The sequence below is a fragment of the Lactobacillus pasteurii DSM 23907 = CRBIP 24.76 genome (assembly GCF_000297025.1).
In the GTDB taxonomy this organism is placed as follows: Bacteria; Bacillota; Bacilli; order Lactobacillales; family Lactobacillaceae; genus Lactobacillus; species Lactobacillus pasteurii.
On the sequence record NZ_CAKD01000017.1, the window covers coordinates 1 to 48,522 of the forward strand.

General features: G+C 38.4%; 52 protein-coding genes. 44 read left to right on the plus strand and 8 right to left on the minus strand.

The features are described 5' to 3' along the window. Positions 1 to 186: 186 nt before the first annotated feature. Complete coding sequence (locus BN53_RS03720) at positions 187 to 1,344, minus strand: RNA-guided endonuclease InsQ/TnpB family protein (protein ID WP_009558961.1); 1,158 nt, start codon at positions 1,342 to 1,344, stop codon at positions 187 to 189. Between the two features lie 499 nt (positions 1,345 to 1,843). On the opposite strand from BN53_RS03720, the gene pdhA reads away from it, so the two are divergent. The 12 genes from pdhA (at position 1,844) to BN53_RS03780 (ending at position 13,819) form a co-directional block, all read left to right on the plus strand. Next, complete coding sequence (pdhA, locus tag BN53_RS03725) at positions 1,844 to 2,941, plus strand: pyruvate dehydrogenase (acetyl-transferring) E1 component subunit alpha (protein ID WP_009559584.1); 1,098 nt, start codon at positions 1,844 to 1,846, stop codon at positions 2,939 to 2,941. Position 2,942: 1 nt separating this feature from the next. Beyond that, positions 2,943 to 3,920: an alpha-ketoacid dehydrogenase subunit beta gene (locus tag BN53_RS03730; protein ID WP_009559585.1), complete on the plus strand. Its 978-nt coding sequence runs from the start codon at positions 2,943 to 2,945 to the stop codon at positions 3,918 to 3,920. Positions 3,921 to 3,929: 9 nt separating this feature from the next. Beyond that, entirely contained in the window at positions 3,930 to 5,237 is a 1,308-nt protein-coding gene (locus tag BN53_RS03735) for a dihydrolipoamide acetyltransferase family protein (protein WP_009559586.1), read from the plus strand. Positions 5,238 to 5,240: 3 nt separating this feature from the next. Next, positions 5,241 to 6,653: a dihydrolipoyl dehydrogenase gene (gene lpdA, locus BN53_RS03740; RefSeq protein WP_009559587.1), complete on the plus strand. Its 1,413-nt coding sequence runs from the start codon at positions 5,241 to 5,243 to the stop codon at positions 6,651 to 6,653. 13 nt (positions 6,654 to 6,666) lie between these two features. After that, positions 6,667 to 7,716 (plus strand): PTS sugar transporter subunit IIC, encoded by a 1,050-nt coding sequence (locus BN53_RS03745; protein ID WP_009559588.1) that lies wholly within the window; start codon positions 6,667 to 6,669, stop codon positions 7,714 to 7,716. A 59-nt stretch (positions 7,717 to 7,775) separates the two neighbouring features. Further along, on the plus strand, positions 7,776 to 8,684 hold the full coding sequence (locus BN53_RS03750) for a phosphate acyltransferase (RefSeq protein WP_009559589.1): 909 nt from the start codon (positions 7,776 to 7,778) through the stop codon (positions 8,682 to 8,684). 8 nt (positions 8,685 to 8,692) lie between these two features. Beyond that, the gene (buk, locus tag BN53_RS03755; RefSeq protein WP_009559590.1) at positions 8,693 to 9,754 is read left to right on the plus strand and encodes a butyrate kinase; all 1,062 of its coding nucleotides are present in this window, start codon (positions 8,693 to 8,695) and stop codon (positions 9,752 to 9,754) included. 30 nt (positions 9,755 to 9,784) lie between these two features. Then, positions 9,785 to 10,825 carry a serine hydrolase domain-containing protein gene (locus BN53_RS03760; RefSeq protein WP_009559591.1) on the plus strand — a complete coding sequence of 347 codons (1,041 nt, stop codon included), beginning with the start codon at positions 9,785 to 9,787 and terminating at the stop codon, positions 10,823 to 10,825. Then, on the plus strand, positions 10,822 to 11,121 hold the full coding sequence (locus BN53_RS03765; protein WP_009559592.1) for a hypothetical protein: 300 nt from the start codon (positions 10,822 to 10,824) through the stop codon (positions 11,119 to 11,121). The genes BN53_RS03760 and BN53_RS03765 overlap by 4 nt, the downstream gene beginning before the upstream one ends. A gap of 99 nt (positions 11,122 to 11,220) precedes the next feature. After that, a complete protein-coding gene (locus tag BN53_RS03770) occupies positions 11,221 to 12,213 on the plus strand; it encodes a D-2-hydroxyacid dehydrogenase (protein ID WP_009559593.1) in 993 nt (330 codons plus the stop codon). Between the two features lie 31 nt (positions 12,214 to 12,244). After that, a complete protein-coding gene (locus tag BN53_RS03775) occupies positions 12,245 to 13,231 on the plus strand; it encodes a lipoate--protein ligase (RefSeq protein ID WP_009559594.1) in 987 nt (328 codons plus the stop codon). 345 nt (positions 13,232 to 13,576) lie between these two features. Then, positions 13,577 to 13,819, plus strand: coding sequence for a helix-turn-helix domain-containing protein (locus tag BN53_RS03780; protein ID WP_009559595.1), 243 nt, complete (start codon positions 13,577 to 13,579; stop codon positions 13,817 to 13,819). A gap of 54 nt (positions 13,820 to 13,873) precedes the next feature. On the opposite strand, the gene BN53_RS03785 is transcribed toward BN53_RS03780, so the two are convergent. After that, a complete protein-coding gene (locus BN53_RS03785) occupies positions 13,874 to 14,644 on the minus strand; it encodes a formate/nitrite transporter family protein (RefSeq protein WP_009559596.1) in 771 nt (256 codons plus the stop codon). Positions 14,645 to 14,908: 264 nt separating this feature from the next. Between BN53_RS03785 and BN53_RS03790 the strand changes: the two genes are divergently transcribed. Further along, the gene (locus BN53_RS03790) at positions 14,909 to 15,256 is read left to right on the plus strand and encodes a hypothetical protein (RefSeq protein ID WP_009559597.1); all 348 of its coding nucleotides are present in this window, start codon (positions 14,909 to 14,911) and stop codon (positions 15,254 to 15,256) included. A gap of 34 nt (positions 15,257 to 15,290) precedes the next feature. Here the strand turns inward: BN53_RS03790 and BN53_RS03795 are convergent, their stop codons facing one another. After that, the gene (locus BN53_RS03795; protein WP_009559598.1) at positions 15,291 to 15,815 is read right to left on the minus strand and encodes a C39 family peptidase; all 525 of its coding nucleotides are present in this window, start codon (positions 15,813 to 15,815) and stop codon (positions 15,291 to 15,293) included. A 241-nt stretch (positions 15,816 to 16,056) separates the two neighbouring features. On the opposite strand from BN53_RS03795, the gene BN53_RS03800 reads away from it, so the two are divergent. Continuing rightward, entirely contained in the window at positions 16,057 to 16,257 is a 201-nt protein-coding gene (locus BN53_RS03800; RefSeq protein WP_009559599.1) for a hypothetical protein, read from the plus strand. A gap of 137 nt (positions 16,258 to 16,394) precedes the next feature. Further along, complete coding sequence (locus BN53_RS03805; RefSeq protein ID WP_009559600.1) at positions 16,395 to 16,625, plus strand: hypothetical protein; 231 nt, start codon at positions 16,395 to 16,397, stop codon at positions 16,623 to 16,625. Here BN53_RS03805 and pyrE read toward each other — a convergent pair whose 3' ends face one another. Beyond that, complete coding sequence (gene pyrE / locus BN53_RS03810; RefSeq protein ID WP_009559601.1) at positions 16,626 to 17,252, minus strand: orotate phosphoribosyltransferase; 627 nt, start codon at positions 17,250 to 17,252, stop codon at positions 16,626 to 16,628. Further along, positions 17,252 to 17,959: an orotidine-5'-phosphate decarboxylase gene (gene pyrF / locus BN53_RS03815; RefSeq protein WP_009559602.1), complete on the minus strand. Its 708-nt coding sequence runs from the start codon at positions 17,957 to 17,959 to the stop codon at positions 17,252 to 17,254. Before pyrF ends, pyrE begins: the two co-directional genes overlap by 1 nt. 237 nt (positions 17,960 to 18,196) lie before the next feature. On the opposite strand from pyrF, the gene BN53_RS03820 reads away from it, so the two are divergent. The 13 genes from BN53_RS03820 (at position 18,197) to BN53_RS03880 (ending at position 34,059) form a co-directional block, all read left to right on the plus strand. Beyond that, on the plus strand, positions 18,197 to 19,114 hold the full coding sequence (locus BN53_RS03820; RefSeq protein WP_009559603.1) for a dihydroorotate dehydrogenase: 918 nt from the start codon (positions 18,197 to 18,199) through the stop codon (positions 19,112 to 19,114). A 271-nt stretch (positions 19,115 to 19,385) separates the two neighbouring features. After that, positions 19,386 to 19,922 carry a bifunctional pyr operon transcriptional regulator/uracil phosphoribosyltransferase PyrR gene (gene pyrR / locus BN53_RS03825; RefSeq protein ID WP_009559604.1) on the plus strand — a complete coding sequence of 179 codons (537 nt, stop codon included), beginning with the start codon at positions 19,386 to 19,388 and terminating at the stop codon, positions 19,920 to 19,922. A gap of 115 nt (positions 19,923 to 20,037) precedes the next feature. Then, the gene (locus tag BN53_RS03830; RefSeq protein WP_009559605.1) at positions 20,038 to 20,994 is read left to right on the plus strand and encodes an aspartate carbamoyltransferase catalytic subunit; all 957 of its coding nucleotides are present in this window, start codon (positions 20,038 to 20,040) and stop codon (positions 20,992 to 20,994) included. Further along, positions 20,994 to 22,265, plus strand: a complete 1,272-nt coding sequence (locus BN53_RS03835) for a dihydroorotase (RefSeq protein ID WP_009559606.1) — start codon at positions 20,994 to 20,996, stop codon at positions 22,263 to 22,265. Before BN53_RS03830 ends, BN53_RS03835 begins: the two co-directional genes overlap by 1 nt. 1 nt (position 22,266) lies before the next feature. Then, complete coding sequence (gene carA, locus BN53_RS03840; RefSeq protein ID WP_009559607.1) at positions 22,267 to 23,349, plus strand: glutamine-hydrolyzing carbamoyl-phosphate synthase small subunit; 1,083 nt, start codon at positions 22,267 to 22,269, stop codon at positions 23,347 to 23,349. Then, entirely contained in the window at positions 23,342 to 26,524 is a 3,183-nt protein-coding gene (gene carB / locus BN53_RS03845) for a carbamoyl-phosphate synthase large subunit (RefSeq protein ID WP_040537305.1), read from the plus strand. The genes carA and carB overlap by 8 nt, the downstream gene beginning before the upstream one ends. A gap of 141 nt (positions 26,525 to 26,665) precedes the next feature. Beyond that, a complete protein-coding gene (locus BN53_RS03850) occupies positions 26,666 to 27,538 on the plus strand; it encodes a zinc ribbon domain-containing protein (protein ID WP_009559609.1) in 873 nt (290 codons plus the stop codon). A 9-nt stretch (positions 27,539 to 27,547) separates the two neighbouring features. Further along, positions 27,548 to 28,891 carry a TcaA 3rd/4th domain-containing protein gene (locus tag BN53_RS03855; RefSeq protein ID WP_009559610.1) on the plus strand — a complete coding sequence of 448 codons (1,344 nt, stop codon included), beginning with the start codon at positions 27,548 to 27,550 and terminating at the stop codon, positions 28,889 to 28,891. Positions 28,892 to 29,067: 176 nt separating this feature from the next. Continuing rightward, the gene (locus tag BN53_RS03860) at positions 29,068 to 29,673 is read left to right on the plus strand and encodes a WxL domain-containing protein (protein ID WP_009559611.1); all 606 of its coding nucleotides are present in this window, start codon (positions 29,068 to 29,070) and stop codon (positions 29,671 to 29,673) included. Positions 29,674 to 29,720: 47 nt separating this feature from the next. Continuing rightward, positions 29,721 to 30,707: a WxLIP family cell surface protein gene (locus BN53_RS03865; protein WP_162129754.1), complete on the plus strand. Its 987-nt coding sequence runs from the start codon at positions 29,721 to 29,723 to the stop codon at positions 30,705 to 30,707. Between the two features lie 26 nt (positions 30,708 to 30,733). Then, on the plus strand, positions 30,734 to 32,614 hold the full coding sequence (locus BN53_RS03870; RefSeq protein WP_009559613.1) for a RodZ family helix-turn-helix domain-containing protein: 1,881 nt from the start codon (positions 30,734 to 30,736) through the stop codon (positions 32,612 to 32,614). Between the two features lie 135 nt (positions 32,615 to 32,749). Next, complete coding sequence (locus BN53_RS03875) at positions 32,750 to 33,115, plus strand: DUF2255 family protein (RefSeq protein WP_009559614.1); 366 nt, start codon at positions 32,750 to 32,752, stop codon at positions 33,113 to 33,115. A 23-nt stretch (positions 33,116 to 33,138) separates the two neighbouring features. After that, on the plus strand, positions 33,139 to 34,059 hold the full coding sequence (locus BN53_RS03880) for an aldo/keto reductase (RefSeq protein WP_009559615.1): 921 nt from the start codon (positions 33,139 to 33,141) through the stop codon (positions 34,057 to 34,059). Positions 34,060 to 34,548: 489 nt separating this feature from the next. Here the strand turns inward: BN53_RS03880 and xerS are convergent, their stop codons facing one another. Then, positions 34,549 to 35,643, minus strand: a complete 1,095-nt coding sequence (xerS, locus tag BN53_RS03885) for a tyrosine recombinase XerS (RefSeq protein ID WP_009559616.1) — start codon at positions 35,641 to 35,643, stop codon at positions 34,549 to 34,551. Between the two features lie 494 nt (positions 35,644 to 36,137). Next, the gene (locus BN53_RS03890; RefSeq protein WP_009559617.1) at positions 36,138 to 36,956 is read right to left on the minus strand and encodes a Cof-type HAD-IIB family hydrolase; all 819 of its coding nucleotides are present in this window, start codon (positions 36,954 to 36,956) and stop codon (positions 36,138 to 36,140) included. 187 nt (positions 36,957 to 37,143) lie between these two features. On the opposite strand from BN53_RS03890, the gene BN53_RS03895 reads away from it, so the two are divergent. From BN53_RS03895 to BN53_RS03960, 15 genes are all read left to right on the plus strand, one after another. Continuing rightward, positions 37,144 to 37,671 carry a hypothetical protein gene (locus BN53_RS03895; RefSeq protein WP_009559618.1) on the plus strand — a complete coding sequence of 176 codons (528 nt, stop codon included), beginning with the start codon at positions 37,144 to 37,146 and terminating at the stop codon, positions 37,669 to 37,671. Positions 37,672 to 37,892: 221 nt separating this feature from the next. After that, positions 37,893 to 38,615, plus strand: a complete 723-nt coding sequence (locus tag BN53_RS10030) for a minor capsid protein (protein ID WP_081495928.1) — start codon at positions 37,893 to 37,895, stop codon at positions 38,613 to 38,615. Positions 38,616 to 38,690: 75 nt separating this feature from the next. Beyond that, entirely contained in the window at positions 38,691 to 38,942 is a 252-nt protein-coding gene (locus BN53_RS03905; protein ID WP_009559620.1) for a hypothetical protein, read from the plus strand. A gap of 130 nt (positions 38,943 to 39,072) precedes the next feature. Continuing rightward, the gene (locus BN53_RS09900) at positions 39,073 to 39,276 is read left to right on the plus strand and encodes a YjcQ family protein (protein ID WP_236695149.1); all 204 of its coding nucleotides are present in this window, start codon (positions 39,073 to 39,075) and stop codon (positions 39,274 to 39,276) included. Between the two features lie 451 nt (positions 39,277 to 39,727). After that, on the plus strand, positions 39,728 to 40,249 hold the full coding sequence (locus BN53_RS09905) for a ParB N-terminal domain-containing protein (protein WP_009559623.1): 522 nt from the start codon (positions 39,728 to 39,730) through the stop codon (positions 40,247 to 40,249). Between the two features lie 159 nt (positions 40,250 to 40,408). Then, positions 40,409 to 41,011 (plus strand): hypothetical protein, encoded by a 603-nt coding sequence (locus BN53_RS03920; RefSeq protein WP_009559624.1) that lies wholly within the window; start codon positions 40,409 to 40,411, stop codon positions 41,009 to 41,011. A 51-nt stretch (positions 41,012 to 41,062) separates the two neighbouring features. Further along, entirely contained in the window at positions 41,063 to 41,587 is a 525-nt protein-coding gene (locus BN53_RS03925; protein ID WP_009559625.1) for a terminase small subunit, read from the plus strand. Further along, positions 41,574 to 42,806, plus strand: coding sequence for a PBSX family phage terminase large subunit (locus BN53_RS03930; protein ID WP_009559626.1), 1,233 nt, complete (start codon positions 41,574 to 41,576; stop codon positions 42,804 to 42,806). Before BN53_RS03925 ends, BN53_RS03930 begins: the two co-directional genes overlap by 14 nt. Beyond that, positions 42,797 to 44,251 (plus strand): phage portal protein, encoded by a 1,455-nt coding sequence (locus tag BN53_RS03935; RefSeq protein WP_040537306.1) that lies wholly within the window; start codon positions 42,797 to 42,799, stop codon positions 44,249 to 44,251. Before BN53_RS03930 ends, BN53_RS03935 begins: the two co-directional genes overlap by 10 nt. Continuing rightward, positions 44,251 to 45,648, plus strand: a complete 1,398-nt coding sequence (locus BN53_RS03940) for a minor capsid protein (protein ID WP_009559628.1) — start codon at positions 44,251 to 44,253, stop codon at positions 45,646 to 45,648. The genes BN53_RS03935 and BN53_RS03940 overlap by 1 nt, the downstream gene beginning before the upstream one ends. After that, positions 45,632 to 45,898 carry a hypothetical protein gene (locus BN53_RS03945; RefSeq protein ID WP_009559629.1) on the plus strand — a complete coding sequence of 89 codons (267 nt, stop codon included), beginning with the start codon at positions 45,632 to 45,634 and terminating at the stop codon, positions 45,896 to 45,898. The genes BN53_RS03940 and BN53_RS03945 overlap by 17 nt, the downstream gene beginning before the upstream one ends. A gap of 47 nt (positions 45,899 to 45,945) precedes the next feature. After that, positions 45,946 to 46,290: a hypothetical protein gene (locus tag BN53_RS03950; protein WP_009559630.1), complete on the plus strand. Its 345-nt coding sequence runs from the start codon at positions 45,946 to 45,948 to the stop codon at positions 46,288 to 46,290. A gap of 248 nt (positions 46,291 to 46,538) precedes the next feature. Then, entirely contained in the window at positions 46,539 to 46,808 is a 270-nt protein-coding gene (locus tag BN53_RS03955) for a phage scaffolding protein (RefSeq protein ID WP_009559632.1), read from the plus strand. Further along, positions 46,760 to 46,978, plus strand: a complete 219-nt coding sequence (locus BN53_RS09910) for a hypothetical protein (RefSeq protein WP_009559633.1) — start codon at positions 46,760 to 46,762, stop codon at positions 46,976 to 46,978. The genes BN53_RS03955 and BN53_RS09910 overlap by 49 nt, the downstream gene beginning before the upstream one ends. Before the next feature lie 85 nt (positions 46,979 to 47,063). Continuing rightward, positions 47,064 to 47,570, plus strand: coding sequence for a hypothetical protein (locus BN53_RS03960; protein ID WP_133286415.1), 507 nt, complete (start codon positions 47,064 to 47,066; stop codon positions 47,568 to 47,570). Positions 47,571 to 47,740: 170 nt separating this feature from the next. Here the strand turns inward: BN53_RS03960 and BN53_RS09605 are convergent, their stop codons facing one another. Beyond that, positions 47,741 to 47,845 carry a type I toxin-antitoxin system Fst family toxin gene (locus BN53_RS09605; protein WP_009559635.1) on the minus strand — a complete coding sequence of 35 codons (105 nt, stop codon included), beginning with the start codon at positions 47,843 to 47,845 and terminating at the stop codon, positions 47,741 to 47,743. A 185-nt stretch (positions 47,846 to 48,030) separates the two neighbouring features. On the opposite strand from BN53_RS09605, the gene BN53_RS03965 reads away from it, so the two are divergent. After that, on the plus strand, positions 48,031 to 48,522 hold a 492-nt coding region (locus BN53_RS03965), incomplete at its 3' end, for an exocyst complex component 4 (RefSeq protein ID WP_040537307.1).

Genomic DNA, 48,522 nt, shown 5'->3' on the forward strand with positions numbered 1-48,522 from the left:
GCTGCTATATAAAACATGGAAATATGTAGAAGAATACGCATTTCCTACATATCAGAAAGATATATTTTTCCTTTCTTTGTTTCATTTACTGTCGTCTTCACTAGTATTCTGATATTCCACCTGGGAGTAATCACATTGACCAGCTCTTACAGCTTAAGGACCTAGCCAGCCCCGTTTATTTTCTTTTTATTTTGCCAAAGCTAAAAGATTTAATACTGCATTTTCATCTCGATCGTTTGTATATCCACACTGATAACAGATATACTCGTTGTGTTTAGTGCCATGCTTTTGGTTGCCTTGCAAAGTGATCTTTTCATCACCTTTTTTGACATAGCCACACTCAGCACATCTTTGTGTTGATGGATAGGTTTTATCAGCTAAGATCAATTCTTTGCCATACCAAGCACATTTGTAAGTCAGAATTTGTCTAAACTTACTAAATACTGATCTCTGCATACCTTTTGAAGCAACATGCGTCATCATCATTTCTTTGACAGCTAAGTCTTCAATTACAATTTGGTCGTAATCATTAACTAGCTGCGTAGTAAACTTCTGTAAAAGATCGTTTTGGATATTAGCTACTTTACGATAATCTCTTTGCAGTTTGGTTCTCACTGCATAGTAATTATTACTTTTAATAGCTAACTTACCATTAACCTTTCTTTTGACTGCCAACGTTCTTTGATAATGTTTGATGCGCTTGTAAAGCTTTTGCAATTTAGCAGGCAAAACATTGATTTGACCTTCTGTATAGTTGAAGTGACCAACATTGACGTCAACTGCTGTCTTTTGTTGAGTTTTAGCCTTAGCTGAAATCTCTTCTTCATAAGGTAAAGCCGCGTAATAGCTGCCTTTTTCTTTGAAGATACTTACTACTTTGACCTCATCCATCTTTAGAGCTTCATAGCTTTTTAAATCAAACCAATTTTCCTTTGAGACACTTCTAGGCTTATCAAGCCGAAGTTTGCCATTAACAATCTTGGCTCTGTCAGTCTTAAAGCCTTGTCTAGGATCTTTCTTAGATTTAAAACTAGGTATACCCCAATCAGGCTGAGCCTTATCAAAGAAGTTCTTCCAAGCATTAGCTAAGTCTTTAACAGCTAGTTGCAAACATCGAGCAGACAAAGCATATTGCCAATCAGCTTTATTTGCGACTAATTCATCACGGACTCGGCGCTCATTGGGGCTTGGATTATCCTTTTTATTTAATGTATGAGCTTCATACATCAATTGCCAAGTTTCTAAGCCTTTATTCCAGCAATATCTGCGATAATCACACAAAGCATCAAGATGCTTTCGCATGGTTTTATTAACTTTTAGCTTTACTACTTGTGTTTTAATCATTGCTTCACCTCCTTGAATACAAACATAAGTTTATATAAGAAGACGAAGCAAAACAAGTAAACATTGGATCAAAGCTTATTTTCCATGTTTAACTTTCTAAATAAGCTTAATTATTATTTTTATCTATAATTATCTACATATTTCTATATTTTTGTTAACTGTTAATCAGCTCCTTAGGCATTTTATTTGCACAAATCGTAAACGTATTTACTATTGTATTATACAAATGTGCAAAATCGTAAATATGTTTATGATTTTGTGGTAAAAAAGGTATAACCAAATAAAGTCCAATACCAATCAAAACTAACGATTGGCATTGGACTTTTTGCATGCACTCAAAAGGCAATTAACTTATTCTATCATGAAAGCGCAAACAAATAAAATGAAATGACTTAAGTAATAAGTTATAGCACTATAAATTCCTAATATTTCCAAATAAGTAAAGAAAGCGCTATCATTTGAATTGTAAGATGATAATTTTTAGGGAAGGAGCTCTTCTATGAATATTAGCGATGTTAACTTCAAGGAAATCGTTTCATCATATGCTGATGAATTTCCAACTTACCGAGTTTTAGATGAAAAGGGCAATGTTGTTGACCAAAAAGCCATGGATTCCATTTCAGATGAGGAATTAGTAAAACTAATGGAAACCATCACTTGGGCACGCGCCATGGATGAGAGAGTCATCCTATTGAATCGCCAAGGTGCGCTTGGAAACTATGCGCCTGGTGGTGGTCAAGAAGCTAGTCAATATGGTTCTGTCTTAGCGCTTGATAAGAAAGATGTTTTTGCCCCAACCTATCGTGATGTCTTTACTGCTGTGAAATTTGGCATGACTTTGACTCAAGCCTTCTTATGGTTCAAGGGTCACTACAAGGCTAACCAATATCCAGCTGACTTAAATATGTATTCACCAAACGTAGTTGTAGGTGGTACGCCAATTCAAGCAATGGGTAACGCCATTGCCAAGAGAATGAAAGGCGAAAAGCAAATCGCTTTGTCATTATGCGGAGATTCAGCTACTTCAGAAGGTGACTTTTACGAAGCAATCAACTTCGCCGGCGTTTTCAAGGCTAACTTGGTTGCTGTTGTTCAAAACAATGGTTATGGTATCTCAGTTCCAACTTCTCACCAAACCAAGGCTGAAACCTTAGCGCAAAAAGCAGTTGCTGCCGGCATCCCTGCCGTAAGAGTCGATGGTATGGATCCAGTTGCTGTTTACTACACCGTTAAGAAAGCTCGTGAATATGCAATCGAAAACGGCCCAATCGTTGTTGAAAACCTAACTTACAGATTCGGTCCTCACACTATGTCAGATGACCCTAAGAGATACCGTTCAGATGAAGAAGTAGAAGAATGGCGCAAGAAGGATCCACTTATTCGCCTAGGCAACTACTTAAAGGAAAAAGGTTTGTGGGATGACCAAAAAGTCGACGAAATCTACGAACAAGTTAAAGAAGAAGCTAAGGTTGCCTTAGCTGAAATGACTAAGACTGAGCCTCAAAAGATTTCCGACTTCTTGAAGAACATGTACGCAGTTCAACCACAAAATATTCAAGAACAAATTGCTTACTACGATGCAAAGGAGGACAACTAATATGCCAGTTCTTACATTAGCTCAAGCTGTCAGCGATGGCTTAAACGAAGCCATGAAGAAACATGACAACGCATTGATTTTCGGTGAAGACGTTGGTAAAAACGGTGGTGTGTTCAGAATTACTGCCGGCATGCAAGAGACTTTTGGCGAAAATCGCGTCTTTGATACGCCACTAGCAGAATCAGGTATTCTCCACATGTCAGTTGGACTTGCTCAAGAAGGTTTCTTGCCAATTCCTGAATTGCAATTCTCTGGCTTTGCTGTAGAAGCTTTTGATGCTTTGATTGCACAAATTTCTAGACAACGCTACCGTTCAGGTGGAACTAGAAATGCTCAAATCACCATTCGTGCTCCATATGGTGGTGGAGTTCACACACCAGAATTGCACTCTGACTCACTTGAAGGATTCTTCTCACAGATTCCAGGTTTGAGAGTAGTTATTCCATCTTCAGCATATGATGCAAAGGGTTTGCTTTTGGCATCAATTGAATCAGAAGATCCAGTCTTCTTCCTTGAACACTTGAGACTTTACAGAACAGTCAAGGATGAAGTGCCAGAAGGCTACTACACAGTTCCTTTAGACAAGGCTAATGTGGTTAAGGAAGGTAGCGATGTTAGCTTGATTGGCTACGGCTTGATGGTTCCAATGGCTATGCAAGCTACCGAAAAATTAGCTGAAAAGGGCATCAACGCAGAAGTTATTGACTTAAGAACAGTTTCTCCAGTTGATTATGAAACAATCACTGCTTCAGTAGCTAAGACTCACCATGCAGTAGTAATGCAAGAAGCTCAAAGACAAGCTGGTACTGCGGGTCAAATTATTTCCGAAATCAGTGAAAGAAACTTCATGGACTTAGATGCACCTGTAGCTCGCGTAACTGCTCCAGACTCTGTCTTTGCCTTTGGTTTAGCAGAAGAAGAATGGATGCCAGATGTTAACGATATCGTAGCTAAAGTGGAAGAGACGATTAATTTCTAGGAGGGAACTATGTATCAATACATCTTACCAGACTCTGGTGAAGGTACTCATGAAAGTGCCATTATGTCATGGGCTGCCAAGGTCGGAGACAGAATTGAAGAAGACAAAACTTTATTAGAAATCGAAAGCGACAAGGCGGTTGTTGAACTTCCAAGTCCAGTTACTGGATATTTAGCTAAGATCTACGTTGAAGCAGGAGATACAGCAGTAGTTGGCAAGCCAATTGCAGATATTGCTTTGACTGAAGAAGAATTGAAAAACTATCTAGCAGGTGGTGAAACTGCAACACCAGCACCAGTACCAACTCCAGAACCAGTCAAAGAAGAAGTTTCAGTATCTTCAGCCAAGGCTCCATCAATTGCCCCAGCAGCTACTAGTGAAAACTCAAGCGACATTAGAACTCTGGCTGTGCCAAGAGTACGTCACTATGCCCGCGAAAAAGGCGTTGACCTACACTTAGTTACAGGAACAGGCAATCACGGCAAGATTACGATTGAAGACGTAGACCAGTTCTTATCAGCTGATCCTACTACTCAAATAATTGTGACTGAAACAAAATCTGCAACTTCTGAGCCAGTGGCATCCCCAGCTCCAACTAATGAAGAATTCCCTGAGATCATTGAAAAGATGCCAGCAATGAGAAAGACAATTGCGCAAGCAATGGCTCGTTCAAGTAGCGAAGTAGCTCAAGTAACTGTCTTTGATCAAGTTGAAGTAGATGCTTGGGTTGCTCACCGCAAGAGAATGAATGAAATTGCTAAGGCAAAAGGCTTTAAGCTCACATACACTCCATACATGGTTAAGGCGCTTGTTGGAATGCTTAAGCAATTCCCAGATCTCAATGTCTCCCTTGATATGGAAAAGGGCGAGATCATTCGTCACCAATACTACAACATTGGTGTTGCAACCGACACTCCTAAGGGCTTGATGGTGCCAATGATTCGCAACGCTGAAAGAAAGAGTCTCTTTGATATTGCGCAAGAAATTACTGAAATTGCTGAAAAAGCTCGCGAAGGTAAGATTGCTCCTTCAGATATGGGCAAGGGGTCAATCACAGTTACTAACGTTGGTGCTGCTGCAACTTCCGGTGTTTGGTCAACTCCAATCATCAACTTGCCAGAAGTAGCGATTTTAAACGTTGGTCGAATCGACAAGGTCTTCATGCCAGATGAAGAAGGAAATCCAGTTTTGAAGAATGTCATGAAGATTTCCTTTGCCTTTGATCACCGCGTTGTTGATGGCGTTTATGTTCAAAAGGCCATCAACTTGCTCAAGTCATACTTCAACAACCCAGATTTATTATTAGCGGAGGGATAACAGATGGTTGTAGGTGGATTTACAAATGAAGTCGATACCATCGTTATCGGCGCAGGACCTGGTGGTTATGTAGCTGCTATTAGAGCAGCGCAACTAGGTCAAAAAGTAGTTATCGTCGAAAAAGATCAAGTGGGTGGGGTTTGCCTTAACGTGGGATGCATCCCTTCCAAGGCTCTCATTCATGTGGGCCGCGAATATGCTAAGACCCAAGCAGAAAATCCATTTGGTTTAAAGATCGGCCAAGCAGAGCTAGATTTTGCCAAAGCTCAAGCATGGAAAGACAATAATGTAGTTAAGAAATTGACTACTGGCGTTAGCAGCTTGCTTAAGAAAAATAAGGTTCAAATTATTTCCGGTGAAGCTCACTTTGTTTCACCAAACAAGGTACACGTAACGCCAAAGGACGGTTTAGGTGAAGATTATCACTTCAAGAACATTATCTTAGCTTTAGGTAGTCGACCAATTGAATTAAAGGCTTTCCCATTTGGCGAAGATATTTTGGATTCGACTGGTTTGTTGAATTTGAAAGAAATTCCAAAAGAACTCGCAATTATCGGTGGTGGCTACGTCGGAATGGAACTAGCTATGGCCTATGCAAGTCTTGGCAGTCACGTAACTGTTTTAGAAGGATTAGACCGCGTACTTAACAACTTTGATGCTAATTTGGTCAAGCCAGTTTTGGCTGAAGCAGAAAGTTTGAACATGACCATTATTACTAAGGCTATGGCTTCTCGCTATGAAAAATCAGACGACGGTTTGCACTTGTTCTACAAGCTAAATGACAAAGAAGAAGAACTTGTTGCTGACAAGATTGCCGTAATGGTTGGCCGCAAGCCAAATACTGATGGAATCAGTATCGAACTTTCTGGTCTTGATCTTGATGAGCGCGGCTTGATTCCGGTTGATGAACAAATGCGCACTAGTCAATCGCATATTTATGCAATTGGTGATATTGTCAAAGGTCCAGCTCTTGCTCACAAGGCATCTTATGAAGGCAAAGTAGCAGCTGCGGCTATTTCTGGCGATAAGGGAGTAGCCAATGACTACTTAGTCATTCCAACTGTTGCCTTCACCCACCCAGAAGTGGCGACTGTAGGTATGACTCAAAAAGAAGCCCAAGAGCAGGGGATCGAAACTAAGGTGGCAACCTTTAGATTTGCCAGCAACGGCCGAGCACTTTCAATGGATGAAACCGATGGCTTTGTCCGCCTAGTTTCTGAAAAATCAAGCTCACGACTAATTGGAGCGCAATTAGTTGGACCAGAAGCTAGTGAACTAATTGGCGAAATTACCTTAGCAATTGAAAACTTGATGACGGCAGAGGACATTACTTTGACAATTCATAATCATCCAAGTCTTGCCGAAACTTTGATGGATGCAAGCGAAATTCTCTTAGGCCAAGGCATTCACCAGTAGAAAGGTGATTATTATGGAAAACAAACTTACAGGAAAAGCATTCACTATGAATGTGTTGAATGGTATCGCGATTGGGGCGGTAGTCGTCCTAATTCCTGGGGCCTTGCTTTCAGAAATTGTTAAGGCCCTAAGTCCTTCGATGCCATTCTTAGCAACAATTGGTACTGCTTTATCAATGTCAAATTCGATGATGGGCCTTGTCTGTGGTATTTTGGTTGGACTTAACTTTAAATTCAATCCAATTCAAGCAGCTTCGCTAGGTCTAGCTACTGAATTTGCATCAGGAGCAGTCAAAGTTAACAAAGGCGTGATTACGATTGCTGGAACAGGTGACATCATCAATATGATGATTGTTTCAGCAATCGGCGCGGGACTGATTCTCTTAGTCGGAAATGGCTTAAAGGCCTACACGATTTTGGTTATTCCACCACTCTTATTAGTGGTAGTAGGTTACATTGGCTACGCAATCTTGCCATATGTTGCCAAAATTACTGAATGGATTGGCCTGGGCGTAGCTCAATTATTGAACTTGCAGCCACTTGTAATGAGTATCTTGCTAGCAGTTATCTTCGGCGTTTTGATCATTTCGCCAATCACCACGGTAGGTATTGCTTTGGCGATTTCCTTGGCAGGACTTGGCTCAGGTGCAGCCAATGTTGGTATCTGTGCAACTGGTTTTGGTTTTGCTATTTTAGGATGGAGCGTAAATTCACACGGTACAAGTTTAGCCCACTTCATCGGGTCTCCAAAGATCTCCATGCCAGTTGTAGTTAAGAACCCAAAGACCCTGATCCCAATCATTTGTTCAGCTGCCTGCTGCGGCGTAGTAGCTTACATTTTCAATGTTCAAGGAACGCCAATGAGTGCTGGATTTGGTTTTAGTGGATTAGTTGGACCTATTAACAATTTGAATCTTGCTAAAGGTGGATGGTCCTTAGCTAATATTTTAATTACCATTCTAGTATATGCGGTAGCACCAGTTGTTTTCGGCTTTATCTTCAAGTTCTTGTTTGTAGATAAGTTGCATCTAGTTTCAACTGACGATTATCGTTTGAATGTTTAATTAAGCAAAAGGATTTTCCGACTTAGTTTGGTAAATCCTTTTTTTAAAGGAGAAAAATTATGGGAATTATTAACCGATTGAAAACTATTAGACCAGAAGTAGATCATGCACCCAAGATCAACTTGGTAGTCGTTAAGGCTAATGATCCTGAAGTCCTAACTTGTGTTGAGCAGGCCTGCAAAGAAGGACGAGTATTTGCCTATTTAATCGACAGCCGCGACAAATTGTCTGAAAGCTTGAAAGATTACGACTTGCCAGCAGATAGCTATGAAATTGTTGATGAAAATGATGACCAACAAGCTTCTTTTAAAGCCGTTGAACTAGTTAGGAACGGCCAAGGGGATGCAATTTTAAAGGGACACCTTGCTACAGGCAAAGTGTTAAAAGAAGTTGTAAACCGTGAAACTGGTATTAGAAAAGCGCAAACCCTATCGCATGTGGCGATTATTGCCAATCCAAAATTGGAGCAATTGTTAGCAGTAACTGATGGCGGATTGATTCTACAAGCTGACGAAAACAATGGCAAAGTGATTATCGACAATGCTGCTAGCGTGATGAAGGCCTTGCAGGTTGAAAAGGTAAAGGTGGCACTTTTATCTTGTGCTGAAAATGTCATCCCTAAGTTGCCATCTTCAGTTTTGGAAGACAAGTTAAGCCAGGAATTGTCTGGCCTTGATCCAGATGTAATTGTTGAAGGTCCGCTTTCCATCGACTTAGCCTTATCGCCAGCAAGTGCCAAGGAAAAGGGCTATAACGGACAGATCAAGGGGGATGCAAATGTCTTATTTGCACCTGACATCGTAACTGGCAATACCGTTTCAAAATCCATGCTGTTATTTGGCGATTCACAAATGGCCGGAGTAATTATGGGAGCTAAGGTGCCAGTAATTATTACTTCACGTAGTTCAAGCTATGAAGAGAAGTACGCTTCAATTCTATTAGCGCAGATTTTAATGCTAGATCAGTAGGTGACAAGATGAAACAGATCCTGACAATTAACCCTGGGGCAACTTCTACTAAGATTGCCATGTATCAAGACACGCAATTGGCTTGGAAGGAAGAGATAACTTACTCCAGTCAAGATTTAGCTAAGTATGATAAGATTTTTGATCAATTTTCTTTGCGTCTAGCGGATATTGAAGAAGTCCTTGCTAGCCATCAGGTAACTAAGCTGGACCTAGCTGTTGGTAGAGGCGGATTGATTGGACCGGTTAAGTCTGGGGCAATCAAAGTTAACCAGTCGTTAGTTGATCATTTGCAATATCATCCAGTTCTAGAGCATGCATCTAATCTAGGGGCAAAATTAGCCTGGGAAATCTCCAAAAAGCACGGCACGGGATTAGCCTTAATTTACGATCCGGTGACGGTTGATTCAATGAGTCCAGTTGCTAGACTAACTGGTATCAAAGGAATTGAACGCCGGTCAATTGGCCACCATTTGAACATGCGAGCAGTTGCCAGAAAAGCAGCTGAAAAAGTTGGCAAATCATATGATGACGCAAACTTGATTGTAGTTCACTTAGGTGGTGGTTCAAGTGCTAGCGCCCATAAGCATGGGCAAGTGATCGACTTTGTTTCAGATGATGAGATCATGTTTTCAGCTGAACGCTCAGGCGGCTTGCCAATTAAGGCGATGCTGCCAGTAATTAAAGAAATGGGCCTGGATAAGTTTAACCAATTAATTAGAAAGCGAGGAGGACTATACTCCTACTTTGGAACTACAGATTTGCGGGTTGTAGAAGAAAAAATTGCCCAAGGCGATCAAGAAGCTAGTTTAGTCTTTGATGCCTTATGCCTTGGCATCAGTAAAACGATTGCAGCTTTGAGCGTAAGTATTGCCCAGCCGATTGATCAAATTTGTTTAACTGGTGGAATGGCCAGATCCAACTTACTTTGCAAAAAAGTAGAAGAAAGAGTCCACTTTATTGCTCCTTTGGCAATTTATCCGGGTGAGTTCGAGCTTGAAGCACTAGCTTTAGGTGGATTCAGAGTTCTTAATCAGGAAGAAGAGGCGCAAGAATTATCATTTGATGCCTAGTTTCCTGCCTATGAAGACAGGGTGAAGATTATGATAGATCAGAAAAGACTAGCCAATTTATTTGAAAATTTTGTCAAGAAAAATAATTTGCCTAGGACCATTTTGAAGGTAGAAGACAAAGATCGCCAAGAGCTTTTAGCATTTGAACATGGCGAGATAAGCGGGCAGAGCCCATTTGTTCTTGCTAGCGTCAGTAAGCTGTTTACCACTAGCTTGATCTTGCAATTAATTGATGAAGAAAAGCTGACCTATGATAGCAGAATTACGCAGTTTATTCCTTTAGAAGAGATTGCTGGAATTCATAAGTTTGATCGCGAAGATTATACTGGCGAATTGACTGTTCAAGATTTGCTCTTTCAAAAATCCGGTCTGCCAAATGTCTTCTATGAATCACCAATCGAGCTTAGAAAGCGGGTTGCTAGAGAAGACTTCTCCTTTGAATTTGCGGATTTGATTGATTGGCTGCGACAGATGGACTCACATTTCATTCCAGCTAGTTCTAGCAGCTATTATGCAGATATCAATTTTGTCCTTTTGGGAAGAATTGCGGAAAAGATTACACATAAGTCTTTTGATGATTTAGTTGATCAAAGAATCTGCCGGCCACTTAATTTAATGAATACCTTTATTGCCAGTAGCGAATTTGCGGCGATCCCAGCCTTGTTTACGGGCAAGGAATATCTAAAGCGACCAAAATTGATTTCTTCAGGTTCGGCAGCAGGTGGCGGAGTTTCAACTGCAGATGACTTGATGACTTTTATTCATGCTTTTATCAAGGGCGATTTATTTTCTATCAGTCACTGGCAATATCTAAGAGAGTATTATCCACTTCAAGCAGACTACGCGCCAGTCTATTATGGCGGGGGACACATGAAGCTAATGATTGGTCAATATGACAATGCAGAGCGACTTAGTCTAATTGGACATTCAGGCCTTTCAGGTGCCTTTGCCTTCTACTGTCCGCAGTTTGATTTATATTTTAGTGGAACAACCGATAATGCAAGAGCCAGTCAATTGTGCATCCAACTGCTTTATCTGATTTTGCTAGAAATAGAGAGCGAATTGAAATGAATAAGGAAGAAATTAAAGAACTAAGGCAGCTATTCTATGAAGCAGGATACCTGGTTGGCGAAGTAATGCAAAGAGATATCATGTTCAAATACACTGTTCCAATTGATGTTGAACGGGTTAAATCCTTGACGATAGCTTCAGCTCATAACAGCAAGTTGGTAGTCGGAGTTTTGAATCCATCTGGAGTAGCTTATACATATCGTTTCGTTCAAGGAATCGAAGATGAAATCACTGAGGTTCCTTATGATGGCACGGTGCAAGACTTGTTTAAGAAGCTGCAAGAGGCAATTAGATAGAGCAAATTATAGCGATATAAGTAGTTATTAATATTTAGAATTTCGATAATTTGATAAAATTAAGACAAAGAGTTGAAATTCGCATATGGAGGCATTTTTATGAAAATTATTATCTATAACATCGATGGCAAACATGAAGAACTTGCCAAAGAATGGAGCAAGCAAACTGGCAATGAGATCAAGATCGTGCATGATTTATTGACGCCAGAAACAGTTGAACTTGCTAAGGACTTTGATGGCGTAGTGGTATCACAAGTGGTCAAAGTTGACAATGCAGTTTATCCAAAGTTGCGCGAATATGGTATTAAGCAAATTTCTCAAATGAGTGCCGGCGTTGACATGTATGATCTAGATGCTGCTAAGGAAAATGACATTATCATTTCTAATGTTGCCAGCTATTCTCCAGAATCAATTGCTGAATTTACTGTAATGGTTGGGATGGCCTTGGTTAGACATCTTGAACAAACTCGCCAAAATGTCAAAGAACATGACTTTGCTTGGGAAAATGAAATTCGTGGCAAAGTAATTGGTCAAATGAAGGTTGCTGTTATCGGAACTGGTCGAATTGGTGCAACTACTGGCCGTTTCTTCCATGGCTTTGGCAGCGAAATTGTGGGGTACGACCTTTACCCTAATGAAAAGTTAACCTCATTTTTGACTTATGCAGATTCAGTTGAAGAAGCAATCAAGGATGCAGATATTGTAACTTTGCATATGCCAGCTACTAAAGAAAACTTCCATATGTTTGATGCAGAAATCTTCTCTAAGATGAAGCAGGGTGCAATTTTGCTTAACATGGGACGCGGTGCATTAGTTGACACTAAGGCTTTATTAGCTGCCCTTGATTCTGGTCATCTTGCTGGTGCGGGAATTGACACTTACGAAAATGAAATGCCATACGTACCTAAGAACTTAAGAGGTCAAGAAATTGATGATCCGATCCTTGAAAAGTTGATCAACCATCCAAAAGTTATTTACACTCCACATACTGCTTACTTTACTGACCAAGCTTTGCAAGCAATCGTGGAAACAGCCTTGGAAGCTGCAGTTGAAGTAATCAAAACTGGAGATACAAATAAGCGAGTAAACTAGTTAGAATTTTATCTGAGAAAGAGTGAGACGGATGAAGTACATTGTTAATCACAGCAACAATCCATACTACAACATTGCCCTTGAAGCTTATGCTTTTAGAGAATTGACTGGGGAAGATGAATTGTTTATCCTTTGGATCAACGAACCTTCAATCATTATTGGTAGAAATCAAAATGCAATTGAAGAGATTAACAAAGAATATACTGATGAACATGGTATTCATATTGCCCGTCGACTTTCAGGTGGTGGAGCTGTTTATCACGATCTAAATAATTTGAACTATACTATCATCTCTAATAAAACAGAAGGATCATTTGACTTTAAGACTTTCTCTAAGCCAGTAATCGATACCTTGGCTGATTTAGGCGTAGAAGCAAAATTTACTGGAAGAAATGACTTAGAGATAGATGGTAAGAAGTTCTGCGGCAACGCTCAAGCCTATTACAAGGGCAGAATGATGCACCATGGCTGCTTATTGTTTGACGTTGATATGACTGTGCTTGGCAATGCCTTGAAAGTTTCCAAAGACAAGATTGAATCTAAAGGAATCAAGTCGGTCAGAGCAAGAGTAACAAATATTTTATCAGAGCTGCCTAAGCCAATGACGGTAGACGAATTTTCGCAAGCAATTTTAGCTCAAATGAAAAAAGAATACCCTGATATGACCGAATATGTTTTATCTGATGAAGATAAGGCAAAGATTCAAAAGTCATGTGATGAGCAATTTAGTACATGGGAATGGAATTTTGGTACTTCTCCAAAGTATACTTTGACTCGGTCAGTTCGCTACCCAGCCGGAAAAATTGAAACCTTCATCGATGCAGAAGCTTCAATTATCAAGGGTATTAGAATTTTCGGAGATTTCTTCGGGGTAAGACCGGTATTTGAAATTGAAGATCTTTTGATTGGAACTCGATATGAGTATAAGGATATTTTGGCTAAACTTCAGACGATTGATACCAGTCAATATTTCTCAGGGATGACTAGAGAAGAAATTGCTAAAGCAATTGTAGCTTAAAGTAACGGCAGCGATTTTACTCGCTGCCGTTTTTTGTTTGAAATAGTCCCTTAGAAAGCGCGTTATATCAATAAAAAATCTATTTATAACGTTTAACTAATCGAAATAATTATCTATAACTTAAAATTAATAAAAGATTAGTTGATGAATTTGTATAATTTATAAAAATAACTACTATATGCAAGATATGTTGTGCGGATATATTAAACCAGTTGATATCGTGTCATATTTGTAAAAATAATCTTAAAATAGCTATGCATTAGTCTTTACAAAACCCACTTATACAATATATACTATAAATAGATTGATAGTGTTAATAAGATTTTACAGAAAGTAGAAATAGCTATGGTTAGAATTAATTTAGATAACGAAAACATTATGGATGCTCGAGAAGCAGCTGAAATCTGGAATTTATCCGAAGGATATGTCCGCAAGCGTGTCAACCAAGCTCCACACAAGTTCCCTAAGGGATCAATCAGAAAGTTTGGTAAGCAATGGGTAATTACTACTCAAGGTATGGAAGCAATCACTGGTCGTCCAGACCCACGTAAGCCACCACGCCCAAAGGATAAGAAGGACAAGAAGTAATATAAAAAGCAATTAGCGTCAAAAACTAATTGCTTTTTCTTATTTCTCAAATTATTAGTCTTTGTTGCGGCTTCCAAGGAAGTATGGCATAGCAACAAAGAAGATACCACCGATCATGTTACCTAAAGTTACCCAAAGAAGGTTGTAGAATAAACCACCAACCGAAACGCTGCCGGCTGCAGCAACTGGGTTCATCAAGGCAATGATCAAAGTAGTCATATTAGCGATTGAGTGTTCAAATCCTGTAGCAAAGAATGCTAACAAGCACCAGAAGACCATTATCAACTTAGCAGCATCGTTCTTGGTTTGGAAACCTGACCAAACTGCCAAACATACTAAGATGTTACATAAAATTGCTCGAATTACTAATTGAAGAGCAGGAGCTGACATCTTAGCGGCTGAAGCTTTAGTAAAGACTGCAGCAACTGCTGGAAGGTCAAGACCTGAACCTACAAATAAAGCAGCAAGTAAAGCAGCACCAATCAAGTTACCAATCCAGCAGATTAACCATAAGTAGCCTGCTTGACCAAGGCTGATCTTCTTGTTAAATAGACCAGCTCCCATGACCAAGTTATTACCTGTGAAAAGTTCTGCTCCAGGGATAATTACTAAACTCAAGGCAACACCGAAGATTGCACCCTTAATCAAATTGGCAAATGGTGAAGCACCGATTTGTGAACCAATAGTGAAGGCAAGTAAAATACCAAAACCAATGTACATACCTGCTAAAATTGATAAACCTAAATATCCCAGTGGGTTCTTCTTTAATAAGCCCACCTTTTTGACAGCCGCATTGCTGGCTGCATCAAAAGCTTCTTTATACATAATAAAACCTCACAAAATAGATTGTGCCTTCGCACGATTATTATTCTACAACTATTCCAAGTAAATTGAAAGCGTATACAATAATTTTTGCCAAAAAATCACTTATATATCACTGTTAGTGCAAGTTTTACCGAGTGACACTGTGTCATGTATAGTTTACTTTACCGAGAATACACTAGATAAAAAAGTATTAATATCAAGCTTTTACTGTTATAATTGAACATAGTCGAGTAGAAATTTTAATATAGAATTCGAGGAACGAAAATGAGTGAAAAGATGTATCTCATCAAGTATTATTACATCAGACCAGTGACCGACAAGAAAATTAAACGAGTAGCTAAGTACTTCATTTTCCCAAAGATGTACAATTCGATTATTACTGAAGAACAAAAAGAAAAGTTAGCTACTAACACAGCATTCTTGTGTGCAACTAGTCCAAAAGAAGGGGTAAAACCATCCAAGGTTCCAGCATTTATCTTGAGCATTATTCCTGCTACTGGCGAAGATCTCAAGAAATACAAGCCACTCAATTTGATTGCTCCAATTACTCCTAACAAGGATCAATTGAAGGCATTAGATAATTTCCAAAAGATTAAGTTTGGCATTAAATAATAACATAAAAGGAAAACGCCCCTAGGGGCGTTTTTTAGTAGCTTAATGCTCGATATGCATCTAATGCCCAGTGAACTCTGAAGCTAGCTTCGCTGATTGAAGCTTTTTTGCCAGTCCAAGGATCATTGTAAAAGAGCGTAGAGCCTTTATATCCAGTTAAGGTTAGTGCGTGATTTGAGAAAGTGTCAAAGGCACCGACCCAAACAACTACTAAGTGGGATTTCAATAATTTTTGCTTTAAAGCTGAAATAGGGTATCCAGTCATGTTGACGGCTTTGCCTAAATAGCGCTTGACCACGGGCTTAACGCCATTAGGGGCAACCAAATATCCTAAAGGATAGGCTTTATATGGAGAACCAATAAAGCCGCGATTTGGATTGGAACTTCGAGGCATTACAGCAGCGGCTTTAGTCTTACTGATATGAACACCAGCAAAGTTGAGCATCATAATTACTGCTGGCTTTTGGCTAGTAGTTTCATCAGCTAGAACTGGAGTTGAATTTGTTCCAGCCAAGAGCAAGAGGGCAAGTGCTGCCTTATAAATGGTATTCTTTTTCATAAAAAATCCTTCAAAATAAACCTCTCCACCAATAGAATAATACATATTTGTATAGATCACTAGGGCTAAAATGCAGAATTATTGGCCTTTTATAAGAGCATGGTGTTGGTAACGAGAGATCTTTAAATATTTGGCAAAAATCTTCCCCTATAATCACTAAATCTGCTATAATGTAAGTGGGTAAAGCGCTTACCTAGTTAAGATTGATATAATTAACTAGTCAAAAGAAAGTAGTGATCGGATGAATAAAACTTGGAAAATCGTCGGATTGAGCGTCGCTACTATTGGTGCTATTAGCGCCGCTGTTTTAGGGACTCAAATTTTAGTGAAGAAAATTCGAGCCAAAAAAATCAATGAAATCACAGAAATACCACAACTAGAAGCGCCAAAAGATGCTGTTAATCAAGGAGCCTATCAGAAGGTTGAGCAATCAACTATCTGATGCAGGTATTGTTTGAATATTGATATTATTGATGTAATTTATGTTTTTAAAAAACAAATAAGGGGTGTCTCTATATGGGGCACCCCTTATTTGTTATAATTTATTTGAACAAGAATAGATTTTGAAAGGAAATTATTTTGAGTAGGTATAGAAAATATTGGGCTAGTCAGCTTGCTGAATCTGAGCAGGCCATCAACTTATATAAGGAAGCTTTCAATTTAGTTAATAATGAAACAATTGAAATCCAATCAAGCAGGCTGTCAGAAGAAGCTGACAAGATTAAGGTTATTTTCAAAGCTGGCAATAATTATTACACTGCTTATTTGATTCTGAATGATGATCAAATAGCTGACCTTGAAGTAGAATGATTATTTCCAGCTCCAAGGATCTTGGTGCCAAGTATTTAAGGTTTCGTATTGCTCAGGAGTGATTGCGCCTGAGTTTTTTTGTGCCTTCAAAAGTTCAGGATAAGATAGAAGAGGAGCAAAAGGCACGCCGGCAGTTTCAAAGTTCTTATCTGCATCAGGCAAGTGGTAAGTAAAGATCGAGCTGACCCCAATTACGTGCCCGCCTTCTTTTTCAGTTGCTTGAACTGCAGTTAAGACAGATCCACCAGTAGTAATTAAGTCATCAATCAAGACGATTTTGTCATTTTCGCTAAAGCGACCTTCGATTTGTCTGCCTTTACCATGGTCTTTAGGCTTAGGACGAACATAGATCATTGGCAAGTTCAATTCGTTTGCTACTAAAGCTGCATGCGGAATTCCAGCAGTGGCAACGCCGCCAATGATAGTAACATCAGGAAATTTTTCTTTGATCAAAGCAGATAAGTCTTTAATAATCCAGCTTCTCAAATCAGGGTAGGAAATCGTGAGGCGCAAGTCAGTATAGATTGGTGAGTGCATCCCACTTGCGTAAGTAAAAGACTTTTTAGGAGAAATGGTGATAATCTTTTCAGCAATTAACTTTGAAATAATTTGGTCTTGGTGATTCATTAGTTAAACTCCTTTTTGATCATATCGTAAATAGCTTTGGGATTTTCAGCCTTGGTAATAGGACGGCCGACCACAATTGCACTAGAACCCCATTTTTTGGCTTGGGCTGGAGTGGCGATTCGGCTTTGATCGTCGTCGCTATTTGCCGTCAATCTGATTCCTGGCGTTACATAAAGGAACTTGTCTCCAACTTCTGCTCTTAGCTTTTCCACTTCAAGTGGTGAGCAGATTACTCCGTCGGCTCCAGCTTTTTGGGCCATCTTAGCAAGAGAGACTACTTGCTGACTCATTGGCAATTCACAGTGTTGCTCGTTTTTGAGTATTTCATCTGAAATCGAGGTCAATTCCGTTACTGCTAATAGTTTTGGTGCTACTTGACCAACTGGCGTACCAGCAATGAGGCCGGCTTTAGCCGCATAGATCATTTCGCTGCCTCCTAAGGCATGGATGGTAGTATATTTGATCCCCAAAGCAGCGATTTGCTTGGCTCCGTTATATACAGTGTTAGGAATATCGTGCATTTTTAGATCGAGAAAGATGTTGTAGCCTTTTTGGGCAAGGTCAACAACGATTTCACTGCCAAGATGATAGAAAAGCTCCATCCCAATCTTGATACTGGTTTCTTTTGGCTCGCCTAATTGTGCTAGTAACTGATCAAGCTCTTCTTTGCTGGCAACATCTAAGGCGATAAATACGGGTTTAGCCATTTTTTCCTCCACAAAAAAAGTCTACACTTGGTCCAGAGATCCAGGCATAGACTAATCTATTGTGTAATTTAAGTCTGATTAAACTTGCGGTCTCTCTGTACCGTTTAAAGCTTACGTTTAATCAGAGTCTAGCATCTATTTTTGAAAAAGACAAGCAAAAAAATTTTTTTGCAAAAAAATAAAATGTGTGTAAAATAAAGCAAAATTAGTTGTCGATGTTATGTTCAGGAGGACAATATGGCAAATATCAAGGTTAATCTACCAGGTCTTAACATGAAAAATCCAGTGATGCCGGCAAGTGGCACCTTCGGATTTGGCGATATGAAATATGCGTTTGATTTGGAGGAATTGGGGGCGTTTGTTTTTAAGACGGTTACTCCTCAAGCTGGTACAGGCAATCCGCAACCACAAATTTTCGTCAATCAAGATTGGATTATGAATTCAGTCGGTTTGACCAATCCAGGAGTCGATGAGGCGATCGCAAGCAAAATGACGCCACTTAGAAAACAGCATCTTGACTTGCCAATGGTTGCAAGTATTGCAGGTGGGTCGATTGAAGATTATGTTGAGCTTGCAGAAAAGATTGACCAAGCAGGCGTGATCGATGCGCTTGAAGTTAACCTTTCCTGTCCAAATGTGGCAGAGGGAGGGATGCTATTTGGTATCAATTCTAAGATTGTTGAGCAGGTGATTGGGCAAATTAAGCAAAAGATATCTCGGCCTGTTTATGCTAAGTTAACTCCTAACGTAACTGATATTGCTGAAATTGCTCGTGCTGCACAAAGCGGCGGAGCAGATGGATTGTCTTTGATTAACACGGTTTATGGCTTAGAAATTGATATTAAAACTAGAAAGCCGGTTTTAGGCAATAATGCTGGTGGTCTTTCTGGTAAGGCTGTTCAACCAGTGGCTTTGAGAATGGTTCATGAAGTTTATGAAGCAACTAAATTGCCAATTATCGGAATGGGCGGAATTTATTCAGCTGAAGATGTGGTGAAATTCTTCCTAGCGGGAGCTCAAGCAGTCGCAATTGGTTCAGCACATTTTGAAGATAAAAAAGCTGCAGCCAAGATTGCTCAAGATTTGCCGCAACTTTTAGATGACTTAGGCGTCAAGGATATCAATGACCTTGTCGGGAAAGTCCAATTTAACTAATAGTGATTTTCGAATCAGTACGCAAGAGAAAATCGTAAAATATAGCTTAAAGAGATGAGCAAAATTCATCTCTTTTTTGTTAAATTAAAACAAAACAGTTGACATTTGCGATACAGACAAGTATATTAATTGCAAATAAACCTTTTAAGTTAGTCCCGTGAGACTAGTAAGGGCGACATAATTAAAAGTTACGCTAACTTTTCTATAAAGCCCCTAGTCTATCCAGATTTAGGAGCTTTTTTCATGGGCTGAGAGTTGTGGAGGCAAAACAATGAGTAAACAAATTTTAGACGAAATGGCAATCAAGCGAGCATTGACTCGTATTACTTACGAAATTATTGAACGCAATAAGGGAACCGAAGATTTAGTTTTAGTCGGTATTCAAACCCGTGGGGTTTACCTTGCACAAAGAATTCATGATCGCATCAAGCAACTTGAAGATGTTGATGTGCCTTTAGGTAAGATCGATATTACTTTGTACCGTGATGACCGTCACGATGCATCCCTCAAGCAAGATCCAGTTATCAACGATGAGAAGATCGGCTTTGACATCACTGACAAGCGCGTTGTCTTAATCGATGATGTTATTTACACTGGTAGAACTATCCGTGCAGCTATGGATGCCTTGATTGACCAAGGCCGTCCAAGTTCAATCGCCGTAGCAGTTTTGGTTGACCGCGGACACCGCGAATTGCCAATCCGTGCAGACTTTGTCGGCAAGAACATTCCAACTTCTAATACTGAACAAGTTGCTGTTCAAGTTGAAGAAATCGATCATGAAGATCGAGTAGATATCAAAGAACTATAAATCAAAATATCAACCGTTTAATTGACTCCAGAGAGGGCCAGAAGGGTTGCTTTTTTTGTAGCCTAAACCTGGAGCTAGTCTAGCTTCGGGTTATTTTTTTAGAAAGATAAGGGCAATGGAAAAAATTACAAACGTAAAATTATCACATTTCGTAAGTATGGAACAATTATCTCAAGAGCAAGTATTAGCTTTGATAAAGCGAGCAGAATACTTCAAAAAAGGTGGCAAACCTGAAAAATTAAGCCAGCCCGTCTATGCTGTCAACATGTTCTTTGAAGATTCAAGTAGAACTCACACCAGCTTTGAGATGGCTGAAAGAAAGCTTGGCTTAACGGTCTTGCCATTTGACCCATCACATTCTTCCGTCAACAAGGGCGAAACGCTCTACGATACTTCGCTAGTTATGGATGCCTTAGGAGTTGACCTAGCAATTATCCGCCACTCAGAAAACGGCTACTATGAAAAATTAATCCATCCGCGTGCTGATCAACATCTTGAGCTAGGCATTGTCAACGCCGGCGACGGCAGCGGCCAACACCCATCTCAATCAATGCTTGACTTGATGACCATTCATGAACACTTCGGCCATTTTGCCGGCTTAAAGGTTGCAATCGTTGGCGACATCACCAATTCAAGAGTTGCTAAGAGCAACATGGAGATGCTTACTAAGCTTGGAGCTGAAGTCTACTTCTCGGGCCCTGAATACTGGTACGATCATGCCTTTGACCAATATGGAACATACGAGGCACTTGATCAATTAGTTGAAAAAGTTGATGTGATGATGCTCTTGCGAGTACAACATGAAAGACACGCCGGTGATCCAAATGAAAAGGCCTTTGATGCTCAGGCTTACCATGAAAAATACGGCATCAACCAAAAGCGCTACGACAAATTGAAAGACCAAGCAATCATCATGCATCCCGGTCCAATCAATCACGGCGTTGAATTAGCTGGTGAATTAGTTGAAGCACCAAAGTCAAAATTTTACCAACAAATGCAAAACGGTGTCTTTATGAGAATGGCAATGTTAGAAGCAGTTATGCGCGGTCGCAAACTTGGAGGACTTGAATAATGGCTACAGTAATTAAGAACGGAACTATCTACAATAGCGGTCGCTTATTTAAGGCAGATCTACTGATTGAACGAGGAAAAATTGTAGCAATCGGACAAGACTTGACTGCGGCAAAAACAATCGATGCTTCAGGAAAGTTAGTAACGCCCGGTTTGATCGATGTGCATGTCCACTACCGCGATCCTGGTCAAACCTATAAAGAAGATATTTTGACTGGAAGTAAAGCAGCAGCTCATGGTGGCTTTACTACTGTCGGGGCAATGCCTAATGTAATACCTGTTCCAAATACGCCAGATTTAATTGAACAAATGGTAGCTGAAAATAAAGCCAAAGGAATTGTTCACATTTTGCAATATGGACCTGTTACTAATGATGAAGTAACTGACGAAATTCCAGACTATGCAGCTCTTAAAAAAGCCGGTGCCTTTGCCTTGAGTAATGATGGTCACGGCGTTCAAAGTGCTCAAACTATGTACTTAGCCATGAAGAAGGCTAAAGAGCAAGACTTGATTATTGCAGCTCATGCCCAAGATGACTCACTCTTTAACCACGGCGTAATTAATGAAGGCAAAAAGGCAACTGAACTTGATCTAGCACCAATCAGTGAATTAGCCGAAACCACGCAAATTGCCCGCGACTTGCTTTTAGCAGAAAAAACTGGTGTGCACTATCACATCTGCCACGTCTCGACTAAGCGCAGCTTGGACATGGTTAGCCTAGCTAAGGCTCAGGGAATCAACGTAACTTGTGAGGCAAGTCCACATCACTTATTGCTTAGTGAAGATAATATTACTAAAGATGATCCATACTATAAGATGAATCCACCACTAAGATCAGAAGAAAATCGTCAAGCCCTAGTTCAAGCACTTGCTGACGGGACAGTTGACCTGATTGCGACAGACCACGCACCACATGCCCAAAAGGAAAAAAATGGTAGTTTTTCAACTGCAGCTTTTGGAATCACTGGAAGTGAAACCGCCTTCTCAATGCTTTATACTAGACTTGTAAGGACTAATATTATTTCACTAGAAAAGCTTTTGTCTTTAATGACAGATCAAGCAGCGGAAAAATTTGCCTTGAAGCATTGTGGCTATCTAGAAATAGGAGAGCCAGCTGACATTGCAATTTTTGATCTTGATCAAGAGTTTGCCTTTAGTGACCAGGATTATCAATCAAAGAGTACCAACACGCCATTTACTGGTGAAAAGGTCTACGGCCAAACAGTTATGACATTAGTTGATGGTCAAGTTGTATATCAGCGAGGTGAATAGGATGAGATATTTAGTTTTAGAAGATGGCAGCGTATATCAAGGAGAGGGCTTTGGCGCTGACTTTGAAACAGATGGCGAAGTAGTTTTCACTACGGGGATGACCGGCTATCAAGAAGCGATCACTGATCAATCTTATGCCAATCAGATTTTAGTATTTACCAACCCTTTAATTGGAAACTACGGCGTTACTTTAGCAGATTTTGAATCAATCAAGCCGGAAGTTAAAGGAGTAATTTGTCACCAAGTTGCAAGAAGACCGGACAACTGGCGCATGCAAGCTTCACTACCTGAATTTTTAAAGCAAATCGGCGTACCTGGAATTCAAGGAATCGATACCAGAGCCTTAGTTAAGAAGCTGAGAATTTATGGTACCTTGAAGGGTAGAATTGCCAATAATGTAGAAGATGCAAATGAAATTGCGCAAGAATTAAAGAGCAAGAACGTTACTCGCGGCATTATCGCAACAGTTTCGACTAAGACCGCATATCCAGTTCCTGGATCTAAGCGCAACATTGTCGTGATCGATTTTGGGATTAAGCACAGCATTTTGCGCGAATTAGCCAAAAGAGATTGCAATTGCTTCGTTTTGCCATATACAGCAACTGCCCAAGAAGTACTGAATATGCATCCCGACGGAGTACTACTTTCTAATGGACCAGGAGACCCCTTAGAAATGATGGAAGCAGCGGAAATGGTTCGCAAGATCGAGCAAGTTGTTCCCGTATTTGGAATCTGTATGGGACACCAAGTCTTTGCTTTAGCTAACGGGGCACAAACTTATAAGATGAAGTTTGGTCACCGCGGTTTTAACCACCCAGTTAGAGAAATTGCGACTGGCAACATTGGCTTTACTTCGCAAAATCACGGTTATGCAGTTGACCCTGAGTCAATTCCAGCAGACTTAATGGTAACTCATGTTGAAGTTAACGATGGAACTGTTGAAGGATTGCGTCATAAGCGCTACCCAGCCTTTTCTGTCCAATTCCACCCAGATGCAACTCCAGGACCACATGACGAAGAGTCATTGTTTGATGATTTTATGGACATGATCGATCAAAGAAAGGAAGCAGAGCAAAATGCCTAAAAGAACAGATATTCACAAAATTATGGTGATTGGTTCAGGTCCAATTATCATCGGTCAAGCAGCAGAATTCGACTACTCTGGTACTCAAGCTTGCCTAGCATTAAGAGAAGAAGGCTATGAAGTAGTTTTAGTAAACTCAAACCCTGCTACCATCATGACTGATACCACAATTGCAGACAAGGTATATCTTGAACCATTAACAGTTGACTCCCTTTCACGAATTATCCGTCAAGAATATCCAGATGCAATTTTGCCAACTTTGGGTGGACAAGTTGGTTTGAACATGGCTCTAGCTTTAGCCAAAACCGGAATCTTAGATGAATTAAACATTGAACTACTTGGAACTAAGCTTGCTTCAATTGAACAAGCTGAAGACCGCGAAATGTTCAAAGAGCTATGCCAAAGCTTGGGCGAACCAGTTCCTGCTTCTCTTACTGTGCACAAATTGCAAGAAGCGCTAGATTTTGCGGATAAAATTGGCTACCCAATCATTGTTAGACCAGCCTTTACGATGGGTGGAACTGGTGGTGGTATTTGCCATGATCGAGAAGAATTGACCCGTATCTGTAAGAACGGTTTGGAACTTTCGCCAGTAACTGAATGCTTAATTGAAAAGTCAATCGCCGGCTACAAGGAAGTTGAATTCGAAGTAATGCGCGATTCAAGCGACAATGCCATGATTGTCTGCTGCATGGAAAACTTTGATCCAGTCGGCATTCACACTGGGGACTCGATTGTTTTCTCACCTTCACAAACCTTGTCTGATAAGGAATACCAAATGCTCAGAGACTGCTCATTGAGATTGATTCGAGCATTGAAGATTGAAGGGGGATGCAACGTCCAATTAGCCCTTGACCCTGAAAGCTTTAGCTACTACGTAATTGAAGTAAACCCCCGTGTATCAAGATCTAGTGCCTTAGCTTCAAAGGCAACGGGTTACCCAATTGCCAAGATGGCTGCTAAGATTGCCATCGGCATGACCTTAGATGAAATCAAGAATCCAGTTACTGGCACGACTTTTGCGGAATTTGAACCTGCTTTGGACTACGTAGTCTGCAAGATTCCACGTTGGCCATTTGACAAGTTCCCTAAGGCTGACCGAATGCTTGGAACGCAGATGAAGGCAACCGGTGAGGTTATGGCGATCGGTCGAACCGCCGAAGAAGCAATGCTTAAGGCCGTAAGATCCTTAGAAATTGACGAAAAAGATCTCTATTCACCAGAAGCCCATACGGCAGAAGATAGCCTTTTAACTGAAAAATTAGTCAAAGCTCAAGACGATCGCTTATTCTACTTGGCAGAAGCCTTTAGACGCGGATACAGTATTGAAGATTTGCATGAATTGACTAAGATCAACTTCTATTTCTTAGATATTGTTAAGCATTTGATCGAAATCGAACAAGACTTACATGACAAGGTTGAAAATCTCGATGTCTTAAAAAAAGCAAAGAAGTACGGCTTTAGCGACTACACCATTGCCAATATTTGGCATAAGACTGAAGATGAAGTTCGCAATTTGCGCTTAAGCAACAATCTTAAGCCAGTCTACAAGATGGTTGATACTTGTGCAGCTGAATTTGAATCAAGTACGCCATATTTCTATTCAAGCTATGATGAAGAAAACGAAAGCCAAAGAAGCGATAAGAAGTCTGTCTTGGTAATTGGTTCCGGCCCAATTAGAATCGGTCAAGGGGTGGAATTCGACTATGCAACAGTTCACTCAGTTAAGGCCTTGCAAAAGTTAGACTATGAAGCTATTGTGGTCAACTCTAATCCAGAAACAGTTTCAACGGACTTTTCAATTTCAGACAAGTTGTACTTTGAACCATTGACTTTGGAAGATGTCTTGAACATTTGCGACTTAGAACAGCCAGAAGGTGTAATTGTCCAATTTGGTGGTCAAACTTCAATTAACCTAGCTGCAGGCTTATCTGAACATGGAATTAAGATTTTGGGTACTAGTGTCCACGATCTTGACCGAGCAGAAGACCGTGAAGAATTCGACAAGATCATCAAGGATCTGAAGTTGCATCAACCTCAAGGCTTAACGGCCACAACTCATGAAGGCGTAATTGAAGCAGCCCAAAAGCTTGGCTACCCAGTTTTAGTTCGTCCAAGTTACGTTCTTGGTGGTAAGGCAATGGAAATTGTCTACAGCCAAGCGGAACTAGAAGAATACTTGCATGACCATGTAGATATAGCTAGTGACCACCCAATTTTGGTTGACGATTATCTAGATGGAAGCGAATGTGATGTTGATGCAATTAGTGATGGAGAAACAGTCTTAATTCCTGGAATCATGGAACACATTGAACACGCCGGTGTTCATTCTGGTGACTCGATGGCTGTTTATCCACCACAAACTTTCAGCGATGAAGTGAAGGAAAAGATTGCTAAAACTACTAAAGAATTAGCTCTGGCATTGAACTGCAGGGGAATTATGAATATTCAATTTATCGTTCGCGATGGCGAAGTATATGTCATCGAAGTTAACCCACGTGCTAGTCGGACAGTACCATTTTTGAGTAAGATTACTGGAATTGAAATGGCACAAGTTGCAACTAAGGTGATCATGGGCGAAAGCTTGACTAGTCAAGGCTACGCTGATGGCTTGGCACCAGAGCCAGAACTAATCAGCGTTAAGGCTCCAGTCTTCAGCTTCAGCAAGTTAGCCGACGTTGATGCTTACCTTGGACCTGAAATGAAGTCAACTGGTGAAGTAATGGGCAGTGACTTGACCTTTGCTAAGGCCTTGTACAAGGGCTTTGCCGGTGCACATATGGAATTGCCAGAAAACGGCAATGTCTTGCTAACAATCGAAGACCAAGATAAAGAAAAAATCTTGCCACTTGCTAAGCGCTTCAGCAGCATTGGCTATCGAATCTTTGCCACAGAAGGGACGGGCAAGTTCTTGCAAGAGCATAAGTTGCACGTTGAATTGGTAACCAAGGTTCATGAAGGTAGCGAAAATAACATCTTGACCGACATGCATAACGGTAAGATTGACTTGGTAATCAACACAATGGGGCATGACCTAGAGAAGAATTCTGATGGGTTCATTATTCGTCAAACTGCTATCCAGCAAAATATTCCGCTGCTAACTGCACTTGATACTGCTGATGCCTTATTGACATCCCTAGAAAATCGCTCATTTGCAACTAGAAGCTTGGCATAATTTATAAATACTAAACTCACCAAGTAGGATTAAGAATCTACTTTGGTGAGTTTTTGTTTGATTGAAGACGTTATCATTTCAGATTGAATTGTGTTTTTGCTAAACTGGAATTGAATGAGATATATTATGGAGGAAAGACAAATGAAGATTTGCCCAAATTGTAAGTCTGAAATGGGAGCAGACGTTAATTTTTGTACAAATTGTGGAACTAATATTCAAGATGTTCCAGTAACTAATAAGGAAGAGGAAGTTAAGCCAGTAGCTGAAGAGCAATTGGAGGCAAAAGCTGAAGCTAAGCAAGAATCTGAAAAGATTGTTACTAGAGCAGAATATCAGCAACAAGATGATTCTGCCACAGAGGAAGCTAACTTTTTCAAGGAAAAGGGTTCACTTGATGAAGAAGGAATCTATCATCCAGCTAATATCTGGGATTGGCTAACTTATTCATGGAAACACCCAATGAAAGAACAAATGGCTGAATCATGGTTTGGTTGGGTAACTTTCTTAGTAGAAGATATTTTACTGATTATTGGCTTAGCTAGTGCATCTGCAAGAGTGGGCAACATGATGAGCCCGGGTATGGGTAGTCAGATGTTTGCTTTGCAGCTACCATTTTTTGCAATCTTTCTTTACTTGGTTTTGATTCAGGTGGTTTGCCTAGGCGTTTACTACTTGGGTTATAGATTTATCTATGGATCAAACCGTTCGTTTAATAATTTTGTCAATCACGTTGTACAAGTTGGAAATATCAATGCGATTTTGGTAGCAGTTGCTTTTCTCTTCATGTTGATATTGAATCCGGTCCTTGTAGCAATTGCTCTTACCTTATTCTTAACAGTCTGGACTGCATCCTTCCAAGTTATCTTGTTAGGCGACCCTGATCCAGTTCATGACAAGTTCTACAGCTACCTAGTCTTGCAAGTATTCTTTGCAATTGTCTTTATGATTATTTTTGCAATCATTGGCTTAGGGATTGCCGGTGGAGCTTTAGGACTTTTTAGCAATTTGATTTAGGTGAGAACAATGGCTGAAAATAAATTTTGCCCCAATTGTGGGACAGCTGTAAAAGCAACGGATAAATTTTGTCCTAAATGTGGCAATAAGTTGATCGTCAATAAGCCTGCTCCAGTTAAGCAGGTTAAACCGCGCAAGCCTTTGCCTAAAAAGACTAAGATTAGCTTGGCAGTTGTAGCAGCTGTTTTGCTAGTTTTATTAGGCTTATATAATTGGGGTAAGAGTGAGTTTTCTCGTCAAAAGCAAGTCGATGCGATCATTTCGGCCATTAAAGATCCAGCTAAGGACTTAACGCCATATGTGGAGATCGACGACAGCAAGGCTAGCGTCAATACTCAAAAATTGAAGTCAATTCAGAGCTACTATGAAAAGAATAAGACCCAGGCTAATATGTTAGCCTCTCCAACTAATACGACAATTGTTGCCAGTGGTCACAAGTGGCTGTTTTATCCTAAATATGTCTTGAAACTGGATACCTACTCGCCAAAAGTTATCTCTAATCATGCTAATTCAATTATCTATCTAGATGGTCAAAAGATTGGGTCAATGGTTAAGGATAGCGAAGGATACAGCAAGACTCTATCTCACGTTATTCCTGGTGAGCATAAATTGACCGTCCAATTTGAAGCTAATGGCAAAACTCTTACCAGCAAACGAACGGTTGATATTTGGTCAAATGAAAGTATTAACCTTGGTATTGAGACGATCTCCTTTACCGTTCAGAGTGTTCCAAATGGAATTGTTTACTTGAACAATGAGAAGGTAGGCAAATTAGATGCTAAAGGAATCAAGATCTTTAAGGATTATCCAACTAATATGGAGCTTAACTTGTATGTGGCTTCTACTTTCAATAAGCAGCGCATTCGCTCACAAAGAGTTGAAAATCTAACTTCAACTATTAGAAATGAGGAGTATTCTAGCTATCCTGATCTTGATACACTTGGGTCAGAAGAAGCTTCGGATACTGTCTATGAACAGGATGGCGAAATTTATGTAACGCCAATCTGGGCAGGGATGATTACTGAAGACGATGCACAAGAAATCTTGGAGGATGCCTTTGAGGATCCTTTAGAAGAAGATTTCGTTGGTGGTTCAAGCAATAAGGACTACCAGATCTTGAAAAAGCAATATGATGCCTGGAATGACAATGATAAGCTTGATGATGTCTCAGTTGAAGTAAAAATCAAGCGTATTCGTCCAGCTGGCGATAATTATTCTAGCGTAGATTATCAATTGATTTATCATTATGAATATGAAGATAGTGAAAAGACGCAAACTTATAATTATGAAAATGCAATCTTCCACTATGAAGATGATGAACAAAAGCTGCAACTATTTGGCAAAAAGCAGTAATTGTTGCAAAAAGACGATGTTTAAGTGCATCGCCTTTTTGTTTGGTTTAAATCAAGTGAATAGATAATTTTTTATCAATGAAAAGATAATTTAAACCTTATTTTTCATATAAAAGTATGCACATATATGTTATAATTATTATGTGGAAATATAAATGGATTTTAGGAGGGTTAACTATGATAAAAAGCGTTTCCAAAATTACTTTATCAGCGATTTTATTGAGTGGAATTGTTAGTGTGTATACCGGAAAAGTAAGTGCAGAAGATACAGATACTAGTAAGTCTAGTACTGCAATATTTTCACTTGAAGAAGGTAGTGGAAAATTAACCTTGGATTCTGTACCAAGGTTTGACTTTGGCAAAGTAGATCCAGCTAAGATCTATGCCAAAGGGACAGCCGATGGTAAGGGATTAGGCAGCTTTATGATTACTGATACTCGGTTGAATACAACCGGTTGGAGTTTATCAGTAGCTAGCACAACTTCATTTGCCCATGAAAAAAGCGAAATTGATGGTAATTTATACTTCACACCAGAAAGCTTTGCCTTTTCAACGGGATCAGCTTCAGGTTGGAGTTTCCCTGGAACTACGATTACTATTCCAAGCTCTAATCCTAGTGTAATTGCGAAATCAACTGGTAATAAGGGTACGGGATCAGCCAGTGTTAGCGATGCAAATTTGAAATTTACTGATAATACTGCCTTAGTTGCCGGTGAATATACTTCTAACATTACTTGGAATCTAGCAACTGGTACAGCAGATGTTGCAAGAGCAAGTGATTAAAGATGCGAATTAAAAGAGTTATACGCACAATATTGGTTGGTTTAGCTATGGCTGGAAGCTTGGCTTTCTCAGTAAAAGAAACACAGGCTGTATCAAATAGTTCAGCTCAATTTACTATTAGTCCGATCTATTCATCTTTTCAGAAGGATAATTTGAAAGTTGGCTACTACGACTTAGTGGTTAAAAAAGAAAAACGAGTGGTTCCGATTAAGGTAAGAATTAGCAACCTCAATCCAAATGAAAAATTAAAATTCAAAATAAAGTTAGGGGATGCGACAACTACTGACAATGGACTTATTGAATATAGCGATTTTAAGCCTAAGGGCAAGCTGAATAGTCAATATCGCATAAGTCAAATGCTAGTCAAAAAGCCTAAGAAGATTGTAGTAAAAGCTGGCTCTAGTAAGATCGTCAAACTTAAACTTAAGCTTCCAAAGGAAGACTTTCCAGGAACGATAGCTGGTGGAGTTTATGTTGAGCGAGTTACATCTGGCAAAGTTAAGAAAAAGGGTATGGTAACCAAGAATCATTTTGCCATGACTTTGCCAGTGCAGATTACTGAACATCCTAAAGCTAAGCGAATTGCTAAAATGAAGTTGGATGCAGTTCAGGTAAAAAAAGGTCCAGTGATTACTGCTAAATTAAGCAACGTTAAACCGGTAATCTTTGGTCAGCTGATGATCAATGCCAAAATTAAAAAAAGTGGCGACGCTCAAACCTTAGTAAGCAAAAAAGTAACAGGTTATCAAGTAGCTCCAAATTCGAGCTTTAACTTTTTGGTTTCTACTGGCTCTTCAAAATTAGCACCTGGAAAATATATTTTAGATATGTATTTGCAATCAGGCAAGCGAAAATGGCATCTAGTTAAAGATTTTAATATCACTACTAGCCAAGCTAAGCCAATAACTCAGCGAATCAAAGCGATTGGCATCCCTAGCTGGCTATGGATGATCTTGATGACACTAATTGTATTAATTCTGTTATTGATCTGGATCATTTTGATGCAAAGACACAAGATTAGGATGCATAAGTAAATTGAAATAAATAAGGATAGATTGATATGAAAAAACGATGGCGACTTTTTTCACTATTGCTATTGCTTATGATGGTAGTTGGAATAACTAGCATAGCCAATGCCGATGAAAGCCCTGTTCCAGCTCAAGTAGAGTCTTCTGCTAACCAGGATGAACAAGATTCAAGTAAGGCGACTGAGAGTAGTTCAGATGAAACTGATAATAATGCTACTGATGAAGCTGGCGAGATGGAAAAGGTTAACGATCAAAATTCCAAAACGGCTCCGGAGGACTCAATTGCTGATAACAAGCAAACAAATGACCAAAATTTTCCTCCAGTGCCAGATACTAGTCATACTAGTCCGGCTGTTGATCCAGCTCCAACTCAAACTGTCGCCTGGCCAACTGAATTTGCAATCTGGACTGAAGGTTTGCGTGAAGACGGGGCACTAGATCGAAATAAATACGGCTTTATCATTAATGAAAATCATCAGATTGAGGAATATGCAGACGGTAGTAGCAAATATTTAAATTTTGTTATTTTGGCTCATGATGAATGGACTTCTAGTGATAAGACGCAGTTTTATCTGGTTACTAAGACTGGCAATAGCTATTCTGGTCAATTGCTCGATTCTTCACGGATTTTGGTCAGCAAGATTGAAGATTATCGTCGAACCTCTCTATGGCATGTTGCTGTAGAGATGACAGGAGTAGATGCTGACACGGTCCAAGTGTGTATTTTCGATGATGATGTAAAATATGGCTTTTGGAAATCTAATGGTGTTGGAGATGACAAAACATACCCATACATCATTTCCAGTCCAGAAATTGGGTGGAAAGATATTGAAGCTTCAACTTCGACTTTTTCCAATAAATTGCTCTATGCAGGTGTAGGAGGAATCGTTGGTGTCAATGGGCCAAAATTACAAGCAGACAAGATTGCTTCTTTTGACAATGCAAAGCTAAACGATAGTTTAAGCGCAACCTTTTCAAAGCAAGAAGTAATCGGTAATCAATTGCTAACTTCATTTAGAATTTTGACTAATCCAGATAACTTGCTTGATACAGTAATCGGCCTGGTTCCCGAAAATGACAGTGTCTATGGGATTCCAGTTAGGTTAACGGTGGAGTATCCTTCAAATCCAGTAACAGTTGACTTTATTTATGGTGGAGCAAGATCAATTAAGCTTGCTTTGGATACTTTTGCCAAAGAGCCAATTGTTACTAAGGATAGCTTGAATCCGGATTATCTTGATCTAGTAAAAGATAAATTGAGTCCTGATTTGACATATGCCTGGTATTATTCAAATAGTACTGACCCTAATCATTTGACCTCGGTAGCTAGTCAGTTTTCCGATATTAAAAATGCTAAGGGCAAGCTTGGAGAGGACTGGATGAGCATTGATGCTAAGAGTGATTTTGGTAAAGTGATTTCTCAAACAACTGCTTCAGGCAACACGATCTACTTACAAATGAGAATTTATTATGCTGATGGAAGTTTGGCTACTTTGACTAATCCAATTGCGCTTCAAGCTGAAATGGCGCTACTAGAAGTGCCTAGCGTAATTAATTTTGGTACGATCCAATCAGGGGATGTAATCAATGGTAGTAACCACCCAAGCGTGGATAGTGATCAGCAATTGAAAGTTACGATTCCTGCTTCAAGTAAGTCAACTTGGCAAGTAACGGCCCAGGTTCCAGCAGATGGTGTATTTGCTAGCTTGAATGCTCATTTGAACATTATGGGCAAGGATATCTTGCCGGTGCCCACAATTTTAACTAGGATTTCCTCTACGGGTACTACTAGTTATGATCTCAATTCTAGATTGATTTTTGATAGCTATAATGGTCACTTAGCCCAATCTAGTTATAGCGAAACGATCAATTGGCAACTAGAGACAGAGACTATTCCAAATGTCAGTCAATAAGTTTATCAAATAATAAGCGACAATATTGCTTTGATGGCAATGTTGTCGCTTTTTTAATAAAAAATACTATCGTGTAAGCACTTACACCAACATCCTTGATATAATAGATGTGTTATGAAGAAAGGAAGAAATTGAATGAGTTGGTCAAGTGAAGAATTAGCTAAATTTAAAGGAGCGCAAATCATCCAAAATCGTCCATACAATGAAAGGCATCAGATCTTTGAAGATAGTCCAATCTGGGTTGTTACAACTAACGACAAGGCATATTTGCGTGGTGGCAAGGGAATCGACTCTAGTTGGTACAAATCTGGCATCGAATATGGTGGCGAAATTGAATTAGCTGGGCAAGTTTATTCAATTGCTTATGAACCAGTGACGGATCAAGCAGAAATTCAACAGGTTTCTCAGGCATATGAAGAAAAGTATCGTGGTCAATATCCAATCGAAATGATGCTATCAGATAAGTGTGCTCAAGGAACTGTAAGTTTGATTAAGCGATAGTAGAGTTTTTAGAGGTGATTGTTATGAAGAAAATTAATATGGGTCCTAGTACCTTACAGATTCCAGCTGTAGCCTTAGGAATTATGCGCATGGCTGATAAGAGTGTCGACCAGGCAGTTAGTGCAATTCAAACTAGTGCTGAATTAGGCGCCAATTTCATTGATTCTGCCGATATCTATGGTGGGGGAAAGTCGGAAGAGATTTTTGGTCAAGCTTTAAAGCAAAGCAGCTTAAAGCGCGAAGACTTATTTATCCAATCTAAGACAGGAATTGTTCCTGGCAAGCGTTATGACTTCTCTAGTGAGCATATTATCAATAGCGTTGATGGCATCTTAAAGCGGATGGGGATTGATTATCTAGACAGCTTACTCTTGCACCGCCCAGATGCCTTGATGGAAGCTGATGAAGTAGCTAAGGCCTTTGATCAATTGCAGGCAAGTGGCAAGGTAAGATTCTTTGGTGTGTCGAATTTCAACCCATCAGAGATTGCTTTGCTTAAGACGGCAGTGAACCAAACAATCATGTTTGATCAATTGCAATTTGGCTTGATGCATGCCAGAATGGTTGATTTCAACATTCATACTAACATGGAAGATGAACCATCAATTAATCACGATGGTCAAGTGCTTAACTACTTGATGCAAAAGAAGATTACAATCCAAGCTTGGTCACCATTCCAATATGGCTTTTTTGAAGGAACATTTATCAATAATCCGAAGTTCCCAGAACTAAATGAGTTGATGGGCAAGCTGGCAGAAAAATATGGCGTTGGCAAAAATGCAATTGCGACGGCTTGGATTTTGCGGCATCCAGCTAATATGCAGGTGCTTGTGGGTGCGATGAATCCGGATCATATCAGGGATGCAATGCTTGGCGGGGATGTAGTTTTGACTAAGCAAGAATGGTATGATCTATATCTTGCAGCAGGTCACGATTTGCCTTAAAAATCATAAAAATTGAAAATAAAAAATCAAAGCGTAGTGAATCAATACTTAACTAATTCACTACGCTTTGACTTCGTATACAAGTAACTTTATGTGTCTGATTAATCATATAAAAGCAGATCATCGAACAATCCAGTCAAATATCTCAAAATGTAATTCAATCAGCTCTACTAATCAATAAGAACAAATAGATATAAAACAAAATTGCAATCATTAAGCGAGTCGAAAATGGCTTAGCCTGGATATACCAGCTACTCAATCTGACTGGCTTAATAATTTAAGAATGATTATTGCCGAGAATATGACTAAAATAATGAGAAATTGTAACCAAGCAAATGTCCGATAGATCTACCATCAAGAAGAGTTGCGCTTACAACTTTATTCAACAACTATTGTAACATACAAATTATTACTTGCGTAGGCATTTTTGGCAAAAAATCGAATAAATTTCGCACGTTTGCCTGAAAAGATCATCTTTTTAAAAAATAACTATTCAGTTTTATTCAATTGTTGTCTTTGCTGATCAACTTTAGCCTGTTGAATGTATTGGTCAGTAGCAGAGATCCCTGTATGGCCAAGCTGAGTAGCAACGACCATTACATCTTTGCTTTCATCATATAATTCTGTTCCTAAAGAGTGACGCAATTTATGTGGAGTCGTCCGATTTCCATCTGGAAAGGCCTCAGAATATTTGCTGACAAAACGCTCAACCGTATTGCTAGCGATTCTCTTTGCTACGCCGGCGTACTTAGTCAAGAATAAGGCTTGTTCATTCTTATCTGGTTGATAACGGATTGTCCGGATTTCCAAATAGCGATTGATATATGGCATGGCCCAGTCAGCAATTAGCGGAGCATCTTTTTTATTGCCTTTTCGAACAACTAAAATAGAACGCTCCCGCTGGTTAAGATCCTTTAAATTCAATCTAGTTAGTTCTGAAACCCGAATCCCTGAGCCAAGTAGCAGTGCAATAATGGCCAGATCTCTTTCTTTATTGAAGTTAAAAGAGGACTTGGCACGATTGGATAAAGTTTGTTCGTACTCTTGATCGATAAATTTCAACCAGTCATGTTTCTTGTCTCCCAGATAAAGCATAGGGGCAAACTTGGCATTTCGATAGGCAATCGACTCCTTGCTGCCTTTGATCAAATGAACCTTGAGCATTACATTGCGATAAAAGTATGGCTCACCGTCATTTAAATCCGCAGTAACAGTTAGGTAGTGGAATAAAGAGCGTAGGGCATTAATTGTTCGATTGATAGTTTTGCGACTGTCTTGAGTTGACTGCTTGTTTTCTTTAAAGCTTAATTCTTTGAGGTAGGCTTGAACTTGGGCTGCCTTTAAGTGTTCAAGCGTTGATAATTCAATGTCTTTATTTGATTTGGCATTGCTAATGAAACCAGCAACAGGATTTTCAATATCAGCCGGATTTGATCTAAGCCAATCGAAAAAGCGTCGATATTCAGTTAGATACTGATAGATAGTGGTAACTGCTAGATTAGGTTGCTGTGCGTAATAAAAGACGTAGATGGGCAAGTCCTGCAGTTCTTTATCAATTAGTTTTGAATATTGATTTAAATCCATTATTTTCCTTTCCGTATCAACATTTTAATGATTTGTTGTGTATCAGATTATTAATTGTTCTAAAATTAGTTTGTCTTCTTTGTTATTTATTATATAAGGTTTAGCAGTATTTTTGACAAGAAATACGGTTAAAAGTAAAAAATACTGATTTCTACGGCTAAACCGTGATGAAATTGAGTTACAATGACTAATCATTTTCCTTTGCTTTTTTGCTTAGATATGCTATGATATCTTAAGCAACTAAGTTAAGAAATTATGATTGCATTACGCAAAAAAGCATTGTCCTGCCAGACAATGCTTTTATTTTTCACCTCAAGGGAGGTACTAGTCACCGTTTAACATTATAACAGACGATACAGCTTAATAGCTGTCTTTTTTTTATGAATAAAGGAAGCAAAAATTTTGAAATCAAGGGATTAAGTTAAGCACGATTTGAAAGTAGAGCGAAATGAGCTTAATGATGGTAAGAAAAAAACGTTTGGGAAAACCAAACGTTAAATACCTAAGTAATTTTCTAAAACTGCCAAAACACCATTTTCTGTATTGGCTGGTGCAATGTGATCAGCGTACTTTTTAACTTCATTAGTTGCATTTTCCATTACATAGCTAATGCCAGCAAGAGAAAGCATTTCAACATCATTCATCCCATCCCCAAAGGCGATCAATTCTGATGGGTCAATTTCCATCTCTTGCAAAAGCTTCTTTAAGCCTTCAGCCTTGTTAACGCCAACTGGAATGATGTCATTGTCTTCCCAACCGCTAGAAGTAATGCGGATAGGATCAGGAAATTTGCTGTTATAGTCGCGTTCCATTTCTGGAATAAGTTCAGCAAGAAGGTGGAAGTTCAATTTAGTATAGTCATCTTCTGGCAAGTCATCAAAAGAGTCGATTTCTACTAGGTTAGGGTAGTAGTAGCGAGAATATTCCTTTAAGACTGGGTCTTGATCCTTTAAGCAGTATGAGTGTTCAATTCCACTAACAGTAATAGTTGGTAAGTTGTCTGGGTAATGCTTTTTGACGTAGTTAATTACGTTCATTACTGTTTCAAAAGAAAAGACAATCTTGTCAGTGATTTTGTTATGAATTGCTAAAACTGCACCGTTATCTGCTACGTAATTTAGTCTATCTTTGAATTCTTCGAAGTCGACTTCAAGTCGGCAAAGAGGTCGACCACTAGTAGGGATGAAGGCGATGTTGCGTTTTTCCAATTCGGTCAAAATCTTAGCAAAACGTGCGTGATCGTAGGAGCGATCGCTACCACAAAAAGTACCATCCATATCTACACTGATCGCTTTAAATGGAAGTTCTGTCATTTTAAATCCTCAATTCTAATTAGATCCTTAACTATTGTAAACGTTTATGTTGAAAAATTAAATAACAAAATTGGCTTATAATTATCGTAGCTATTTTATAATAGGCTGGATAACTATTTATTTTTAAATAAAATTATTATATAATAATAGTCGGAAGGCAATTTATTTTATAACATGGAGGAACGTTATGAAAAAAGTATGGACAATCTTGGCTACTTTGGTAGCTGCTGTTGGTATCATGGCTTTGCATCCACAAAAGGTTGATGCAGCTTATGGTAATTTAGGTAATTACACCACACCAGTTGAGCTTCGTGGTACTTGGTACTACCGTCAAGTAGACCCAATGACAAATAAGTTGTCAAAGAAGATCTACCGGTTGAAGATTACTGCTAACAGTATTGAAGATGGTAATTCTAAGGCTAACATCTATGTAAATGATGAAAATGCTGTTGGTGATTTTCTTAAGATGAGCAAGGCTGACCAAAAGAAGGCTACTGCAGCAACTAAGAACTGGGTTAGAGCTCAAAGAGTTACTGACATGGAAATCAACTACCTTAACATTAAGGGTTGGTTCCAAAGCTCAGGCTCAGGTGAATACTACGGCTTCACTGTTGTAGATCACAAGGGTAAGTTAGTTCCAGCTGTTAGAATTGCTCACGGTGCTGGTTTCTGGTTGACTGGATATGCATACAGAAGCAAGGATTTACTTAAGTAAGTATGTAAACAACAATCCTTATATATCAACGATTACAATCATTTATAAGATGTAGAAGCGTAACTAGCATCACCAAAATAAAAAGCTGACAATTTCCAGAAAATGGAAGTGTCAGCTTTTTTGTGTGGTTATGTAAGATTATAAATTCTGTAGTCCTGGGATAATCTTGCTGTCTATCTTAGTTTGGTGTTCATCAAGCAGGTAAGGATAAACGCAGAAGCATTACTAAAGGTGGCGGAGTAACTAGTGTTACCAAAGCTATAGTTGATCGAACTCATATGACAGCTAATCATGCTAAATTGATAGCTAATGATCAAACAGGATCGATTATTTCACAACTTGATTCTTATCGAGCCAAAAGAGCTGGAGCTAGAAAGTATATTTGGCGTTCTATGGAAGATAATCGGGCAAGGCCAAAGCACAGAGAATTAGATGGAACAGAACAAGTCTATGGGAATCCAGACGGTGGAGACGACGGACAAATGCCAGGTGAACCAATCAGATGTCGATGTGTTGCTTTGCCTGTGTTTGATGAGGTGGATAGTAAACATATTAGTTCAAATAGCAAACAATCGATCGATGACCCTAATAATTTACATGAATTGTTTCATAAAAACAGTTATTATTTTCCTAGCACTGAATATATATCATCTTATGAATTGAATAAATTGGTCAGAAAATTTGTTCGAAAAGGTGGAGTAGTCGCAATTGGTACGGAAGCTGATACATATTTAAGAAGTGTCGGTGCATCAGCATCAACGTGGGGCAAAAATACTGTTATGATATCATCTTGGGCTACAAAATCTGCCGTGGTTGAAGAGCTATATCATACAACTCAATTAAAAAGACTAGGGGTAGAATCAATGGGATCTCTTAGCGAATTAGAGTATGACAATATGGAGGTTGAAGCTCAATTGTATCTCCTAAAGAATGCAAAAAAATGAAATTCAGCTATAATGAAATTGAAGAATTGAAAAGAATCTAGAACTTTGGACTAAGAAAAAAGAGGCGCTTGAATCATGAAATTAAAAGTACTCAGTGTTTTTCCTCTTCCATCAAAGAAGCCTGAAAATGATAAAAAACACGTTGCTATAGCTTTACAAGGTACAAATGATCTTAACGGCAATAAGTATCTTTTAACCAAAGATGGAGTTAGACATGAAATCTTGGGTCGTGGTTGGATATGCAGTCGAAAGGCATGGGACAATAAAATTTTAAGTTTAGAAGTAGAAGCACCATTTGATTATGATGAGTGCGAGCTTGTACCTTAAGGCGGTATTATGGCAAATAATAATTACTTTACAGTAGCATATAAGATCCTAAGCTACCTAAAATATGCTATGAGAACAGTGAAGACACTGACATCAATGTTTTACAGCCTGGGACGTTTAATATTGGTTCTTGAGAACATTGAAAATGCTACTTGATGATGGCTACATTACTGGCGTATCTCTTGAGAGAACAGTTAATGGCCCAATTGTTGTTAATAACATTCAGAACACAGAAATAACTAGCAAGGGACTTCAGTATCTTGAAGAAAATTCAATGATGAAAAAAGTATGTAAGGTGCTAAAAGAGTTCAGAGCCTGGTTACCTAGCATATAAGCGATTGACGAGAGTTGATCGCTTTTATTTTTGACCTAAGCAAGTCGTTAAACTGCTTATTTTTTATACCGTAATTTAGAAAGGAGTAATTGAAATGGTTGATACAACTATTAAGGCTAAGGCAAATGTTGCTACAAGCGCATCAAGCGAAGTTCAAACTCCAAAGCCTGTTGTAAGTGCTAATACTTACAAGGTACAAGCTATGTAAAGTACTTATGAATAGGCAACAGAGTATTTCTACGAAAAGTAAAAACAGATCTGCCTAAGCCGTATGTTGTTAGAACGGAATATGATTCAAGTACTATTGTTTATTCAATTGTGGGTATTTTTCACAGAAGAGATGGATCTTCATATACTAACCAAGTAGGTAGTACCTTTTATTCATTTTCAAAGCTAATCTACCACTGGAGTAATGGCTCACCAACAGAGGTTGAGTGGGAAGGAAGCGGATATGGAAGCGATACAGTTTCTTTATCAGTCTTCAGGTTGGTCAGGCCCAAGCTCATATACTATCTACGGTCTATACAATTCAGATCCAAATGGTGGTCATCAGAGATTAACGGCAGCAGATACTATTTATCAATCTAATGATTATGATGTACCAGTTGCTATTATCGATGTTGACACTAAGACAGAGAAAAAGTTAAACGTCCAGTTAAACAATCCTAGCCTACAAGGAAGTTGGAATTTAGATGAACTGCTGAAACTGTCAGATGATGTATCTTTTGAAGAAATGGGTTTTGATCAGTCAGATATAGATAACATGTTTGATGGTCAAGTTGCTTTCAGCAGTGATGATGATCCTGATGATTTATCTGATCCGCTAACTGGTAATGCTGATGACAGTGATAGTAGTTTCGAGCCTAGCTTTCAAAACGCACAAAAAGCGCTGTTTGAATTTGCAGATAACTTTACTTATCAACAAGTTAAGTTTCATTGTAATCCGGTTGTTGATCTACATGTTTATGCTTGATAAAAAGAACAACTTAGATACAAATAGAGTACAACATAGCTGTTAAAGCGTTGTATTATAGTAGTATCGAAAGATGTGGAAATATCTCCTTAAATCAATCTATTAAAAGTCTGGTACAGAGTGCCAGGCTTTTTTATAATTGGTTTGAGGTGAAATAAAATGGATTTTTTAAATTACATCAATCATTTAGTAAGTGTAATTACAGATTGGCTTATATCCAAACAAGTTATTCCTATAATTCTTACCTTAGTTACAATTTTGATAACTGTTCATTACAATAGAAAAAATTACAGGGCTAATTTAGAAGTAAGGAGTAAGTTAGAGATACTTAATTCCATTAACAAATTGATTGCAAAATATATTGTTGAAGTAGATAATTCACTGTATTTGTTTATTAAAGGATGTTCTAATAACAATGATAAACAACTAGCCAAACTCAAATTGTCGAATCCCAATGTTGTTGTAGGAAAGATTACTACAGAAGACTATGACTTAAAATTGGCAGAGACTAAAAAAATAAAAACAGAACTAGAAATTAATATGGAGACTTATGGAAACTGTGAAGCAATACTGGATGACATGGAAAAATTATGGCATGTATTAGATCATGATAATTTACAAAAAATCTCTGAAGTAGCAACAAATGCTGAACATTCTGAAGCCGAAAAAGAGGTATCGAATAAGTGTGAAATAGCTCAGAAAAGGCTAAAGGATGATTTTAAAGAATGGTATAAGAACGAATTTGATAAATTAACTAAGTGATAAAGGCCTAAAGGCCTTTTTATTTTTTTCAAAAGTAGGTGGTGAGATGGTGTGAATGATAATTTAACAGCTAAACAGAAAAAGTTTTGCGATGAGTATATTAAATCAGGCAATGCAAAGGACGCAGCAATAAAAGCAGGTTATTCTCCTAAAACCGCTAAATCAATTGGGCAGGAAAACCTGACTAAACCTGACCTGAAAGTTTATATCAAAGCTAAAATGAAAGAAATCGAGTCTCATAAGATTGCTAATGCTAAAGAAGTGCTAGAGTTCTATACTCGTGTTTTACGTGGTGAAGAAACAGAAGAAGTTCCAATTGCAACTGCTGATAGGGTTGTTACTATTACCAAAAAACCATCAATTAAAGATAAAGTTACAGCTTCCAAAGAAATCATGAAGCGATATCCGTTGTTTGACCCTATGGAAAAACAAAAATTAAACAAATTAATTGCTGATACTCGTATCTCTGAAGCCAAAGCTAAGGCAATGGAGGATAAGGGACAGGATATTGAATTGCTGCTTGATAAGATGCTTGATAACTTAGCTAAGGAGGATTTAAAGAATGGCTCTAAGTGATGTATTGACTGATAAGCAAGCCCAAGTATTGCATACATATCTTACTAAGCCATTTAAAATGATGATCCTCAATGGCGCTGTCAGATCAGGTAAAACTTATATTGATAATTATTTGTTTATCTATGAGCTAAGAAGAGTGGCAAAATTAGCCAAAAAATTGGGCGATAAGCATCCTCAGTTTATTTTGGCAGGTGCTAGTTCTGGAGCAATTTATAACAATGTAATTTCAGAAATATCTAGGCAGTTTGGAATTGATTTGAGATCAGATAAGCATAATCATTATCATCTATTTGGAGTTGATATTGTTCCTGTTTATACAGGTTCAATTGCCGGCATGGCTAGAGCTCGTGGGTTTACCTCATATGGTGCTTACATCAATGAAACGACATTGGCCAATGAAGAAGTTTTTGTAGAAATTAGAAATCGTTGTTCAATGCAAGGATCACACATTATCTGTGATACCAACCCTGATATTCCTACTCATTGGTTGAAAAGGGATTACATTGACAATCATGATGAAAAAGCAGGAATTATTTCTTTCACTTTTACAATTGATGACAATAGTTTTCTTGCTAAGGATTATGTTGAATCGCTTAAGGCTTCAACTCCAAAAGGGATGTTCTACGATCGTGCTATCTTGGGTCAGTGGGTGACAGGAGATGGCATTGTTTATCAAGATTTCAACAAAGACACAATGGTTATTCCTGATGAAAGAATTCCATTTGATGATCTTACATATTATGTAGGAGTGGACTGGGGGTATGAACACCCAAATCCAATTATGCTGCTAGGTGATGATAGCAGTGGAAATACATATATTTTAAGAGACTACACAAAGAAGCATAAATTTATAGATTATTGGATTGAGATTGCTAAGAACTTGCAGAACGAGTTTAGCAGCAATCTCATTTTTTATGCCGATTCGGCTAGACCTGACAATATTAATGAATTTTTGACTAATGGAATTAACATTTTCAATGCAAATAAAAACATTCTGCCAGGAATTGAATGTGTGGCTAGCAAAATGGCACAGGGTAAATTCTTTATTGCTGAGTCATGTGCTGAAGGAGTATTAAATGAAATTTATCAATATGCATGGGATGAAAAAACTGGAATGCCAATGAAAGAAAGCGAAACAAGGCACAATGACCGCCTTGATGCAATTAGATATGCAATTTATACGAGAAATGCGAAAGGAGGTTACATCCCTTGGAATTAAAGCAAATGCAGAACTTAATAGCCAATACTGCTAGTGAGCGTGGCAATTTCATTAATGCCTATAGTGAAGCAGTTAGATATTATAAGAATCAAAATGATATTACCAATCGAAACAATGGCAAGTCCGAGTTGAAGCAAGATGGCAAAGATGATCCATTGAGACATGCAGACAACCGAGTTAGCCATAATTTCTATCAATTGCTAGTTGATCAAGAGGCAGGATATTTTGCTACAGTTGCACCTCAAGTAGATGTGGGTAATGATACTGACAATCAAAAAATCCTTGATATCTTAGGTGATGATTTTGGATTAACGATTCATAATCTATCGGTTTCAGCTTCAAACGCAGGTAGAGCATGGCTGCATTATTGGATTGATGAAGATAACAATTTCAGATATGGAATTGTTCCACCTGATCAAATTACAGCTATTTGGTCGAGTACCTTAGACCATAAGCTTTTAGGTGTGCTTAGAAGTTATCAACAACTTGATCCAGATACTGGTAAAACATTTACTGTTCATGAATATTGGAATGACAAGCAGGGGCAATTCTTTAAAGAAGTTTCATCTAATCCTTTGAAGTTGGAATCTTATGATTGCATTCCTACCTATGATTCAACAGCTGGATATGAAACAGGATTGAGTGATGTAGTAACTCATGATTTTGGTAGGGTTCCTTTTATTGAGTTTGCTAAGAATGAGTTGAGATTGCCAGAGCTTCATAAGACTAAAGGCCTAATTGATGCCTATGATGACATCTACAATGGCTTTTTGAATGATATTGATGATATTCAGCAGGTTGTGCTAGTCCTTAAAAACTATGGTGGAACCAAACTGGACGACTTTATGGAAAATCTTAAAAAGAATAAAGTTGTTAAGTTCAACAATGCTGGCAATGGTGATCAATCTGGTATTGATACATTGCAGATCGAAATTCCAGTTGAAGCAAGAGATAAGGTTTTGACATTAACTAAATCAAATATTTTCTTGCAAGGTCAAGGAATTGATCCAGCTAACTTTGCTAATACTAATGCAAGTGGTGTGGCTATTAAAATGCTCTATTCCCATCTTGAACTAAAGGCAAGCAAAACTGAAGCATACTTTAGAAGAGGAGTTAGCGAATTGGTTAGAGCTATCATGCGATACTGCGGTATTAGTGATTATGATGGCAGACATATTATCCAAACTTGGACTAGAACACAAGTTGAAGATAATTTAACCCAAGCTCAAACTGTGGCTACAGTAGCTCCTTACACTTCTAAAGAAACTATTGCTAAGGCTAATCCGTTGGTTGAAGATTACAATCAAGAATTGAAGTATCAACAAGATGATTTGCAAAATAGTGATGGTTTTATGGCTTCTAAGGATTTTGCTAATTCAGATGATTATTCCGATAAGGCAGATGATGAAAAGTCTGAAAATAAAGATAAGCCTGATGATGAATAATGAACTCACAAGAATATTGGCGTAAAAGAATTCTTTATACCAAACGCAAGCAACTCGATCATGAAAGAGATTATGAGCTTGCTATGCGAGCTAGGTTGCGTGCTTTAGAGAATGAAATTATCAAAGAAGCTAGGCATTGGGTTTCAAAGTATGCTAATGAGAATCATTTAGGATTCAAAGAAGCTGCTAAGTTGCTAGGCCAAATTGATACTAGTAGATTCGATATGACTTTGAAAGAATTCGAAGAAAAGGCTAGAGCTGGTGGCTTTGATAAGGAATTAAACTCTGCTTACTATAAATCTCGAATTGCTAGGTTGCAGAAATTGCAACAACAGTTCATTGAATTTGCTGGCAATTACGCAGACAAAGAAGAAGGCATCATGGCTAAAGCCTTAGCTGATCAATATCAATTCACTTATGATCAAGATGGTTATAGCAAATACCTTGTTACAGGTGGTATTGATGTTGATTATGCCCACTTCAATGAAGATCAACTAAGATCGATTGTCTATCAACCATGGCAAGGCAGTGATTTCAGTAAAAGAATCTGGAATAATTACACTAATGTATTGCCTGAAGTTTTAACAAATACAATGTTTAAAGCTACTGCTTTGGGCTATTCTCATATTCGCTTGGAACAAGAATTGAGATCTACATTCCATAATGTTGAAAGTAACAACTTGCATAGGCTGATTGTAACTGAAATGGGTCATATAACCGAGCAAGCAACAGCCGATTTTTATGAAGACTCAAATATTGAACAATATCAATATTTAGCCACACTTGAAACACACACATGTGAAATTTGCGCTCATTTAGATGAGCGTATTTTTTATGTCAAAGACAGAAAACCTGGGTTGAATTATCCAATGATTCATCCTTATTGCCGATGCACTACAGTTCCATACATGAAGGATTTACCAGACATTGTAAGCCGGTGGAGTCGAGATGATGAAACTGGCAAAGGCAAGTTTGTTAATAAAATGAGCTTTAATCAGTGGGTATTACATAGAAGTATTAATAAGATTAATAGAATAGGTAGTACAATATTACTTGATGAAATAAATCTATATAAGAATGTTATACCTGTATTTTTAGAGACTAGAAATATTCCTACAAAAAAGGATCCTTTTAGTGTTGTTGGTAAAATGAAAAATGGAAAAGTTATACAATACAGATATTATGGTGAGAACGGATTAGTTGAAAAAGATTTAGATTTAACAGATCATGGAAATCCTAAAGAGCATACTGTTGTTCCGCACGTTCATAGATGGAAGCATACATATAATCAAAAAAATGATAAAATAATAATCAAGAGAGGTAGAGGCGTAGCTCCAAGTAAAAATGAACTAGAAGATATAAAAAGATGGAGAATGCTCAATGGACAATCTAGATAGTTTGAAACAATTTCAAGAGTTAATTGAGATTGGATATGAGGTTCAATTCAAATTGAATAATAAACGATGGTTAGTTGAACCAGACCAAGATGCTCCTGAATTTTCTGAAAAGCGGCAATTGATTTCCACAGAAGCCGATAATCTTGATTTTATTAAAAAATTTAAAGACACTTCTGAATTTCTAAATTATTCAATTTGCGGAAAAGTCATAAAAGATTCTTGGAAAGAAATTACTGATATTGATTATTAACCAAGCGATTAACGAAAGTTAACCGCTTTTTGTTTGGAGAAAAAACAATGGCTGGATTTTACAAAAATGATTACTTTGTTGTGGCTTATTATATTTTATCTAGCTCTTATTGCGAGTTAAGAGACAATGGTCAGAAACTTTTGTGTTCTGAGTTCGACAGCTATATAAAAAATAAGTGCAACTTAAACGATGCTTATTACAAATACATTGTGGATTCGTTGATAGATGACAAATTATTGGATCATAGTCCTAAAGAAGAAAGTGGCGGAATTGTTTGGTATTACTCAATTACGCCTAAAGGAATTGAGTACATTTTCTTTGATGAAGCAATGAGCAAAGCGCAGAATTATATTATTTGCAAAGAATCAGGACAAACCAATGAACAAAAATGAAATCGAGAAGTTTACAAAAAAACTTGAAAGACAGCTGTTCTTTTCTAACGTTTTTCATGTAATCGTAGGAACAATGGTAGCTATAGCTTGGCTATCTACATTTGTGCTAGCAGTGTGGGCATGCCTGCATTTTGTATTCAAGCTGTTTTAAATATTTGACCTGAGCAAGTCGTAAAACTGCTCTTTTTGTATACCCTTATTGAGAGGTGAACTCGTAAAAACATGTTAGAGGAAAGGAAATATTTGTTATGAAAAGAGATCAATTGAAAGATTTGGGTTTGTCAGATGATCAAATCAAAGCTGTAATGGATATCAACGGCGAAGATATTAATAAGGCTAAGTCGAGCAATGATGAAATGATCAAAGAAAATGAGGCTTTGAAGTTGCAATTATCTGAAAGAGATAAGGATTTTGCCAAACTTAAAAAGACTGCTAAGGACAATGAAGAATTATCCAGCAGCTGCAAGACTTGCAAGGAAAATACAAGCAGGATCATGATAATCTTACTCAAGAATTAGCCAAAGTTAAGTTAAATGGCGATTGGGAAGTCGATGGATGGGGTCCTGATTATCTATCTTGGTCGTTACCATCTGGTTATTCTGGTACAACGTCAACAAGTGCTGGCTGGATACATAACTCTAGTCCGGGCGAAAGCAATTCTGAAACATTCGATTATTATCAAAGTTAGAAAGAACAAAATAAATGTATACGTTTAACAAAATCGGGGGGGATAAAACCGCCACCCTAACCGCTAAGGCGGTGAGCCTATGTTAATGAACGATCTAAAGGCTCTTTATTGGCAAGGCGAGAAATTTGAGAGAGTAGGGTACTATATGCCTACTTTTAATAAAAAGCAAGGTAAAGGAAACAGTTACATGTGGGTAGATCATGGTAAAAGTAATGTACGTGTATTGATCCTAGGAAAAATCTACTTTGCTAGAAAGGTACCAGTTACAATTACATCTACTACCTATCAATACACTACAGTTACTAGACATATTGACTTGTATTTTACTGACATGGATCCTAATAGTCCACAAGGTGGCAAACAGGAAAATGCAGTATGGAATAGTACAACTTTTAAGAAACCAACGTATCATTTTAGCAATGGTGAAACTGAATTAAGTGAATGGGAGTATGATTCTGGAGATAGTTATTGGGACAGTTATTCGGCGCCAGATTACTCAAATATTTATTACTATCCAAGTGAAAGTTATATATCCGGTGAAACACCTACGCCTAATTCTGGTGATAATTACATTACTAATATACAATCATAACTACCCACATTAGCTTTTTTCTTTACTTTCGTGGTTGATATGCTATGATATTTATAGCAACGAAGTTAAAAGAAATGAAATTGCAACATGCAAAAAAGCATTGTCCCGTTACGACAATGCTTTTATTTTTTCACTTGGTGCAACATCCAAGCGTGCAGGTGAAACAGCGACTAGTTATGATCGTTGTGACGATTATTCCACCAGTAATCGAACAGTCTAATGACTAGTTCCACAATGAGTGGTGCAACGATCGAAGTTAAAAGAAACTGCAACATACGGTTCACCTCCTTTCAAGGGAGGTACTAGTCGCTAGACAACATTATAACAGATGAGACAGGTTAAAGCCTGTCTTTTTTCATGGAGAAAAAATGATGAAGACAACGGAAGAAGTGAAACATGATCTTGCTGTAGAATTTGATGATCTCAATGGCAAGATTAGTAAATTGGGAGGACTAAACTAATGGCAGAAGAAACAACAGTAAGTATTGAAGAATTCAATGCTCTAAAAGAAGAATTCGAGCAGTTTAAGGAACAAGCTTCAAAACCTCAAATGGTTTGGGTTTCTGGTACTTATTTAGGCAAAAATGAGGATTGCTATGGTCCAATCAATGCACCTCATATGATGAATACAAATGAATATCCTTTTGTATTAACCGGTCCTGATCCAGATATGAAGCATCCAAAGTATGATTATGCAGCTAACAAATGGATTGACCGTGGTGAAGCATACTATGAAGCACAGGTTAAGGAATTATCCAATGATTTAAAAGGATATACTCAAACTGTTTCAAATTTACAACAATCACAGAACGTAGCTATTAATCAATCAGCTCAATTGGCTAAAATGCTTGAAAGTTCAAAGCAATCACAAGAAGCTACGCAAAAGGCTTTACAACAATTGACAGTAATGGTTTCTAAGATTGTACAAACGGCACCAAGTTCAAATCCAACT

What these genes read in the sequence shown, in the direction of transcription:
- BN53_RS03720 (WP_009558961.1), bottom strand. Translation starts at nt 1,344, where the DNA reads ATGATTAAAACACAAGTAGTAAAGCTAAAAGTTAATAAAACCATGCGA.
- pdhA (WP_009559584.1), top strand. Translation starts at nt 1,844, where the DNA reads ATGAATATTAGCGATGTTAACTTCAAGGAAATCGTTTCATCATATGCT.
- BN53_RS03730 (WP_009559585.1), top strand. Translation starts at nt 2,943, where the DNA reads ATGCCAGTTCTTACATTAGCTCAAGCTGTCAGCGATGGCTTAAACGAA.
- BN53_RS03735 (WP_009559586.1), top strand. Translation starts at nt 3,930, where the DNA reads ATGTATCAATACATCTTACCAGACTCTGGTGAAGGTACTCATGAAAGT.
- lpdA (WP_009559587.1), top strand. Translation starts at nt 5,241, where the DNA reads ATGGTTGTAGGTGGATTTACAAATGAAGTCGATACCATCGTTATCGGC.
- BN53_RS03745 (WP_009559588.1), top strand. Translation starts at nt 6,667, where the DNA reads ATGGAAAACAAACTTACAGGAAAAGCATTCACTATGAATGTGTTGAAT.
- BN53_RS03750 (WP_009559589.1), top strand. Translation starts at nt 7,776, where the DNA reads ATGGGAATTATTAACCGATTGAAAACTATTAGACCAGAAGTAGATCAT.
- buk (WP_009559590.1), top strand. Translation starts at nt 8,693, where the DNA reads ATGAAACAGATCCTGACAATTAACCCTGGGGCAACTTCTACTAAGATT.
- BN53_RS03760 (WP_009559591.1), top strand. Translation starts at nt 9,785, where the DNA reads ATGATAGATCAGAAAAGACTAGCCAATTTATTTGAAAATTTTGTCAAG.
- BN53_RS03765 (WP_009559592.1), top strand. Translation starts at nt 10,822, where the DNA reads ATGAATAAGGAAGAAATTAAAGAACTAAGGCAGCTATTCTATGAAGCA.
- BN53_RS03770 (WP_009559593.1), top strand. Translation starts at nt 11,221, where the DNA reads ATGAAAATTATTATCTATAACATCGATGGCAAACATGAAGAACTTGCC.
- BN53_RS03775 (WP_009559594.1), top strand. Translation starts at nt 12,245, where the DNA reads ATGAAGTACATTGTTAATCACAGCAACAATCCATACTACAACATTGCC.
- BN53_RS03780 (WP_009559595.1), top strand. Translation starts at nt 13,577, where the DNA reads ATGGTTAGAATTAATTTAGATAACGAAAACATTATGGATGCTCGAGAA.
- BN53_RS03785 (WP_009559596.1), bottom strand. Translation starts at nt 14,644, where the DNA reads ATGTATAAAGAAGCTTTTGATGCAGCCAGCAATGCGGCTGTCAAAAAG.
- BN53_RS03790 (WP_009559597.1), top strand. Translation starts at nt 14,909, where the DNA reads ATGAGTGAAAAGATGTATCTCATCAAGTATTATTACATCAGACCAGTG.
- BN53_RS03795 (WP_009559598.1), bottom strand. Translation starts at nt 15,815, where the DNA reads ATGAAAAAGAATACCATTTATAAGGCAGCACTTGCCCTCTTGCTCTTG.
- BN53_RS03800 (WP_009559599.1), top strand. Translation starts at nt 16,057, where the DNA reads ATGAATAAAACTTGGAAAATCGTCGGATTGAGCGTCGCTACTATTGGT.
- pyrE (WP_009559601.1), bottom strand. Translation starts at nt 17,252, where the DNA reads ATGAATCACCAAGACCAAATTATTTCAAAGTTAATTGCTGAAAAGATT.
- pyrF (WP_009559602.1), bottom strand. Translation starts at nt 17,959, where the DNA reads ATGGCTAAACCCGTATTTATCGCCTTAGATGTTGCCAGCAAAGAAGAG.
- BN53_RS03820 (WP_009559603.1), top strand. Translation starts at nt 18,197, where the DNA reads ATGGCAAATATCAAGGTTAATCTACCAGGTCTTAACATGAAAAATCCA.
- pyrR (WP_009559604.1), top strand. Translation starts at nt 19,386, where the DNA reads ATGAGTAAACAAATTTTAGACGAAATGGCAATCAAGCGAGCATTGACT.
- BN53_RS03830 (WP_009559605.1), top strand. Translation starts at nt 20,038, where the DNA reads ATGGAAAAAATTACAAACGTAAAATTATCACATTTCGTAAGTATGGAA.
- BN53_RS03835 (WP_009559606.1), top strand. Translation starts at nt 20,994, where the DNA reads ATGGCTACAGTAATTAAGAACGGAACTATCTACAATAGCGGTCGCTTA.
- carA (WP_009559607.1), top strand. Translation starts at nt 22,267, where the DNA reads ATGAGATATTTAGTTTTAGAAGATGGCAGCGTATATCAAGGAGAGGGC.
- carB (WP_040537305.1), top strand. Translation starts at nt 23,342, where the DNA reads ATGCCTAAAAGAACAGATATTCACAAAATTATGGTGATTGGTTCAGGT.
- BN53_RS03850 (WP_009559609.1), top strand. Translation starts at nt 26,666, where the DNA reads ATGAAGATTTGCCCAAATTGTAAGTCTGAAATGGGAGCAGACGTTAAT.
- BN53_RS03855 (WP_009559610.1), top strand. Translation starts at nt 27,548, where the DNA reads ATGGCTGAAAATAAATTTTGCCCCAATTGTGGGACAGCTGTAAAAGCA.
- BN53_RS03860 (WP_009559611.1), top strand. Translation starts at nt 29,068, where the DNA reads ATGATAAAAAGCGTTTCCAAAATTACTTTATCAGCGATTTTATTGAGT.
- BN53_RS03865 (WP_162129754.1), top strand. Translation starts at nt 29,721, where the DNA reads ATGGCTGGAAGCTTGGCTTTCTCAGTAAAAGAAACACAGGCTGTATCA.
- BN53_RS03870 (WP_009559613.1), top strand. Translation starts at nt 30,734, where the DNA reads ATGAAAAAACGATGGCGACTTTTTTCACTATTGCTATTGCTTATGATG.
- BN53_RS03875 (WP_009559614.1), top strand. Translation starts at nt 32,750, where the DNA reads ATGAGTTGGTCAAGTGAAGAATTAGCTAAATTTAAAGGAGCGCAAATC.
- BN53_RS03880 (WP_009559615.1), top strand. Translation starts at nt 33,139, where the DNA reads ATGAAGAAAATTAATATGGGTCCTAGTACCTTACAGATTCCAGCTGTA.
- xerS (WP_009559616.1), bottom strand. Translation starts at nt 35,643, where the DNA reads ATGGATTTAAATCAATATTCAAAACTAATTGATAAAGAACTGCAGGAC.
- BN53_RS03890 (WP_009559617.1), bottom strand. Translation starts at nt 36,956, where the DNA reads ATGACAGAACTTCCATTTAAAGCGATCAGTGTAGATATGGATGGTACT.
- BN53_RS03895 (WP_009559618.1), top strand. Translation starts at nt 37,144, where the DNA reads ATGAAAAAAGTATGGACAATCTTGGCTACTTTGGTAGCTGCTGTTGGT.
- BN53_RS03905 (WP_009559620.1), top strand. Translation starts at nt 38,691, where the DNA reads ATGAAATTAAAAGTACTCAGTGTTTTTCCTCTTCCATCAAAGAAGCCT.
- BN53_RS09905 (WP_009559623.1), top strand. Translation starts at nt 39,728, where the DNA reads ATGGAAGCGATACAGTTTCTTTATCAGTCTTCAGGTTGGTCAGGCCCA.
- BN53_RS03920 (WP_009559624.1), top strand. Translation starts at nt 40,409, where the DNA reads ATGGATTTTTTAAATTACATCAATCATTTAGTAAGTGTAATTACAGAT.
- BN53_RS03930 (WP_009559626.1), top strand. Translation starts at nt 41,574, where the DNA reads ATGGCTCTAAGTGATGTATTGACTGATAAGCAAGCCCAAGTATTGCAT.
- BN53_RS03940 (WP_009559628.1), top strand. Translation starts at nt 44,251, where the DNA reads ATGAACTCACAAGAATATTGGCGTAAAAGAATTCTTTATACCAAACGC.
- BN53_RS03945 (WP_009559629.1), top strand. Translation starts at nt 45,632, where the DNA reads ATGGACAATCTAGATAGTTTGAAACAATTTCAAGAGTTAATTGAGATT.
- BN53_RS03950 (WP_009559630.1), top strand. Translation starts at nt 45,946, where the DNA reads ATGGCTGGATTTTACAAAAATGATTACTTTGTTGTGGCTTATTATATT.
- BN53_RS03955 (WP_009559632.1), top strand. Translation starts at nt 46,539, where the DNA reads ATGAAAAGAGATCAATTGAAAGATTTGGGTTTGTCAGATGATCAAATC.
- BN53_RS03960 (WP_133286415.1), top strand. Translation starts at nt 47,064, where the DNA reads ATGAACGATCTAAAGGCTCTTTATTGGCAAGGCGAGAAATTTGAGAGA.
- BN53_RS09605 (WP_009559635.1), bottom strand. Translation starts at nt 47,845, where the DNA reads ATGTTGCAGTTTCTTTTAACTTCGATCGTTGCACCACTCATTGTGGAA.